Origin of the sequence: Streptomyces sp. NPDC056361 (genome assembly GCF_042262805.1) — a bacterium.
GTDB lineage: Bacteria > Actinomycetota > Actinomycetes > Streptomycetales > Streptomycetaceae > Streptomyces.
Genome location: NZ_JBHJQI010000059.1, coordinates 1 through 48,078, shown reverse-complemented (window position 1 = coordinate 48,078; position 48,078 = coordinate 1). Strand labels below are relative to the sequence as shown.

At 72.5% G+C, this 48,078-nt stretch carries 46 protein-coding genes, 1 tRNA gene and 1 pseudogene; 22 read left to right on the top strand and 26 right to left on the bottom strand.

What is annotated here, in order from left to right; genetic code table 11:
- The 7 genes from ACFCY7_RS20610 to ACFCY7_RS20580 form a co-directional block, all read left to right on the top strand.
- The coding region (locus ACFCY7_RS20610; protein WP_376487090.1) for a hypothetical protein at nucleotides 1-419 on the top strand (419 nt) is incomplete at its 5' end.
- 76 nt (nucleotides 420-495) lie between these two features.
- On the top strand, nucleotides 496-855 hold the full coding sequence (locus ACFCY7_RS20605; protein WP_376487088.1) for a hypothetical protein: 360 nt from the start codon (nucleotides 496-498) through the stop codon (nucleotides 853-855).
- A gap of 81 nt (nucleotides 856-936) precedes the next feature.
- Nucleotides 937-1,665 (top strand): DNA methylase, encoded by a 729-nt coding sequence (locus tag ACFCY7_RS20600; RefSeq protein WP_376487085.1) that lies wholly within the window; start codon nucleotides 937-939, stop codon nucleotides 1,663-1,665.
- Nucleotides 1,662-2,501, top strand: a complete 840-nt coding sequence (locus tag ACFCY7_RS20595; RefSeq protein WP_376487083.1) for a DNA primase — start codon at nucleotides 1,662-1,664, stop codon at nucleotides 2,499-2,501. Before ACFCY7_RS20600 ends, ACFCY7_RS20595 begins: the two co-directional genes overlap by 4 nt.
- A gap of 1 nt (nucleotide 2,502) precedes the next feature.
- The gene (locus ACFCY7_RS20590; protein ID WP_376487081.1) at nucleotides 2,503-3,978 is read left to right on the top strand and encodes an ATP-binding protein; all 1,476 of its coding nucleotides are present in this window, start codon (nucleotides 2,503-2,505) and stop codon (nucleotides 3,976-3,978) included.
- A gap of 445 nt (nucleotides 3,979-4,423) precedes the next feature.
- On the top strand, nucleotides 4,424-4,630 hold the full coding sequence (locus ACFCY7_RS20585) for a helix-turn-helix transcriptional regulator (protein ID WP_376487078.1): 207 nt from the start codon (nucleotides 4,424-4,426) through the stop codon (nucleotides 4,628-4,630).
- Nucleotides 4,627-6,012: a tyrosine-type recombinase/integrase gene (locus ACFCY7_RS20580; RefSeq protein WP_376487076.1), complete on the top strand. Its 1,386-nt coding sequence runs from the start codon at nucleotides 4,627-4,629 to the stop codon at nucleotides 6,010-6,012. The genes ACFCY7_RS20585 and ACFCY7_RS20580 overlap by 4 nt, the downstream gene beginning before the upstream one ends.
- A gap of 152 nt (nucleotides 6,013-6,164) precedes the next feature.
- Here the strand turns inward: ACFCY7_RS20580 and ACFCY7_RS20575 are convergent.
- A tRNA-Tyr gene (locus ACFCY7_RS20575) sits at nucleotides 6,165-6,246 on the bottom strand.
- A 172-nt stretch (nucleotides 6,247-6,418) separates the two neighbouring features.
- Here ACFCY7_RS20575 and ACFCY7_RS20570 point away from each other — a divergent pair.
- From ACFCY7_RS20570 to ACFCY7_RS20555, 4 genes and pseudogenes are all read left to right on the top strand, one after another.
- The gene (locus ACFCY7_RS20570) at nucleotides 6,419-6,910 is read left to right on the top strand and encodes a YajQ family cyclic di-GMP-binding protein (protein ID WP_367827665.1); all 492 of its coding nucleotides are present in this window, start codon (nucleotides 6,419-6,421) and stop codon (nucleotides 6,908-6,910) included.
- A gap of 95 nt (nucleotides 6,911-7,005) precedes the next feature.
- A pseudogene (locus ACFCY7_RS20565) lies at nucleotides 7,006-7,494 on the top strand (methylated-DNA--[protein]-cysteine S-methyltransferase); the annotation flags it as partial.
- Between the two features lie 28 nt (nucleotides 7,495-7,522).
- On the top strand, nucleotides 7,523-8,152 hold the full coding sequence (locus ACFCY7_RS20560; protein WP_376487073.1) for an alpha-ketoglutarate-dependent dioxygenase AlkB: 630 nt from the start codon (nucleotides 7,523-7,525) through the stop codon (nucleotides 8,150-8,152).
- 24 nt (nucleotides 8,153-8,176) lie between these two features.
- A complete protein-coding gene (locus ACFCY7_RS20555) occupies nucleotides 8,177-9,415 on the top strand; it encodes an APC family permease (protein ID WP_376487070.1) in 1,239 nt (412 codons plus the stop codon).
- Here the strand turns inward: ACFCY7_RS20555 and ACFCY7_RS20550 are convergent.
- From ACFCY7_RS20550 to ACFCY7_RS20485, 14 genes are all read right to left on the bottom strand, one after another.
- Nucleotides 9,381-10,400, bottom strand: coding sequence for a hypothetical protein (locus tag ACFCY7_RS20550; RefSeq protein WP_376487068.1), 1,020 nt, complete (start codon nucleotides 10,398-10,400; stop codon nucleotides 9,381-9,383). The genes ACFCY7_RS20555 and ACFCY7_RS20550 overlap by 35 nt on opposite strands.
- A 7-nt stretch (nucleotides 10,401-10,407) precedes the next feature.
- Nucleotides 10,408-10,815, bottom strand: coding sequence for a YccF domain-containing protein (locus ACFCY7_RS20545; protein WP_376487066.1), 408 nt, complete (start codon nucleotides 10,813-10,815; stop codon nucleotides 10,408-10,410).
- The gene (gene htpX, locus ACFCY7_RS20540; protein WP_376487064.1) at nucleotides 10,812-11,675 is read right to left on the bottom strand and encodes a zinc metalloprotease HtpX; all 864 of its coding nucleotides are present in this window, start codon (nucleotides 11,673-11,675) and stop codon (nucleotides 10,812-10,814) included. The genes ACFCY7_RS20545 and htpX overlap by 4 nt, the downstream gene beginning before the upstream one ends.
- A gap of 173 nt (nucleotides 11,676-11,848) precedes the next feature.
- The gene (mscL, locus tag ACFCY7_RS20535; RefSeq protein ID WP_376487062.1) at nucleotides 11,849-12,304 is read right to left on the bottom strand and encodes a large conductance mechanosensitive channel protein MscL; all 456 of its coding nucleotides are present in this window, start codon (nucleotides 12,302-12,304) and stop codon (nucleotides 11,849-11,851) included.
- A gap of 35 nt (nucleotides 12,305-12,339) precedes the next feature.
- Nucleotides 12,340-13,845: an NADH-quinone oxidoreductase subunit N gene (locus ACFCY7_RS20530; RefSeq protein WP_376487060.1), complete on the bottom strand. Its 1,506-nt coding sequence runs from the start codon at nucleotides 13,843-13,845 to the stop codon at nucleotides 12,340-12,342.
- Nucleotides 13,842-15,395 (bottom strand): NuoM family protein, encoded by a 1,554-nt coding sequence (locus ACFCY7_RS20525; RefSeq protein ID WP_376487098.1) that lies wholly within the window; start codon nucleotides 15,393-15,395, stop codon nucleotides 13,842-13,844. The genes ACFCY7_RS20530 and ACFCY7_RS20525 overlap by 4 nt, the downstream gene beginning before the upstream one ends.
- Before the next feature lie 27 nt (nucleotides 15,396-15,422).
- A complete protein-coding gene (locus ACFCY7_RS20520) occupies nucleotides 15,423-17,402 on the bottom strand; it encodes an NADH-quinone oxidoreductase subunit L (RefSeq protein ID WP_376487057.1) in 1,980 nt (659 codons plus the stop codon).
- Nucleotides 17,399-17,764 carry an NADH-quinone oxidoreductase subunit NuoK gene (nuoK, locus tag ACFCY7_RS20515; protein WP_376487055.1) on the bottom strand — a complete coding sequence of 122 codons (366 nt, stop codon included), beginning with the start codon at nucleotides 17,762-17,764 and terminating at the stop codon, nucleotides 17,399-17,401. Before nuoK ends, ACFCY7_RS20520 begins: the two co-directional genes overlap by 4 nt.
- Nucleotides 17,764-18,318: an NADH-quinone oxidoreductase subunit J gene (locus ACFCY7_RS20510; protein WP_376487054.1), complete on the bottom strand. Its 555-nt coding sequence runs from the start codon at nucleotides 18,316-18,318 to the stop codon at nucleotides 17,764-17,766. Before ACFCY7_RS20510 ends, nuoK begins: the two co-directional genes overlap by 1 nt.
- Complete coding sequence (locus tag ACFCY7_RS20505; RefSeq protein WP_367827653.1) at nucleotides 18,315-18,872, bottom strand: NADH-quinone oxidoreductase subunit I; 558 nt, start codon at nucleotides 18,870-18,872, stop codon at nucleotides 18,315-18,317. Before ACFCY7_RS20505 ends, ACFCY7_RS20510 begins: the two co-directional genes overlap by 4 nt.
- A gap of 2 nt (nucleotides 18,873-18,874) precedes the next feature.
- Nucleotides 18,875-19,843: an NADH-quinone oxidoreductase subunit H gene (locus tag ACFCY7_RS20500; RefSeq protein ID WP_376487050.1), complete on the bottom strand. Its 969-nt coding sequence runs from the start codon at nucleotides 19,841-19,843 to the stop codon at nucleotides 18,875-18,877.
- Nucleotides 19,840-21,120, bottom strand: a complete 1,281-nt coding sequence (locus tag ACFCY7_RS20495; RefSeq protein WP_376487047.1) for an NADH-quinone oxidoreductase subunit C — start codon at nucleotides 21,118-21,120, stop codon at nucleotides 19,840-19,842. The genes ACFCY7_RS20500 and ACFCY7_RS20495 overlap by 4 nt, the downstream gene beginning before the upstream one ends.
- Nucleotides 21,117-21,692 carry an NADH-quinone oxidoreductase subunit B gene (locus ACFCY7_RS20490; RefSeq protein WP_376487045.1) on the bottom strand — a complete coding sequence of 192 codons (576 nt, stop codon included), beginning with the start codon at nucleotides 21,690-21,692 and terminating at the stop codon, nucleotides 21,117-21,119. The genes ACFCY7_RS20495 and ACFCY7_RS20490 overlap by 4 nt, the downstream gene beginning before the upstream one ends.
- Nucleotides 21,683-22,111: an NADH-quinone oxidoreductase subunit A gene (locus ACFCY7_RS20485; RefSeq protein ID WP_376487043.1), complete on the bottom strand. Its 429-nt coding sequence runs from the start codon at nucleotides 22,109-22,111 to the stop codon at nucleotides 21,683-21,685. The genes ACFCY7_RS20490 and ACFCY7_RS20485 overlap by 10 nt, the downstream gene beginning before the upstream one ends.
- 135 nt (nucleotides 22,112-22,246) lie before the next feature.
- Between ACFCY7_RS20485 and ACFCY7_RS20480 the strand changes: the two genes are divergently transcribed.
- From ACFCY7_RS20480 to ACFCY7_RS20460, 5 genes are all read left to right on the top strand, one after another.
- Entirely contained in the window at nucleotides 22,247-23,428 is a 1,182-nt protein-coding gene (locus tag ACFCY7_RS20480; RefSeq protein WP_376487041.1) for a sensor histidine kinase, read from the top strand.
- Between the two features lie 291 nt (nucleotides 23,429-23,719).
- Nucleotides 23,720-25,006 carry a sensor histidine kinase gene (locus ACFCY7_RS20475; protein ID WP_376487039.1) on the top strand — a complete coding sequence of 429 codons (1,287 nt, stop codon included), beginning with the start codon at nucleotides 23,720-23,722 and terminating at the stop codon, nucleotides 25,004-25,006.
- Between the two features lie 206 nt (nucleotides 25,007-25,212).
- A complete protein-coding gene (locus ACFCY7_RS20470; RefSeq protein ID WP_376487037.1) occupies nucleotides 25,213-25,884 on the top strand; it encodes a LuxR C-terminal-related transcriptional regulator in 672 nt (223 codons plus the stop codon).
- Between the two features lie 268 nt (nucleotides 25,885-26,152).
- Nucleotides 26,153-28,090, top strand: coding sequence for a 2-oxoacid:acceptor oxidoreductase subunit alpha (locus ACFCY7_RS20465; RefSeq protein ID WP_376487035.1), 1,938 nt, complete (start codon nucleotides 26,153-26,155; stop codon nucleotides 28,088-28,090).
- Entirely contained in the window at nucleotides 28,083-29,144 is a 1,062-nt protein-coding gene (locus tag ACFCY7_RS20460) for a 2-oxoacid:ferredoxin oxidoreductase subunit beta (RefSeq protein WP_376487033.1), read from the top strand. Before ACFCY7_RS20465 ends, ACFCY7_RS20460 begins: the two co-directional genes overlap by 8 nt.
- Nucleotides 29,145-29,196: 52 nt before the next feature.
- On the opposite strand, the gene ACFCY7_RS20455 is transcribed toward ACFCY7_RS20460, so the two are convergent.
- The 4 genes from ACFCY7_RS20455 to ACFCY7_RS20440 form a co-directional block, all read right to left on the bottom strand.
- Nucleotides 29,197-31,380 carry a bifunctional serine/threonine-protein kinase/ABC transporter substrate-binding protein gene (locus ACFCY7_RS20455; protein WP_376487032.1) on the bottom strand — a complete coding sequence of 728 codons (2,184 nt, stop codon included), beginning with the start codon at nucleotides 31,378-31,380 and terminating at the stop codon, nucleotides 29,197-29,199.
- 3 nt (nucleotides 31,381-31,383) lie between these two features.
- Complete coding sequence (locus tag ACFCY7_RS20450) at nucleotides 31,384-33,633, bottom strand: bifunctional serine/threonine-protein kinase/ABC transporter substrate-binding protein (protein ID WP_376487030.1); 2,250 nt, start codon at nucleotides 33,631-33,633, stop codon at nucleotides 31,384-31,386.
- The gene (locus ACFCY7_RS20445; protein ID WP_376487027.1) at nucleotides 33,630-34,481 is read right to left on the bottom strand and encodes a hypothetical protein; all 852 of its coding nucleotides are present in this window, start codon (nucleotides 34,479-34,481) and stop codon (nucleotides 33,630-33,632) included. Before ACFCY7_RS20445 ends, ACFCY7_RS20450 begins: the two co-directional genes overlap by 4 nt.
- An 85-nt stretch (nucleotides 34,482-34,566) precedes the next feature.
- Nucleotides 34,567-34,977, bottom strand: coding sequence for a winged helix-turn-helix transcriptional regulator (locus ACFCY7_RS20440; RefSeq protein WP_376487025.1), 411 nt, complete (start codon nucleotides 34,975-34,977; stop codon nucleotides 34,567-34,569).
- Nucleotides 34,978-35,096: 119 nt separating this feature from the next.
- On the opposite strand from ACFCY7_RS20440, the gene ACFCY7_RS20435 reads away from it, so the two are divergent.
- The gene (locus ACFCY7_RS20435) at nucleotides 35,097-35,963 is read left to right on the top strand and encodes an NmrA family NAD(P)-binding protein (protein ID WP_376487022.1); all 867 of its coding nucleotides are present in this window, start codon (nucleotides 35,097-35,099) and stop codon (nucleotides 35,961-35,963) included.
- A gap of 98 nt (nucleotides 35,964-36,061) precedes the next feature.
- Nucleotides 36,062-37,066 (top strand): EamA family transporter RarD, encoded by a 1,005-nt coding sequence (rarD, locus tag ACFCY7_RS20430; RefSeq protein WP_376487020.1) that lies wholly within the window; start codon nucleotides 36,062-36,064, stop codon nucleotides 37,064-37,066.
- Nucleotides 37,067-37,086: 20 nt separating this feature from the next.
- Here the strand turns inward: rarD and ACFCY7_RS20425 are convergent, their stop codons facing one another.
- Complete coding sequence (locus ACFCY7_RS20425; RefSeq protein ID WP_376487018.1) at nucleotides 37,087-37,407, bottom strand: DUF6401 family natural product biosynthesis protein; 321 nt, start codon at nucleotides 37,405-37,407, stop codon at nucleotides 37,087-37,089.
- A 117-nt stretch (nucleotides 37,408-37,524) separates the two neighbouring features.
- Between ACFCY7_RS20425 and ACFCY7_RS20420 the strand changes: the two genes are divergently transcribed.
- On the top strand, nucleotides 37,525-38,172 hold the full coding sequence (locus ACFCY7_RS20420) for a DUF4291 domain-containing protein (RefSeq protein WP_376487015.1): 648 nt from the start codon (nucleotides 37,525-37,527) through the stop codon (nucleotides 38,170-38,172).
- Here ACFCY7_RS20420 and ACFCY7_RS20415 read toward each other — a convergent pair.
- Together ACFCY7_RS20415 and ACFCY7_RS20410 are read right to left on the bottom strand one after the other, a co-directional pair.
- Nucleotides 38,115-38,768 (bottom strand): NADPH-dependent F420 reductase, encoded by a 654-nt coding sequence (locus tag ACFCY7_RS20415; protein WP_376487013.1) that lies wholly within the window; start codon nucleotides 38,766-38,768, stop codon nucleotides 38,115-38,117. The genes ACFCY7_RS20420 and ACFCY7_RS20415 overlap by 58 nt on opposite strands.
- A 128-nt stretch (nucleotides 38,769-38,896) precedes the next feature.
- A complete protein-coding gene (locus ACFCY7_RS20410) occupies nucleotides 38,897-39,475 on the bottom strand; it encodes a CGNR zinc finger domain-containing protein (RefSeq protein WP_376487095.1) in 579 nt (192 codons plus the stop codon).
- Nucleotides 39,476-39,544: 69 nt separating this feature from the next.
- On the opposite strand from ACFCY7_RS20410, the gene ACFCY7_RS20405 reads away from it, so the two are divergent.
- Nucleotides 39,545-40,003 (top strand): VOC family protein, encoded by a 459-nt coding sequence (locus tag ACFCY7_RS20405; protein ID WP_376487093.1) that lies wholly within the window; start codon nucleotides 39,545-39,547, stop codon nucleotides 40,001-40,003.
- A 5-nt stretch (nucleotides 40,004-40,008) separates the two neighbouring features.
- Here the strand turns inward: ACFCY7_RS20405 and ACFCY7_RS20400 are convergent, their stop codons facing one another.
- On the bottom strand, nucleotides 40,009-40,575 hold the full coding sequence (locus ACFCY7_RS20400) for a DUF1203 domain-containing protein (RefSeq protein WP_376487011.1): 567 nt from the start codon (nucleotides 40,573-40,575) through the stop codon (nucleotides 40,009-40,011).
- Between the two features lie 68 nt (nucleotides 40,576-40,643).
- Nucleotides 40,644-41,750, bottom strand: a complete 1,107-nt coding sequence (locus tag ACFCY7_RS20395; RefSeq protein WP_376487009.1) for a hypothetical protein — start codon at nucleotides 41,748-41,750, stop codon at nucleotides 40,644-40,646.
- A 225-nt stretch (nucleotides 41,751-41,975) separates the two neighbouring features.
- Here ACFCY7_RS20395 and ACFCY7_RS20390 point away from each other — a divergent pair, with 225 nt between their 5' ends.
- Nucleotides 41,976-43,280 carry a M28 family metallopeptidase gene (locus ACFCY7_RS20390; protein ID WP_376487008.1) on the top strand — a complete coding sequence of 435 codons (1,305 nt, stop codon included), beginning with the start codon at nucleotides 41,976-41,978 and terminating at the stop codon, nucleotides 43,278-43,280.
- A 65-nt stretch (nucleotides 43,281-43,345) separates the two neighbouring features.
- Here the strand turns inward: ACFCY7_RS20390 and ACFCY7_RS20385 are convergent, their stop codons facing one another.
- Both ACFCY7_RS20385 and ACFCY7_RS20380 read right to left on the bottom strand, forming a co-directional pair.
- A complete protein-coding gene (locus ACFCY7_RS20385; RefSeq protein WP_376487007.1) occupies nucleotides 43,346-44,527 on the bottom strand; it encodes an outer membrane lipoprotein carrier protein LolA in 1,182 nt (393 codons plus the stop codon).
- 128 nt (nucleotides 44,528-44,655) lie between these two features.
- Nucleotides 44,656-45,666, bottom strand: a complete 1,011-nt coding sequence (locus ACFCY7_RS20380) for a polyprenyl synthetase family protein (protein ID WP_376487005.1) — start codon at nucleotides 45,664-45,666, stop codon at nucleotides 44,656-44,658.
- 381 nt (nucleotides 45,667-46,047) lie between these two features.
- On the opposite strand from ACFCY7_RS20380, the gene ACFCY7_RS20375 reads away from it, so the two are divergent.
- The gene (locus ACFCY7_RS20375) at nucleotides 46,048-48,045 is read left to right on the top strand and encodes a CocE/NonD family hydrolase (protein ID WP_376487003.1); all 1,998 of its coding nucleotides are present in this window, start codon (nucleotides 46,048-46,050) and stop codon (nucleotides 48,043-48,045) included.
- The last annotated feature ends 33 nt before the right edge of the window (nucleotides 48,046-48,078 follow it).

Sequence of the window (48,078 nt, the reverse complement as noted above, 5' to 3'; positions counted from 1 at the left end):
TCCTGCCCGCCGAGATCCCGCCCGGCGTCGACTGGGTCACCCTCCCCAACGGGGTCCGCACCCTCGCCTACACCCACCCCACCACCCCGACACCCGCGACGGTTCCGGCCGCGCAGCCGATCCCCGCGTGGGCCAAGACCACCGCCCTGCTCGCCCCCACCGTCGGCGGCGGGATCGCCGCCGCCGGCATCGGACTCTCCTACGCCGCCCCGGGACTCATCGCCATGAGCCACGCCCTCTGGTCCGCCGCCGCCCTCATCGTCGCCGCCGTCACCGCCGTCCCCTTCCTCCTCCGAGGAGCCCGCCGCGCCGCAACCGGCACCGGAAGCCGCGGGACGGGGTCGACGACGCACATCACCCAGAACATCACCGCGACCGGCCTGTTCGGCCGCGCCAACGGCACCATCAACCACCACTGAGGAGCAGCCGTATGCAGCACATCACCGCCTCGCTCGACCTCCTCACCCCGCCCCACGACCGGTAGGGGCCGGGGCCGTGGAACAGGTCCCGTACCTCGACTGGGGCGGCAGCCGCCACTTCGACCACACCCAGGACCGGCCCTGCTGCCTGTGCGGCAGGGCGACCCCGCTGCGGTCACACGCCGGGGAACCCGTCCACAAGGTGTGCGCGGAGGCCTGGAACGCCGCCTGCCCCGGCGAACCCCGCCGCTACACCGTGCCGACGAAGGCCAAGCCACAGCAGCACGACGTCGGCACCTGGCGGTTCCACAACGACGGCCCCATCACCGACCAGCGCGCCCCGATCCTCGGCCAGGTCATCACCACCAACGCCCTGTCCGGCCCCCGAGAAATCGAGGGCCCGGGGCAGGAGCAGCGCGGCCTGTTCGCCGCCTGACAGCAAGAAGGGCGGCCCCCCATCTCGCCAGATCCGGGGCCGCCCTCAATCCAGAACACCTACGAACTGGAGACACTCAGCATGACTCAACGCACCCTCATCCGGCGAGAGCGCGCCGTCCGGCCGTTGTTGCTGGACCTGTTCTGCTGCGCCGGCGGCGCCGGGACCGGCTATCGGCGTGCCGGGTTCGACGTCGTCGGCGTCGACATCGCCCCGCGGCCGAACTACCCCTTCAGGTTCGTCCAGGCCGATGCCCTGGAGTACCTCTCCGCCATGATCGCCTCCGGGGAGATCGAGCGGTTCGCGTTCGTCCACTCCTCTCCGCCGTGCCAGGACAAGTGCAACCTGACCGTCGGCACCAACCGCTCCAAGGGATGGGGTGGCCGTCACGTCGACCTCGTGGCGCCCACCCGCGTCCTGCTGGAGGCGTCCGGGCTGCCGTACGTGATCGAGCAGCCCAACGGCAAGGCGGACATCCGTAAGGATCTGTACCTGTGCGGGGAGATGTTCTCCCTCGGCGTCCTGCGCCACCGCAACTTCGAGCTTGGCCGCTGGACCGCCGCCCAGCCCACCCACCTCAAGCACCGGGGCAGGGTGAGGGGCTGGCGGCACGGCGAGTTCTTCGACGGGCCGTACGTCGCCCCGTACGGCAACGGCGGTGGCAAGCCCACCGTCCCCGAACTCCAGTCGGCCATGGGCATCACATGGACCGACGTCCGCGAAGAGCTGACGGAGGCCATTCCGCCCGCGTTCTCCCAGTGGCTCGGCACCGCCTTCCTCTCCCAGGCACGGGCGGGGGTGGCCGCGTGAACAGCATCCCCACCATCGCCCTCGGCCTCGCCGAAAGCGGGCTCCCGGTCCTGCCCCTGCGGGCCGACAAGAGGCCGTTCGGCAACTGCCGGGCCTGCGAGGACCTGGCGTGCGGCGGGCGGCCGAACATGGCCACCCCCGGGCCGTGCGCCTGCCCGTGGCCGTGCCACGGCTGGGCCGCCGCCACTTTCGCCCCGGCCGTCCTCGGCTCCCCGCAGTGGGCGGCCGCATGGCGCCGGGCACGGGCCATCGGCTACCACCCCGGCGGCGGCGGCGTCACCGTCGTCGACCTCGACAACCCCGTCGCCGTCACCTGGGCCCGCACCACCCTGCCCCCAACCCGCACCGTGGCCACGACCCGGGGCGAACACTGGATCTACTCCGGCACCATGCGTTCCGTGAACGGCGTGCGGGCCGGTGTCGACATCAAGTCCCTGATGTCCTACGCCCGGTGGCTCGGCCCCGGCACCGGCACCCTGGCGGAGCTGCCGGACGTCGTCCGCGCGCTTGCCGAGAAGAAGCCCACCTCGGTCCGGCCGGCGCTCCGGGCAGTCACCGTGTCCGCGCCGGCCGGGGGTGGGGAGTGCCGGCACCGCTCGCCCGCCTACCTGGAGCGCGGCATCGCCATGGCCGAGCAGCGCATCACCGACGCCGCCAGCGCGATCCACGCCACGGTGTACCGGACCTTCCTGGCGGTGCTCTCCGCCCACGGCCGCTGCGGCTGCCTCACCGAGGCCCACATCGCCCGCCTGTTCACCGCCGCGCAGACCAAGGGCGAATCGCCCCGGCACTGCACGGACGCCTGGTCCAACGCCCAGACCGCACTGGGGATGTGACATGCCCGAGGACGAGAAGAACCCCGCCCGCGAAGTCATCACCGACTACGCGCAGGCCAACTTCCGCTACTTCCGCACCGCTGATGGCACCGTCTACGCCCAGCGCAACGGCCAGCCCATCGCCCGCCCGATCCGCTCCCAGGGCACCACGGGAAGCCACCGGCAGGAACTCATGGTCGGCCTGTTCAAGGACGGCTACGGCGTGTTCAACGGAACCGCCCTCAAGGAGGCATTGGACTTGATCGAGGCACTGGCGATGACCGAAGAGGTCCAGCCCGTCCACATCCGCGTCGCTCCGGGCAGCGGCGGGGCGACGTGGCTCGACCTGGGACGCGACGACGGCAAGTCCGTCCGCATCCACCCCACCGGATGGGAGATCCTCACCCCCGAGCCGCGCGAGGTGTGCTGGCGGCGCACCCAGCTCACCGGGGAACTGCCGCTGCCCGCGAAGGACACCAACGGCAAGGGCCTGGACCTGCTGCTGCGGCTGTGCAACTTCGCTGACGCCCGCACCGAGTCCCTGGCCGTGGCCTGGCTCGTCGGCTGCCTCGGCCCCTCCGTCCCCGTCCCCGCCCCGTTCCTCACCGGCCCCCAGGGCGCGGGCAAGTCCACCGGCGGCCGGATGCTCATCCGGATCATCGAGGGCATGAGCGCCGACCTGCGGCGCTCCCCGAAGGACGAGGAGAGCCTGATCGCGGCCGTGGCCGCCGGGTGGGTCACCGCCCTGGACAACCTCTCCCACCTCGGCCCCGACCTCTCCGACCTGCTGTGCTGCATCGTCACCGGCGCCGAGACGGTGAAACGGGCCCTGTTCACCGACGGCGACGTCGTGCGCTCCCGCTACCGCCGGCCGCTGCTGCTGACCGGGATCGACGTCGGCGTCATCCGCCCCGACCTCGCCGAACGCCTCCTCCCCCTCCGCCTGGAACGCCCCAAGGTGCGGCGGACCGAGGAGGAGCTGTGGGCGGATTTCGCCGAGGCCCTGCCGGTCATCCTCGGTTCCCTGCTCGACCTCGCCGTCCAGCTCCGCGCCACCCAGGCCGACATCCCCACCGACCTGCGCATGGCCGACTTCGCCCACCTCTGCGCCCAGCTCGACGCCGCGACCGGCCTCGGCGCGCTGGACGCCTACCGGGCGAGCCTGGACGACCTCAACGACGACGTCATCGAGGGCGACCTCCTCGCCCAGACCGTCCTCAAACACGCCGCCGGCATCGCCCCCGGCACCGAGGTCCGCATGACCTCGGCCGAGTGGCTGCACGCCCTGACCCAGCTCTACACCGGCGAGGGAGAGTTCCGTCCGCTCCCGAAGGGGTGGCCCACCACCGGCAAGGTTCTCTCCGACCGCCTCAAGCGCCTCCAGCCCGTCCTCACCGCACGCAGCGTCTACGTCGACTGGGGCCGCAAGAACAGCGCCCGCTACATCGAGATCGCCCGCCCCGCACCCCCTCAGAACGAGCCGCAGCAGATGTTCTAGACCGCGCGCCACCCGGTCCCGACCGCACAGGCAAGAGGAGCACCCCCGTCCCGGCGCGGCGGTGCTCCTCTTGCTCTTCGGCGGCTTGCCGCCGCCCCAAGGGCGTGCCGCTTCGCGGCTCCCCATTCACGCCCGAAGGCGCGCACAACAACAGACACAGCCCTCTCTTTCCTAAGTAGGAACTGCTGCGTCACCTGCGTCACCACGGCCCCGGAAACCGGGACTGACCTGCATCAACAGGGGTGACGCAGAGCCCGAAAGCCTGCGTCACCTTGCGTCACCTGCGTCACCCCGTGACGGACGTCTGCGTCACCGGTGACGCAGCACGTCACCCCCTCCGTCACCGAAACCTGCAGGTCAGCGCTTCGAGTGACGCTGATGACGCAGTGACGCAGAAATCCCGACCTCGGACACATTCGCCGCTCGACTCCGAAGAGGAGACCCGATGGCCCACCCCGCCCGCCGCCGTCAGCCCGTCGACGAGTGGCTCCCCCTGACCGACGTCCTCACCGAGATCGGCATCACCCGAGCCACCTACTACCGCTGGCGCAACCGCGGCTACGGCCCCGAGGTGAAGCGCCTGCCCAACGGGCACCTGCGGGTCCGCCGCAGTGTGCTCGACGCCTTCCTGAACGAACTGGAGACCGCGTGACCGACTGGAGCTACACCGTACGGATCTGGAGCATCAGGAAGCGGCCGTATCGCAAGCCGTACCAGCTCCGTTGGCAGGTCGGTACGCGGCCGCACTCCGAGTCCTTCCTGACGCTCGGGCTCGCGGAGAGCCGGCGCGCGCAGTTCATCACGGCGACCCGCCAGGGCGAGCCGTGGGACGTCGACAGCGGCCTGCCGAAGTCGATGGTCCAGAAGGCCAAGGACATCTCCTGGTACCAGCACGCCAGGAACTACGTGGAGATGAAGTGGGACCACTCCCCCGCCTCCACTCGCCGGAACCTCGCCGAGGCCATGGCCACCGTGACGCTCGCCCTGGTGAAGGACACCAAGGGCATGGGCGACCAGAAGGCCGTTCGCCGCGCCCTCTACACCTGGGGCTTCAACGTGAACCGGTGGAAGGAGGAGACGCCGGAGGAAGTGGCCGCACTGCTCGCGTGGGTCGAGCGAAAATCTGTCCCCACGTCCCAGCTCTCCGACCGGATGCTCGTCCGCCGGGCCCTCGACGCCTGCGCCCGGCGGCTCGACGGGAAGACGTCGTCCGGCTCCGTCATCGCTCGGAAGCGAGCCATCTTCCATCAGGCCCTCGGCATCGCCGTGGACGCCGAGCTGCTGGGTGAGAACCCCATGGCCGCGATCAAGTGGAAGGCGCCGGAGCGGGTGGAAGAGGAAGTAGACCCCGAGGTTGTACCGGATCCGGCGCAGGCAGCCGCGCTCCTCGCCGCCGTCGGCCGGCAGGGAGACCGCGGGCGGCACCTGGAGGCGTTCTTCGGGTGCCTGTACTACGCGGGCGCCCGACCCGGTGAGCTGGTCGGCGTGCGGCTCCAGGACTTCGACCTGCCCCGGCGCGGGTGGGGGCTCGTACGGCTCCGGGAGAGCCGGGCGCGGTCCGGGAGCTCCTGGACGGACAGCGGCGAGGCACACGACCGGCGAGGCCTGAAGCATCGGACGCGGAAGGCCGTCCGGCACGTGCCGATCCCGCCCGAGCTGGTCGCGAAGCTGCGGTGGCACGTCACCCTTTACGGCACACACCCGGACGGCCGAGTCTTCCGGACGGCCCGGGGCGGCATGGTGCAGGAGAGCGGCTACGGCGAGGTCTGGGCGAACGCGCGGCAGGAAGCGCTCAGCCCGCCCGAACAGGAATCGAAGCTGGCCAAGCGACCGTATGACCTTCGTCACGCTGCCGTCTCGACGTGGCTCAGCTCCGGGGTGGAGCCTCAGCTCGTCGCCCAGCGGGCCGGCCACTCGGTCGCCGTCCTCTTCCGGGTGTACGCGAAGTTCCTGAAGGGTGGCGACGAGGCCGCGAACGCCAAGATCTCCGCCCGGTTGAACCAGCATCGCGCCGGCACCCCCGCCAGGGCCTGATCGGCCCGGACGGCCGTCCACGCGCCGTCCACACAGGCTGGTAGAGGGCGGTATCGAGCGGGACAGGGCGAGACAGTCGGGGCTTCGTCCGACTATCACACGCAAACGACCCCTGATCGCGTTTCCGCAGATCAGGGGCCGTTCATGAAGCGTGGCGACGCCAGGATTCGAACCTGGGTAGGCTAAGCCGACGGATTTACAGTCCGCTCCCATTGGCCACTCGGGCACATCGCCATGGGTTCGCTGCTTCGGAGCCCCGCTTTGCGGCGGTGTTCCTTGGCAACGACGTAAACAATACCCGATGCCGGGGGGTGGTTCGCCACCGGATTGATCAGCGGATCGGGGCGTGGCGAAGGCCTAGGCTTTGGGCTGTACCCCACAGCACCCGAACAAGGAGCCACGAGTCATGGCCGACTCCAGTTTCGACATCGTGTCCAAGGTCGAGCGGCAGGAGGTCGACAACGCCCTCAACCAGGCCGTGAAGGAGATCTCGCAGCGCTACGACTTCAAGGGAACCAACGCCTCGATCTCGTGGTCGGGCGAGAAGATCCTGATGCAGGCGAGCGGCGAGGAGCGCGTCCTGGCGATCCTCGACATCTTCCAGTCCAAGCTGATCAAGCGCGGGATCTCGCTGAAGTCGCTGGACGTCGAGGGTGAGCCGCAGCTGTCCGGCAAGGAGTACAAGCTCTTCGCGTCGGTGCAGGAGGGCATCTCCCAGGAGAACGCCAAGAAGGTCGCGAAGGCCATCCGGGACGAGGGTCCGAAGGGCGTCAAGGCGCAGGTGCAGGGCGACGAGCTGCGGGTCAGCTCGAAGAGCCGGGACGACCTGCAGGCCGTGCAGGCGCTGCTGAAGGGCAAGGACTTCGACTTCGCGATCCAGTTCGTGAACTACCGCTGACCCGTCGAGGCCGGTGTCCGAATACCGCCAGCCGGATGGTCGGCGGGCCCCACACACTGGGTCGTGAGAGACCCGTGCGGGGAGAGGAACCAGTCATGACCGTGTACGCGTACGTCGACGGCCCCCTGGGCGAGATGCTGCTGGTCGGGCGGCTCGCCGAAGGGGGCCGTGCCGTGCTGTGCTCGCTGTCCCTGCCGGGGCAGAAGGGCGGCGCGGAGGTCGGGGACGGCTGGACGCCCGCGCCGGAGGCGTTCGAGGAGGCCGCGGGGCAGCTGGGCGAGTACTTCGCCGGGCGCAGGGACCGGTTCGAGCTGGAGCTCGCGACGGACGTGGGCACCGCGTTCCAGCGGCGGGTCTGGGAGGCGCTGGACGGGATTCCGTACGGGACGACCGTGTCGTACGGGGAGATCGCCCGCAGGGTCGGTTCGTCCGGGGCCGGGGTGCGGGCGGTGGGGACGGCGATCGGGCGCAATCCGCTGCTCGTGGTGCGGCCCTGCCACCGGGTGATCGGGGCCGACGGGAGCCTGCGCGGGTACGCGGCGGGGCTGGAGCGCAAGGAGCGGCTGCTCGGGCTCGAAGGGGCCGGGGCGCTCGGCCTCGAAGGGGCCGGGTGTGACGGAGGGGCTGTTCCCCCGGGAGCGGGCCGTGGTCGGGCCCGGGGCCGTGCACGTGCCGGGGTGGCTTCCGCTCGCGCGGCAGCGGGAGTTGGTGGAGGCGTGCCGGGAGTGGGGGCGGGGGCCCGTGCCGTACCGGCAGACCGTGCTGCCGGGCGGGGGCGTCATGTCGGTGCGGTCGCTGTGTCTGGGCCGGCAGTGGGTGCCGTACCGCTATCTCGACTCGGTCGGGGTCGAACTGCCGGGCTGGTTGGTCGCGTTGGGCCGGGAGGCGCTGGTGGAGGCGTACGGCGACGACGGCGGCTTCGCTCCCGACACGGCGCTCGTGAACTTCTACGCGCCGGGGGCGCGGATGGGCATGCACCAGGACCGGGAGGAGCGCTCCGGTGCGCCGGTGGTGTCGCTGAGCCTCGGGGACCGGTGCGTCTTCCGGTTCGGGAACGAGGAGAACCGCGGACGGCCCTATCAGGACGTCGATCTGGCCTCCGGTGACCTGTTCGTGTTCGGCCGGGAATCGCGGTGGGTCCATCACGGGGTGCCCCGGGTGCACCCGGGGACGGCCGAGCCGGCGCTCGGGCTGGCGGGACGGCTGAACATCACCCTGAGGGAGACCGGTCTCGCCGCCTAGCCGGAGGGCCTTAGTGTGCGGGGCATGACAGACGAACTGCGCCGGTCGCTCGGCGTCTTCGACGCGGTCGTGATCGGGCTCGGTTCGATGGTGGGGGCCGGGATCTTCGTCGCGCTCGGGCCGGCGGCCGGTGCGGCCGGGTCGGGGGCGGGTCTGCTCTGGGCGCTCGGGGTCGCGGCGGTCGTGGCGTACGCCAACGCGATGGCGTCGGCCCGGCTCGCGGCCCGTTATCCGGCGTCCGGCGGCACCTATGTTTACGGTCGCGAACGCCTGGGGTCCTTCTGGGGGTATCTGGCCGGCTGGGCGTTCGTGGTCGGCAAGACGGCCTCCTGCGCGGCGATGGCACTGACCGTCGGGGCGTACGTGTGGCCGGAGCAGGCGCACGCGGTGGCGGTCGCCGCCGTGGTGGCCCTGACGGCCGTCAACTACGGCGGAGTTCAGAAGTCGGCCCTGGTCACGCGGACCGTCGTGGCGGTGGTCCTCGCGGTGCTCGCGGCCGTGGTCGCGGTGTCCCTGGGCGCCGGCGGGGCGTCCCGCGCCACCCTCGGCGGGGAGCTCGACGCGGGCGGGGTCCTACAGGCCGCCGGTTTGCTCTTCTTCGCTTTCGCGGGGTACGCGCGGATCGCCACGCTCGGCGAGGAGGTCCGCGACCCGGCCCGCACGATCCCCCGCGCCGTGCCGGTGGCGCTCGGGATCGCGCTCGCCGTCTACGGGCTGGTCGCCGTGAGCGTGCTCACCGTCCTCGGCCCGGCGGCCCTCGCCCACTCCCCCGCGCCGCTGGCCGACGCGGCCCGCGCGGCGGGCGCCGGGTGGCTCGTGCCGGCCGTCACGGTGGGCGCGGCGGTCGCGGCGCTCGGCTCGCTGCTCTCGCTGATCCTCGGGGTGTCCCGTACGACCCTGGCGATGGCCAGGGACGGCTACCTGCCGGCCGCGCTGACCGCCGTGCACCCGCGCTTCCACGTGCCGCACCGGGCCGAGGTCGCGGTGGGCGCGGTGGTGGCCGTGGTGGCCGCGACGGCGGACGTGCGGGGCGCGATCGGCTTCTCGTCCTTCGGCGTGCTCGTCTACTACGCCATCGCGAACGCCTCCGCCTGGACCCTGGGCGGCCGGAACCGGCCGCTCGCCGCGCTCGGGCTCGCCGGATGCGGGGCGCTGGCGTTCGCCCTGCCCCTCGGCTCCGTCCTCGCCGGGTCGGGGGTCGTCGCGGTGGGTGTGGTGGCGTGGGCCGTCAGTCGAGGACGAGCCGTACCCCCGCGGCCGTGAGGCCGTCGACGAACTCCCGGAAGGTGGCCGGGCGGCCCTCGGCATAGGGCAGGACGCCGAGGCAGACGCGGGCCACGTCGGCACGGTGCCAGACGACGGTGGTGCCCGCGAGGAGCTCGCCGACCGCCCGGGGCGACCCGACGCCGAGGGCGCGACCGGGGCCGTGCACGGCCTCCCCGAGGGCGCAGAGGAAGGAGTCCTCGTCGACGACGTCGGCGCCGTCGAGGTGGTACGTGGTGCCCGGGACGACCTCCGGGGCGCCGGCGGACCTGCGGGCGGCCTGGGTGAGCCACTCGCCGCGCGCCGCTCCGGTGAACCGCCGCCAGGTGCCGGGTTCGGCGGGCCGGTCGCCCCGCCACAGCTCCCAGACCTCACGGACCTGGTGCGGCACGAGTCCCGACCGGGGGAAGGCCACGGTGAGGTCGACCAGGTCGTGGGCGCGGCGCGAGGCGCCCCAGCCGGTGATGCGACCGGCCTCGGCCTCGTGGTGCACGCTGCCCGTCGCGTCCAGGGCCTGGTAGCGGACGGCCTCGAACTCGGCCGCCCCGGCGGCGAGGGCGTCGCGCAGCCCGCCGCGGGGCGAGCAGCCGACGAAGGTGACGTCGGTGTGGGTCCGGTCGACCGGTTCCGGCGGCGAGACGCGGACGAGGTTCCCGCAGGGCACGGCCGGGGCCCCGGTGTACGACCGGCGGGGCCCCTCGTCCGACTCGACGATCACGACGTCGCCGCGCGCGCCGAGGACCCGGACGCCCGTGAAGCACCAGGCGAAGCCGTCGGGGGTCCTGACGTGGAGGGTGCCGAGCGGCGCCGTGCCCTCCACGACGGCCTGGGTGACGGCCCTGCCCAGCTCGCCGCGCGGCTCGCAGCCGCGCACCTCGTGGACGGGGCGCGGCGGCGGCACGGGCTCTCCGTACAGGCCGTCGACGTCCGTGCAGAGGGCGACGGCGTACACGCCGGAGACGAGGGCGTACTTCGGGTTCCGCACCGGTCCCTCAGTGGGCCTGGTAGCCGTACGCGGCGTGCGCCTGGTCCGTGGGGACGATCTCCTTGCCGAGGGGCAGCAGGGAGACGGGGATCATCTTGAAGTTGGCGATGCCGAGCGGGATGCCGATGATCGTGATGCACAGGGCGATGCCGGTGGTGATGTGCCCGAGGGCGAGCCACCAGCCGGCGAGGATCAGCCAGAGGACGTTGCCGATGCAGGAGGGCGCTCCCGCGTCGCGGCGGTCGACGACGGTCTGACCGAACGGCCAGAGGGCGTAGAGGCCGATGCGGAACGCGGCGAGCCCGAAGGGGATGCCGATGATCGTGATGCAGAGCAGGACGCCCGCGAGCATGTAGCCGAGGAACATCCAGAATCCGCACAGGATCAGCCATATGACGTTGAGGATTGTCTTCACGGGCGGCGACCTGCCATCTGTTCGAGCCGGGCGATGCGCTCGGCCATCGGCGGATGGGTCGAGAACATCTTGGACAGACCCTGTCCGGGACGGAAGGGGTTCGCGATCATCATGTGGCTCGCGGTCTCGATCCGGGGCTCCGGAGGCAGGGGGAGCTGCTTGGTGCCCGCTTCCAGCTTGCGCAGCGCGCTGGCCAGCGCGAGTGGATCACCGGTGAGCTGGGCGCCCGAGGCGTCGGCCTCGTACTCGCGGGAGCGGGAGATGGCGAGCTGGATGATCGAGGCGGCGATGGGGCCCAGGATGACGATCATGAGGTAGCCGAGGAGGCCGGGGCCGTCGTCGTCGCTGGAGCGGCCGATCGGGATCAGCCAGGCGAAGTTGACCAGGAACATGACCACGGACGCGAGCGCTCCGGCGACCGAGGAGATCAGGATGTCCCGGTTGTAGACGTGGCTCAGCTCGTGGCCGATGACGCCGCGCAGCTCGCGCTCGTCGAGGATCGCGAGGATGCCCTCGGTGCAGCAGACGGCGGCGTTGCGCGGGTTGCGGCCGGTGGCGAACGCGTTCGGCGCCTGGGTCGGCGAGATGTAGAGCCGGGGCATCGGCTGGCGGGCCTGGGTGGAGAGCTCGCGCACCATCCGGTAGAGCGCCGGTGCCTCGAACTCGCTGACCGGGCGGGCCCGCATGGCCCGCAGCGCCAGCTTGTCGCTGTTCCAGTACGCGTACGCGTTGGTGGCGAGCGCCACGACGAGGCCGACGATCAGCCCCGTACGCCCGAAGAAGCTGCCGATGACGATGATGAGGGCGGAGAGCCCTCCGAGGAGTACGGCGGTCCTCAGCCCGTTGTGCCGGCGGTGCACGGTACGCCCTCCTGGTGGTGCGGCAGGGGAACCCTTCGCTTCGTGGCGGTCCTCCCCCGGACTTCGTCAGGGGGGACCACCACGTCCAGTGGACCCTCCCGTACTGGTCAACGCCAGGCGGGAGGCGCGGGTTCCCCGGGCCGCACCGGGACGGCTGTGGGCCGTTCGGGTGATCAGCGGGCCGCCGGGACGCCCAGCTTCTCCAGGGTGGCGGCGGTGGGCTCGACCTCGCTGGTGCAGTGGGCGCAGCGGGAGGCGATGGCCGGGATCTCGGTGAAGCAGCGGGGGCAGTCGCGCTTCTCCGACTTGGGGTCGGCGGCCTCCGCCTTGGCGAACCTGTCCTGGATCTTCGTCATGGGGACGACGATCAGGAAGTACAGGACGGCGGCCGTGATGACGAACGCGATGACGGCGGCGATGGCCAGGCCGTACGGGAAGACCGTGCCCTGGACCTTGAAGCTGGCCTCGCTGAAGTCGCCGACGGAGCCGGTGGCGAGACCGATGAGCGGGGTGATGAACGCCTTGCTGAAGCCGGTGACGACAGCCGTGAACGCCGATCCGACGGCCAGACCGATGGCCATCGAGATGACGTTCCCGCGAAGTATGAAGTCCTTGAATCCGTTCAGCACGGGGTGTTGCTCCTCGGTTCTCTGTGGGGGGGGGATCAGAACAGCGCCGTCGCCGCGAAGCGGAGGGCGATCTGCGGGTAGCCCGACAGGACGACTCCGGCGGCGGCGGTCAGCGCGATCGCCAGGGTGACCGGCGCGGGGGCCCTGTGCACGGCGGGCGCCCCCTCCGGCGTACGGAAGAGCAGGGCCGTCCAGCGCAGGTAGTAGTACAGCGCGATCACGACGTTGAGGCCCATGATCACGGCCAGCCAGCCCAGGCCCGCGTCGACGGCCGCCGAGAAGACGGTCACCTTGGCGAAGAGGCCGATGATACCCGGGGGCAAACCGGCCAGATTCAGGAGGAAGAACCCGAGCGCGAGGGCCGCGGCGGGGCTGGCCGCGTACAGGCCCCGGTAGTCCTCGATCCGGTTGCCGGGGTGCGTACGGGCGACGAGCGCGACGACCGCGAAGGCGCCGAGGTTCACGACGGCGTACATCAGGGCGTACGCGACGGTGGCGCCGACCTGGTCGTCGCTGGAGTACGCGGCCGCGGCGATCGGCACCAGGAGGTAGCCGGCCTGGGCGACGGAGGACCAGGCGAGCAGGCGTACCGCGCTCCACGCGCGCGTGGGGACCTGGCGGAGGGCGGCGACGTTGCCGGCCGTCATGGTGAGCGCGGCGAGGACGGCGAGCGCCGGGCCCCACACGTCCGCGTACGACGGGAAGGCGACGACCGTGACCAGGATGAGTCCGGTGAAGCCGACGGCCTTGCCGACCACGGAGAGGTAGGCGGCGACGGGCAGCGGGGCGCCCACGTAGGTGTCGGGCACCCAGAAGTGGAAGGGCACGGCGGCCGTCTTGAAGGCGAAGCCGACCAGGGTGAGGGCGACGCCGGCCTCGGCGAGCGTCTGGAGCTGCCCGGGGACGTCGTCGAGGCGCTGGGCCAGCTCCGTGAGGTGCAGGGTCCCGGTCGCCGCGTACACGAAGCTCGCGCCGAGCAGGGTCACGGCGGTCGCGGTGACGGACGACAGGAAGAACTTGAGCGCGGCCTCGCCGGACATCCGGTCGCCGCGCTTCAGGCCGACGAGCGCGAAGGCCGGCAGCGAGGCCACCTCCAGGGCGACGACGAGCGTCGCCAGGTCGCGCGAGGCCGGCAGCAGCGCGGCGCCGGCGGCCGAGGACAGCAGCAGGAACCAGAACTCGCCCGCCGGGAGCTTCTCCCGGGTCTCCGACAGCGACAGCAGCGCCGTCAGGAGCGCGCCGCCGAGGACGAGCAGCTGGATGACCACCGTGAAGTGGTCGGCGGTGTAGCTGCACGCCGTCAGCTGCGTGTCGGCGGTCAGGCAGAAGGTCTCCCGGTCGCCGGCCCGCAGCGGGACGAGCAGCGCGAGCGCGGCGGTGAGGCCGCCGATCGCGGTCCAGCCGAGGAGCCGCTTGCGCTCCGGCGGCACGAAGAGGTCGGCGACGAGGACGACGAGCGCCACCACGGCCGTCAGGGTCGGGGGCGCGATCGTGAGCCAGTCGACGGACTGGACGAGCGACCCGCTGGCGAACGACGTCACTGGGTGCCTCCGGCGAGGAGCTTCTGGACGGCCGGGTCGGTGAGGCCGAGGAGGACGGCGGGCCAGAGCCCGGCGAGGACGGTGAGGGCGACGAGCGGGGTCCAGGCGGCGAACTCGTACCCCTGGACGTCGGCGATCGCCGCCTCCCCTGCGGGCCGCGCGCCGCCCATGCAGACGCGGCGCACGACGACGAGGAGGTAGGCGGCGGTGAGCAGGGTGCCGAACGCGCCGATCGCCATGAACGTGAGGAAGGCGGGGCGGCTGAGGCCCGCGGCGGGTTCGAAGGCGCCGAACAGGGCCAGCATCTCGCCCCAGAAGCCGGCCAGGCCGGGCAGGCCGAGGGAGGCGACGGCGGCGAAGGCGAGGAGCGCGCCGAGGCGCGGGGCACGGCCGTAGAGGGCTGCCCCGGTGGCGCCGGCGAGGGTGTCGAGGTCGGCGGTGCCGTACCGGTCCTTGACCGCGCCGACCAGGAAGAACAGCAGGCCGGTGACGAGGCCGTGGGCGATGTTCGCGAACAGGGCGCCGTTGACCCCGGTGGGGGTCATGGTCGCGATGCCGAGCAGTACGAAGCCCATGTGGCCGACGGAGGAGTACGCGATGAGGCGCTTCAGGTCGCCCTTGGCTCCGGGGCGGGCGAGCGCGAGGCAGGCGAGCGACCCGTAGACGATCCCGGCGACGGCGAACGCCGCGAGGTACGGCGCGAACGTCCGCATCCCGTCCGGTGCGATCGGCAGCACGATCCGGACGAAGCCGTACGTGCCCATCTTCAGGAGCACACCGGCGAGGAGGACCGAGCCGACCGTCGGGGCGGCGGTGTGGGCGTCCGGGAGCCAGCTGTGCAGCGGCCACATCGGGGTCTTCACCGCGAGCCCGAGGCCGATCGCGAGAACGGCGACGACCTGCACGGACGTGGTCAGGCCGCGGCCGTTGTCGGCGGCGAGTGCCAGCATGTCGAAGGTGCCGGCCTTCACTCCGATGAGGAGCAGGCCGAGCAGCATGACGACGGAGCCGAGCAGCGTGTAGAGGATGAACTTCCAGGCGGCGGCCTGCCTGCCCTCGCCGCCCCAGCGGGCGATGAGGAAGTACATCGGGACGAGGACCATCTCGAAGGCCAGGAAGAACAGGACGAGGTCGAGGACGGCGAAGGTGGCGAGGGTGCCGGACTCCAGGACGAGCAGGAGCGCGACGAAGCCCTTCGCCGACGGCCCCGCCGGCATCTTGAAGTAGCTGTAGAGCGCGCAGAGGAAGGTCAGCAGCGCGGTCAGGACCAGGAGGGGGAGGGAGATGCCGTCGACACCGAGGTGGATGCGCACGTCGAGTGCCCTGATCCAGCTGATGTCCGTCGTGGCCTGCATCGTCGACGGGTGGTCGTGGTCGAAGCCGAGCGCGAGGACGATCGCGGCCAGCAGGATCACACCGGTGACGGTGACGCCGTGGCGGAGCACGGCCTGGTCGGGGGACTTCCCCTTCAGCCCGGGCGGGGCGGGGAGAAGGGCGGCGGCGGCGCCGACGAGCGGGCCGGCGACGATCGCCACCAGAAGGAACTGCATCACGGATTCGCTGATATCGATCACGGCTCACGCTCCGGCGACGGCGTTGGCGAGGGCGACGGCGGCGATCGCCAGGACGACGGAGCCGGCGAGCAGGACGCTCAGATAGGTCTGGACGTTGCCGGTCTGGGCGCGGCGGACGAGCCAGCCGAGCCCCTTGGCGGAGTCCGCGGCGCCGCGGACGTAGGTGTCGACGACCTCGCGGTCCAGGAAGCGGACCAGGGAGGCCGCGGCGACGACGGGGCGGACGAAGGCGGCCCGGTAGACGGCGTCCAGGTGGAAGCCGGCCGCCGCGGAGCCGTGCAGCGGCCCCAGGAGGGCGCGGCCGGGGTCGGCCGGGTCCTCGGCGGGGTGCGGCAGGTGCAGCGCCTCGGCCTCGACCTGGCCCGCCTCGGCGTCCGGGTGGGCGACGTGCGGGACGGGCACCGCCGCGGGGGTCCTGGCGGCGAGGGTGCGCCAGACCGCGTACGTGATCGCCGCTCCGGCCGCCGCGAGGCCCGTGCCCAGGACGGCCGTGGTCAGCGTCGGGGTGAGGGCGTGCCCGTCGAACCAGTCGTCGAGGTACGTGACGGTCAGGCCGAAGCCCATCGAGGGGATCGCGAGGACCCACAGGACGGCCGTCATGGCGATCGGCTGGCGGCCGTGGTCGGGCGCCTCGGCGCCTCGGCCCCGGAAGGTCCGCAGCCACAGGCGGAGCGCGTAGGCGGCCGTCAGGAGGGCCGTCAGGAGGCCCGCGACGAGGACGGTCCAGCCGGCCCCGGCGGGGGCGACGTCCCGGTCGCCGAGCGCGGTGTGCTCGGCGGCCACCAGGACGGCCTCCTTCGAGAAGAAGCCGGCGAAGGGCGGGATCGCGGCGAGCGCGAGGAGGGCGACGGTCATCGTCCAGTACGCGTCCGGGACGCGCTTCGCGAGGCCGCTCATCCGGGACATGGCGGTGAGCGAGTTCGTGCCGGCGGCGTGGATGACGGTGCCGGCGGCGAGGAACAGCAGCGCCTTGAACGCGGCGTGCGAGAGGAGGTGGAAGACGGCCGCCCCGCGGTCTCCGACGGCGAGGGCGCCGGCCATGTAGCCGAGCTGGCCGATCGTCGAGTAGGCGAGGACCCGCTTGATGTCGTCCTGCGCGAGCGCGGCGAGCGCCGAGCCGACCATCGTCACCGCGGCCATCACGGCGAGCACGGTCATCGCGGCGGCCGAGGCGGCGAACACAGGCAGCAGCCGGGCCGTGAAGTAGATGCCGGCGGCGACCATCGTCGCCGCGTGGATGAGCGCGGAGACGGGGGTGGGGCCGGCCATCGCGTCCGGGAGCCAGGTGTGCAGCGGGAACTGCGCGGACTTGCCCGCCACGCCCGCGAGCAGCAGCAGGGCGATCAGCGTGGGGTGGTCGAGGCCGCCGCTCGCGACGGTGCCGAGGACGCCGGTGATCTGGAAGGTGCCGGCGTCGGTGGCGAGCGCGAAGAGGCCGATGAGGAAGGGGACGTCGCCGAGCTTGGTGACGAGGAAGGCCTTCAGGGACGCGGCCCGCGCCTCGGGCGTCTCCCAGTAGTGGCCGACGAGGAAGTACGAGCAGATGCCCATGATCTCCCAGCCGACCAGGAGCACCATCAGGTCGCCGGAGTAGACGACGAGCAGCATCGCGGAGGTGAAGAGGGAGACGAGCGCGGCGTACGAGGGGTAGCGCGGGTCCTCGCGGAGGTAGCCGGTCGAGTACACCTGCACACAGGTCGCGATCACGCAGACGAGCACGGCGACGAGGGCGGCGAAGCCGTCGATGTAGAGGCTCAGGTCGATGGGGACGGAGCCGGTCGGCGTGAGCTGGGTGGAGGCCTCGATGGTCTTCCCGCCGCCCTGGCGGACGGCGACGAGGACGGCCAGGACGGCCGCGGCGAGCGTCGGGAGCACGGCGAGCGGGCGGACGAAACCGGGCGCGGTGCGGCCGAGGAGGAGTCCGGCGACGGAGCCGAGGAAGGGCAGGAGGGGGACGAGGACGGCGAGGGTGGTCGTGGTCACGCGGCGGCCTCGGCCTTCTCGTCGGTGGGTTCCCTCCGGCCGTCGGGGATGTCCGACTCCTCGGCCGTGTCGCGGAGGCGGTCGATGTCCGAGGTCCCCTTGCTGCGGTGGACCATCAGGACGATCGCCAGACCGATGCCGATCTCCGCGGCGGCGATGGCGATGGTGAAGAGGGTGAGGGCCTGGCCCGCGTGCAGGGTGTCGCGGAGCCAGACGTCGAAGGCGACCAGGTTGAGGTTGACGGCGTTGAGCATCAGCTCGACGGACATCAGGACCAGGATCGCGTTGCGGCGGGCGAGGACGCCGTACAGGCCGACGCAGAAGAGCAGGGCGGCGAGGACGGCGGGGTAGGCGAGGTGCATCAGCGCTCCTGCTCCTTCTTGCGGGAGAGGACGATCGCGCCGACCAGCGCCGCGAGGAGGAGCACCGAGAGCGCCTCGAAGGGCAGCACCCAGTGCCGGAAGAGGACGGCGCCGGTGACCTCGGTCGAGCCCTGGACGGCACCGTCGAGGTCGATCCACGTCGTGCGGAAGGCGTCGACGACCACCCAGACCAGGGCGACGGCGGCGGTCAGCGCGACCGCGAGGGCGACCGGCCGGTTGCCGGAGTCGGCGTCCGGGGAACGGCCGATGGGCGCCTTGGTGAGCATCAGGCCGAAGAGGAGGAGGACGACGACGGAACCGACGTAGATCAGCACCTGCACCCAGGCGATGAACTCCGCGGTCAGGAGCAGGTACTCGACGGCGAGCCCGCCGAGCGCCACGACCAGCCACAGCGCGGCGTGCACGAGCTGCCGGGTGGTGACCGTGACGAGGGCCGCGCCGAGGGTCACGAGGCCGACGAGGACGAAGGCGATCTCGACGCCGGAGGGCGAGAGGAAGCCCTGCGTCTGCTGCGCCGTGGCGGCGAGGGTCACTGCTGGTCCTCCTGGGCCTCGGCCGCGGCGGCCGCGGCGGCGGCCTTCTCCGCGGCCTTGCGGGCGGCGGCGATCTCCTTCGGCTCCTCCGCGCGCGGGTCGAGCGCGGGCGGCTCGGGCACCGTCCACATCCACTCTCGGAGCTTGTCGCGCTCGTGGGTGAGCTCGTGGATGTCGGTCTCCGCGTACTCGAACTCCGGCGACCAGAACAGCGCGTCGAACGGGCACACCTCGATGCAGATGCCGCAGTACATGCAGAGGGAGAAGTCGATGGCGAACCGGTCGAGGACGTTCCGGCTGCGCTCGCGGCCGCCGGGCGCGGCGGCCGGCACCGTCTCCTTGTGGGAGTCGATGTAGATGCACCAGTCGGGGCACTCACGGGCGCACAGCATGCACACCGTGCAGTTCTCCTCGAACAGGCCGATGACCCCGCGCGTACGGGGCGGCAGCTCGGGCTGCACCTCCGGGTACTGCGCGGTGACCGTCTTCCTCGTCATCGTGCGGAGGGTGACGGCGAGGCCCTTGGCGAGGCCGGAGCCGGGGATGGGAGGCATGGTTACTGGATCGCCACCTTCACGATGCCGGTGAGTGCGATCTGCGCGAGCGCGAGCGGGACGAGGGCCGTCCAGGCCAGCTTCTGGAGCTGGTCCTCGCGCAGCCGCGGGTACGTCACCCGCAGCCAGATCACGACGAACGCGAGGACCGCGGTCTTGAGCAGGGTCCACACCCAGCCCAGGCCGTCGCCCCCGAAGGGGCCGTGCCAGCCGCCGAGGAACAGGACGGTGGTGAGACCGCACAGCACGACGATGCCCGCGTACTCGGCGAGCAGGAACAGGGCGAAGCGCAGGCCGGTGTACTCCGTGTACGCGCCGAAGATGATCTCCGAGTCGGCGACCGGCATGTCGAACGGCGGCCGCTGGAGCTCCGCGAGACCCGCCACGAAGAAGACGACCGCGCCGACGATCTGCCACGGCACCCACCACCACTCGAAGGCGTCCAGGACGCCGGGGATCGAGACGGTGCCGGCGGCCATCGCGACGGACGCGGCGGCGAGCAGCATCGGAAGTTCGTACGCGAGCAGCTGGGCGGCCGTCCGCAGACCGCCGAGCAGCGAGAACTTGTTCGCCGACGCCCAGCCCGCCATCAGGCTGCCGAGGACGCCGACGCCCATCACGGCCAGCGCGAAGAAGATGCCCGCGTCGATCACCTGGCCGACGGCGCCCTCGCCGGGCCCGATCGGGATCACGACGAGCACGAGCAGGTACGGCAGGAGCGCGACGGCCGGCGCGATCTGGAAGACCCGGCGGTCGGCCTCGGCCGGCACCACGTTCTCCTTCTGTGCGAACTTCACGCCGTCCGCGACCAGCTGCGCCCAGCCGTGGAACCCGCCCGCGTACATGGGGCCCAGCCGTCCCTGCATGTGCGCCATGACCTTGTGCTCCGCCTGTCCCACGACGAGCGGCAGCACCAGGAACACCGCGAGCAGGATCAGCAGCCGCAGGGCGACGTCGAGTGCGTCATTCACGCGGGATCGCCTCCGGCGGGGTCGGTCGGTTCTTTGCCGCCCTTCGGGGCGGCGGGTTCGTCGGACGCGGGGGCCGCGCCGTCGTCCGGCTCGGCCGCGCCGTCCTGGGGCTCCGGCTTGCCAGCCGGCCCGGGCTGGTCGCCTTGCGGCTCGGGCCCGGCGGCCGCGGCGGGCTCTTCGGCCTGCGGCTCGGGCTCGGCGGCCGGGGCAGGCTGGTCGGCCTGCGGCTCGGGCTCGGCGGCCGACCCGGGCTTTTCGGCCTGCGGCTCGGGCCGGTCGGCCGGGGCGGCGGGGGCCTCGGGTCCCGCCTCCGTGCCGCCGTCCGCGGTGGGCGGGGCTGCCGGTTCGTCGTCGAAGGCCGGGCGGGCGTGGTGCCACGGGGCGTCCGAGCTGCGGGTGCGCGGGGTGGCCGGGGCGGCGCCCTCCGCGCGGGGGGCCTGGCTGGCCGAGCCGTCGGCCGCCGAGCGGCTGCGGCGCGGCGGGCGGGCCGCCGGGGATTCGGGGGCCGCGTCCGGGGCCGGAGTGCCGGTCGCCCCGCCGGGGGCGGGGGTCACGGCCTCGGGGGTCGGGGCCGCCGGGGCCTGGCTGGCGGAGCCTTCCGTGACCGAGCGGGCGCGGCGGACGGGGCGGTCGCCGGCGGCGGCGCGGGCCGGGCGGTCGCCGGCGGCGGCGCGGGCGGGGCGGGCGGGGGCAGGGGGGAGCTGGCCCTTGAGGGGGCCCCATTCGTTGGGGTCGGGGACGCCCGGAGGGAGCATCTGGCGGCGCTTGGGGCCGCCGCCGTCGTGGGACTCGCCCGGCTCCTTGGCTCCGGGCCAGGCCTTGGCGACGCGGGCGGCGAGGACGAAGTCCTTGCGGAGGGGGTGGCCCTCGAAGTTCTCGGGGAGGAGGAGGGGGACGAGGTGGGGGTGGCCGGCGAAGTCGACGCCGAACATCTCGTGGGTCTCGCGCTCGTGCCAGCCGGCGCCCGCGTACACCTCGATCGCCGTCGGGAGGACGGGCGCGGAGTGCGGGACCGTCGTGCGGAGGAGGAGGCGGCGGGGTCGGCCGCCGGCGAGGGACACCACGTGCGCGCAGACGCGGAAGCCGGTGCCCGGCTCGTCGACCGCGCTCAGCCAGTCGAAGTAGGTGCAGCCCAGCGCGTCGCGGGCGGTGGTGAGGGCGGCGATCCAGGACGCCGGCGGGACGTCGACGGTCAGCAGGTCGTACGCCTGCTCCGCCGTCGCCTCCTCGCCGAAGACGTCCGTCACGGCGCCGGGGAGGGAGTCGTACGCGCTCATGCGGTGCCTCCCGGCGGCGGGACCAGGGGGCTCGTCAGCTGGGAGACGGAGGCGGCGGTGGCGTACCGCTCGGCCAGGTTCTCCCGGGCGATCTTCTCCTGGAGCTTGAGGATGCCCTGGAGCAGCGCTTCGGGGCGGGGCGGGCAGCCGGGCACGTACACGTCGACGGGGATGATCTGGTCGACGCCCTTGGTGACGGAGTACGAGTCCCAGTAGGGGCCGCCGCAGTTGGAGCAGGCGCCGAAGGAGATGACGTACTTCGGCTCGGGCATCTGCTCGTAGAGCCGCTTCACGGCCGGGGCCATCTTGTCCGTCACCGTGCCGGAGACGATCATCAGGTCGGCCTGGCGCGGGCCGGGCGCGAAGGGGATCACGCCGAGCCGGATGAAGTCGTGCCGGGCCATCGACGCAGCGATGAACTCGATCGCGCAGCAGGCGAGGCCGAAGTTGAAGACCCACAGGCTGTAGCGGCGGCCCCAGTTCAGGACCACCTTCATGGGCTCGGGGGCCAGGCGGGCGAGCGGCCCCAGCTTGGGAGCGGGCACGGGTGCGGGCAGCGGTGTTACGTCCATGACAGGACGCCCTTCTTGTACGCGTAGAGCAGCCCCACGGCCAGGAAGCCGAGGAAGACGAACATCTCGACCAGGGTCGCGGCGCCGTAGCCGGGCGCGGCGAAGACCGTCGCCCAGGGGAAGAGGAAGATCGAGTCGACGGCGAAGACGACGTAGAGGAAGGCGTACACGTAGTAGCGGACCTGGGTGTGCGCCCAGCCCTCCCCCACGGGGTCGACACCGCACTCGTACGTGAGGAGCTTCTCGGGCGTCGGCACGACCGGCCTGAGCAGCCGGTTGGCCGTGAACGCCACGGCCACGAAGAGCACGCCGACGACGGCGAGCAGGCCGACGACGGAGTACGTCTGGAAGTAGTCCGCCGCGTCGGCCGCGACAACGGTCGGTTCCCGCACGTCCGCCCCTCGGTCTCGTTGTCTCATGAGTCACTTCTGTACGGACGCGAGTCTAGGCCCTGCTAAAGGGACCGTAAGCAGTCGCGGGTGGGGATAACCCCCCTCCCCCTCACCCACCTCCCCCATGGCATCGCGCCGTCCCCGACCGGCACTCTGGGGACCATGAGCGCCGATCTTGATCCCGCCGAGTCCACCGACTCCGCCGCCGCCCCCCGCCCGCCGCTCCGGTTCGCCTACGGGAAGGAGACCTGGAAGGAGATCGCCTTCCTCCTCTCCAACCTCTTCACGGCGGTGGCCGGATTCGTCTACGCGGTCGTGAGCGTCCTCCTCGGCGTGGGCCTCTCGGTCACCGTCATCGGCCTCCCGCTGCTCGCCCTCGGGCTCGGCGGCGCGCGCTGGATCGGCCGCTCGGAACGCGCCCGCGCCCGCGGCCTGCTCGGGGTCCGCGTCCCCGAGCCGTCCCCGCTGCCCCGGCGCCGCGGCTTCTTCACCTGGCTGTGGACCTCCCTGAAGGACCCGGTGGCCTGGCGGACCCAGCTCTACGGGCTGATCCGGCTGCCCTGGGGGATCGTGACGTTCACCGTCGGCCTGGTCTCGCTGTTCGTCCTCTGGCCCGTCCTGCCGTTCCTCGCCCGCGGCCTCTCCCACGCCGACCGCGCCATGGTCCGGGGGCTGCTCTCCCCCTCCGACGAGCTGGAGCGGCGGATCGCCGAACTCGAATCGGACCGCGGCGTCGTCGTCGACACCGCCGCCGCCGACCTGCGGCGCATCGAACGCGACCTCCACGACGGCGCCCAGGCCCGGCTCGTCGCCCTCGCCATGGGCCTCGGCCTCGCGAAGGAGAAGCTGCTCGACGACCCGGAGACGGCCGCGGCGATGGTCGACGAGGCGCACGGCGAGGTCAAGCTCGCCCTCCAGGAACTCCGCGACCTCGCCCGCGGCATCCACCCCGCCGTCCTCACCGACCGCGGCCTCGACGCCGCCCTCTCCGCCGTCGCCTCCCGCTGCACCGTGCCGGTGAAGGTCGGCGTCGACCTGGCGGAGCGGCCCGCCGAGGCCATCGAGGGCATCGCCTACTTCACCGTCTCCGAACTCCTCCAGAACGTCTCCAAGCACGCCCGCGCCCGCTCCGCCTCCGTCGACGTCTGGCGCGCCGACGACCGGCTCCTCCTCCAGGTCCGGGACGACGGTGTCGGCGGCGCCCGCCTCGACGGCGGCACCGGCCTCGCGGGGCTCGCCGAACGACTCGGCGCCGTCGACGGCCTCCTCGTCCTCGACTCCCCCGACGGCGGCCCGACGACCGTGACGGCGGAGCTGCCGTGGCGGTCGCGACCGGGGGCGTGACGGGCGCGGGCAGGTGGGGTGGGGGGTGCGGGGGTGGGGGGTGCACGGGTGGGGGTGCACGGGTGCCCGTACGCGGGGATCCGCGGCGCCGGCTCCCCGCCGGCTCCCCCGGCTCCCCCGGCTCCTTCCCGCTCCCGCCAGTCCCCCTTCCGGCTCCCCGGCCCCTCCGGGTAGGGAAAACCCCCGCCCGTAGACGCCCACCCGCCTCATGGTCCGGATCGCGGCGGAACGGAAGGCTGGAGCACGTACCGCCGGACCTGTCCGAGCATCCTGAGTAGAGAAGGACGACCGATGGCCTCCCCCCGTCTTCCCGCCGCGATCCGCGCGCCGTTCGAGGCCCGCACCTGGCGTGCCTTCGGCTACGTGCTGATCGGGCTGCCGCTCAGCGTCTTCTGGTTCTCGCTGTCCGTCGCTTTCGTGTCGGCCGGTGCGGGGCTGCTCATCACGTTCCTCGGGGTGCCGATCCTCGCCGGGGCGCTCGCCATGTGCCGGGGCTTCGGCGCCGTGGAACGGGCCCGGGCGCGCGGTCTGCTCGGGCACGACGTGGGCGCGCCGGAGCCGGTGCGCGGCCGGACCGGCGGGGCGTTCTCGTGGATGGGGGCCATGCTGAAGAGCGGCGCGTCCTGGCGGCACCTGCTGTACGCGGTCGTGCACATGCCGTGGGCGGTGTTCTCGTTCTCCGTGACGGTGGCCCTCTGGACCTGGGGCTGGAGCCTCTTCACGTACCCGCTGTGGCAGTGGGTCTTCCCCACCTGGGTGGGACAGGACGGCATCCAGCTGTACGGCGACGCCACCCACTCCTTCTACCTCGACGCGCCCTTCGAGATCGCCGTCACCAGCCTCATCGGCCTCGTCTTCGTCCTCATCGGCCCCTGGGTGCTGCGCGGACTCGTCTCCGTCGACCGACTCCTCGTCACCGGCCTCCTCGGCCCCTCCCGGCTCGCCTCCCGCGTCACCGAACTGGAGTCCGACCGCGGCATCGTCGTCGACACCGCCGCCGCCGACCTGCGGCGCATCGAACGCGACCTCCACGACGGCGCCCAGGCCCGGCTCGCCGCGCTCGCCATGGACCTGGGGCTCGCCAAGGAGAAGCTCTCCCAGGACCCCCAGGCGGCGGCCGTCCTCGTCGACGAGGCGCACGGCGAGGTCAAGCTCGCCCTCCAGGAACTCCGCGACCTCGCCCGCGGCATCCACCCCGCCGTCCTCACCGACCGCGGCCTCGACGCCGCCCTCTCCGCCGTCGCCTCCCGCTGCGCCGTCCCCGTCTCCGTCTCCGTCGACCTCCCCGCCCGCCCCGTACCCGCCATCGAGGGCATCGCCTACTTCACCGTCTCCGAGCTCCTCCGCAACGTCACCTCGCACGCCCGCGCCCGGCGCGCCTGGGTCGACGTCTGGCGCAGCGGCGACCGCCTCATGATCCAAGTGCGCGACGACGGGGTCGGCGGCGCCGAGGTCTCCGACGGCCACGGCCTCGCCGCCCTCTCCGCCCGCGTCGACGCCGTCGACGGCGTCCTCGCCGTCTCCTCCCCCGCCGGCGGTCCCACGTCGGTGACGGCCGAACTTCCCTGGCGCGCGTAGCCCTCAGCGGGCGGCGATCGGGGCCCCTGCGCTGCGGCTCCAGCCGGGGGGCCTCCTTGAACCCGCACTCCGCCGCCCGCCGGGCCTCTGCCCCCTGGTTGTGGGCAGAGGCGGGGACGCCGCCGTTCGGTTAAGAGGGATGTTCACGGTGGGGTGGGGGGCGGTGACATGCTGGGGGTTGTTGTCGGGTTGTGGGAGTGGGGGGCGTGGTGGAGCGGGTTCGGGTGGTCATCGCGGAGGATTCGGTGCTGCTGCGGGAGGGGCTGACGCGGCTGCTGACGGATCTGGGGCACGAGGTCGTCGCGGGGGTGGGGGACGGCGAGGCGCTGGTGGAGACGGTGGCCGGCCTCGCGGGCGAGGGCGCGCTGCCGGACGTGGTGGTGGCGGACGTGCGGATGCCGCCGACGCACACGGACGAGGGCGTGCGGGCGGCGGTGCGGCTGCGGAAGGAGCACCCGGGACTGGGTGTGCTCGTGCTGTCGCAGTACGTGGAGGAGCAGTACGCCACCGAACTGCTGGCCGGTTCCAGCCGGGGTGTGGGGTATCTGCTGAAGGACCGGGTCGCGGAGGTCCGGGAGTTCGTGGACGCGGTGGTGCGGGTGGCCGGGGGCGGTACGGCCCTGGACCCGGAGGTGGTGCAGCAGCTGCTGGGGCGGAGCCGTCAGCAGGACGTGCTGGCGAACCTGACCCCGCGGGAGCGGGAGGTCCTGGGCCTCATGGCGGAGGGCAGGACGAACTCGGCGATCGCGAAGGCGCTGGTGGTGAGCGACGGCGCGGTGGAGAAGCACATCAGCAATATTTTCCTGAAGCTGGGCCTTTCCCCGAGTGACGGTGATCATCGCCGGGTACTTGCGGTGTTGACGTATCTGAAGTCCTGATCATCTGACACCTTGTCAGATAGCCTGGCCCTAGACCCAAGGGATGAGACGGAATGTGACTTTCCGGAACACTCCGGGTGGCGACAGAACGTGACGATTCAGGGCAAGAGGGCGTCTCAAAAAGAGGTCCGGCATGCGAGAAGTCCCGGGAGGGCCCTCCCTGCCGTCGTAGGGTGGGCCTCGGGACGGGCGGTGATCCACCGGCCGTGTCCCGAGCCTTCTCCGCCTCCGGCGGAGAGTCCCCTTGCCGCGAGGGAGGTCCAGTTCAGTGACCAGCCAGGTCAGTAGCGAGGCCGGTGAGGCCCTGCTCGGGGAGCAGCGCAGCGCCCCGGCGACGTCGCACCACGGCACCGAGAAGGAAGTGCGCCGGCTCGACCGGGTGATCATCCGCTTCGCGGGCGACTCCGGTGACGGCATGCAGCTCACGGGTGACCGGTTCACCTCGGAGACGGCGTCCTTCGGGAACGACCTCTCCACGCTGCCGAACTTCCCGGCCGAGATCCGGGCACCCGCCGGAACCCTCCCGGGCGTCTCGTCCTTCCAGCTGCACTTCGCCGACCACGACATCCTGACGCCGGGCGACGCCCCGAACGTGCTGGTCGCGATGAACCCCGCCGCGCTGAAGGCCAACATCGGGGACGTACCGCGCGGCGGCGAGATCATCGTCAACACCGACGAGTTCGCCAAGCGCGCCATGGCCAAGGTCGGCTACGCGACCTCGCCCCTCGAAGACGGCTCCCTGGACGCGTACCACGTGCATCCGGTGCCGCTGACGACGCTGACGATCGAGGCCCTCAAGGAGTTCGGCCTGTCCCGGAAGGAGGCCGAGCGGAGCAAGAACATGTTCGCGCTCGGGCTGCTCTCGTGGATGTACCACCGGCCGACCGAGGGCACCGAGACCTTCCTGCGCCAGAAGTTCGCGAAGAAGCCGCAGATCGCCGAGGCGAACGTGGCCGCCTTCCGGGCCGGCTGGAACTTCGGGGAGACCACCGAGGACTTCGCCGTCTCCTACGAGGTCGCCCCCGCGACCCGGGCCTTCCCCACCGGCACGTACCGCAACATCTCGGGGAACCTGGCCCTCTCGTACGGGCTGATCGCCGCGGGCCGCCAGGCGGACCTGCCGCTCTACCTCGGCTCGTACCCGATCACCCCCGCCTCGGACATCCTCCACGAGCTGTCCAAGCACAAGAACTTCGGCGTGCGCACCTTCCAGGCCGAGGACGAGATCGCCGGCATCGGCGCCGCGCTCGGCGCGGCCTTCGGCGGCTCCCTCGCGGTGACGACGACGTCCGGCCCCGGCGTGGCGCTCAAGTCCGAGACCATCGGCCTGGCCGTCTCCCTGGAGCTGCCGCTGCTGATCGTCGACATCCAGCGCGGCGGCCCGTCCACCGGCCTGCCGACCAAGACCGAGCAGGCCGACCTCCTCCAGGCCATGTACGGGCGCAACGGCGAGGCCCCGGTCCCGGTCGTGGCCCCCAGGACCCCGGCGGACTGCTTCGACGCGGCCCTGGAGGCCGCCCGGATCGCGCTCACCTACCGCACCCCGGTCTTCCTCCTCTCCGACGGCTACCTCGCCAACGGCTCCGAGCCCTGGCGGATCCCCGAGGTCGAGGAGCTCCCCGACCTGCGGACCCTGTTCGCCACCGGCCCGAACCACACGCTCGACGACGGCACCGAGGTCTTCTGGCCGTACAAGCGCGACCCCGAGACCCTCGCCCGCCCGTGGGCCGTGCCCGGCACCCCGGGCCTCGAACACCGCATCGGCGGCATCGAGAAGCAGGACGGCACGGGCAACATCTCGTACGACCCCGCCAACCACGAGTTCATGGTCCGCACCCGTCAGGCCAAGATCGACGGCATCGACGTCCCCGACGTCGAGGTCGACGACCCGGACGGCGCGAGCACCCTGGTCCTGGGCTGGGGCTCCACCTACGGCCCGATCACAGCGGCCGTCCGCCGCCTCCGGGTCGCCGGCAAGCCCATCGCCCAGGCCCACCTGCGCCACCTCAACCCCTTCCCGAAGAACCTCGGCGAGGTCCTGAAGCGGTACGAGAAGGTCGTCGTCCCCGAGATGAACCTCGGCCAGCTCGCCACCCTCGTCCGGGCGAAGTACCTCGTCGACGCCCGCAGCCACACCCAGGTCAACGGCATGCCGTTCAAGGCCGAGCAGCTCGCCGCCGCCCTCAAGGAGGCCATCGATGCCTGAGCCCACGGAGACCCTGCTCAGCCTGGTCCCCAAGGCCGAGGCGCAGCAGACCATGAAGGACTTCAAGTCCGACCAGGAGGTCCGCTGGTGTCCCGGCTGCGGTGACTACGCCGTGCTCGCCGCCGTCCAGGGGTTCATGCCCGAACTCGGCCTGGCGAAGGAGAACATCGTCTTCGTCTCCGGCATCGGCTGCTCCTCCCGCTTCCCGTACTACATGAACACCTACGGGATGCACTCCATCCACGGCCGCGCCCCGGCCATCGCCACCGGCCTCGCCACCTCCCGCCGCGACCTGTCGGTGTGGGTCGTCACCGGCGACGGCGACGCGCTGTCCATCGGCGGCAACCACCTGATCCACGCCCTGCGCCGCAACGTGAACCTCAAGATCCTGCTCTTCAACAACCGGATCTACGGGCTCACCAAGGGCCAGTACTCCCCCACCTCCGAGGTCGGCAAGATCACCAAGTCGACCCCGATGGGCTCCCTCGACTCCCCCTTCAACCCGGTGTCGCTGGCTCTCGGCGCGGAGGCCTCCTTCGTCGCCCGCACGGTCGACTCCGACCGCAAGCACCTCACCGAGGTCCTTCGCCAGGCCGCCGCGCACGACGGCACCGCGCTGGTCGAGATCTACCAGAACTGCAACATCTTCAACGACGGCGCCTTCGAGGTCCTCAAGGACAAGGACCAGGCCCAGGAGGCCGTGATCCGGCTGGAGCACGGGCAGCCGATCCGCTTCGGCACCGACGACGCCAAGGGCGTCGTCCGCGATCCCGCCACCGGCGACCTCCAGGTCGTCGCCGTCACCCCGGAGAACGAGTCGCGGATCCTCGTCCACGACGCCCACTCCGCCACCCCCACGACGGCCTTCGCGCTCTCGCGGCTCGCCGACCCGGACACCCTCCACCAGACCCCCATCGGCGTCTTCCGGTCCGTCGAACGACCGGTGTACGACACGCTGATGGCGGAACAGCTGGAGACCGCCGTGGAACGGCACGGCAAGGGCGACCTCGGTCAGCTCCTCGCCGGCAACGACACCTGGACGGTCGTCGGCTGACCCGCCCGTACGGCGTCGGGGGCCCGGTCCACGGGAACGGACCGGGCCCCTTTCACGTGCCCTTCGCCGCCGCCTCGTCGAACTTCCCGAGGAAGCGGGGCACTCCGCCCTTCACCTGCCAGAGGAAGAGGCCCAGGAGGGCGACGGGCAGGTTCCCCTCCGTCCGGTTCACGTACTCCTTGATGAGCCCTTGGTACGAGCTCCGCACCAGGCTGTTCCGGACACCCGCGGCCACCGATTCGGCGTTGTTGGCGCTCGCGGTACGCAGCCCCTGGAGCGCCCAGTTGGCGGCGTCGTACGCCTCCGTCGCGAACCGTTCGACGGGGGTCCCGGCGGAGAGACCCCAGCGCTTCCGGTAGGCGGCCGTGAACGTCCGCGCCGCCGGGAGCCCGTCGGGATCCACGTAGCCCGTGCCGAAGTACCAGCCTTCGGCGGCCGGGCCCGCGACGGCGAGGAACTCGGGCTGGAGCACGTACTCGACGCTGCCGCAGGGGCCCCGGTAGCCCTGGTCGCGCAGGGCCCTGGCACACAGCGCGGCCCGGCGCGGCGACGCCCCCGCGAAGAACACGCCCTGCGGGTCGGTCGCGAGGGCGGCTCGTACGGCGGCGCCGAAGTCCTCGCTGTCCGCCTCCACGGGGTGCGAGGTCACCGACCCGTCCTTCTTCCCCGACGGTGGGTAGTCCTTCAGGTTCTTGACGAGCAGCCAGCTGTACTCTCCGGCGGCCCGGTCCTCCACGACGGCGGTCCGGTAGGCCTTGTGCTCGACGAGATAGCGGAGGAAGGCAAGGGACATCATCCCCTGCTGGGTTCGGGGCTGGAAGTAGGTGGTCTTGGCATCCTGGCCCCTGATCTGAGTGGCCGGGACGTCGGCGATGACGCTCGCCAACGACATCGCGTGGAGCGTGAGTTCGTTCGCGGCGGCGGCAGCGGTCGGCGCCGTCGTCGGCCCCAGGACGCCGATCAGTCTCGGGTCCTTGAGCAGAGCCAGCGCGGCAGCCTTGGCGCGCTCCGGCTTCCCCCCGTCGTCCTCGACCCGGAGGCGTACGTCGCATGGCCGGTCGGCGCGGGCGTTGAACTCCTCCACGGCCAGCCGGATGCCTCGCTCCTGCCCCCGCCCGTCCGACTTGGTGGGGCCGCTCAGATCTGTGAGGACGCCGATCGTGTACGAGGCGAGGGGGCCGCCGGTGCCGCCCGTTCCCGTGCCCGGCCCGCCCGGTGAGCGGGTCAGGAGCCAGGCGGTGAGGCCGCCGGCGCCCGCGACGGCGGCGGTGGAGCCGGCGATCAGCAGCCGACGCCGCGAGACTCCCGTGGGCCGGTCCTCCTGGGTGAGCAGGGTCGGGTCGGCGACGGGCAGGTCGAGGACGCGGGTGGAGCGCTGGGCGATCAGCGCGGGCAGGCCGGGTGGGAGCCAGTCGCCCGCCGGGCCGTCGGCCTCGCCCAGCGCGGCCCGCACGTCGGCGGCCGTGGGCCGGGCCGCCGGGTCCTTGGCGAGGCAGGCGGTGACCAGGGGCAGGAGGGTGTCGGGCACGTCGTCGAGGTCGGGTTCCTCGTGGACGGTGCGGTAGACGACGGCCGCCACCGCGCCCGCGCCGAAGGGCCGTTCGCCGGTGAGGGCGTAGGCGAGGACGCAGCCAAGCGAGAAGACGTCGCTGGCCGGGCCGACCTCGCCGGCGCCGGTGACGCGGGCCTGTTCCGGTGCGAGGAAGCCGGGGGTGCCGATCATCGCGTCGGTGGCGGTCAGGGCGGTCGCTCCGGCGGAGCGGGCGATGCCGAAGTCGATGAGGCGGGGCCCGTCGAGGGCGAGGAGGACGTTGCCGGGCTTGACGTCGCGGTGGACGAGCCCGGCCTCGTGCATGTCGACGAGCGCGGAGGCGAGCCGGGCGCCCAGGGCCCGGACGGTCGGCTCGGGGAGGGCGCCGTGCAGGGCGACGGCCTCGGCGAGCGAGGGCCCTGGCACGTACTCGGTGGCGAGCCAGGGTTCGCGGGCCTCCGGGTCCGCGCCGAGGACGCGGACGACCCAGCGGCCGGTGATGCGCTCGGCGGCGCGGGCCTCGCGGCGGAACCGCTCCCGGAAGCCGGGGTCGGCCGCGTGCTCGGCGCGGATGAGCTTGAGCGCGGCGAGCGTCCCGCCGGCGGAACGGGCGAGGAAGACCACGCCCATGCCGCCGGCGCCGAGCCGCCCGAGGAGCCGGTAGCCGGCGAGGGTCGACGGGTCGGCCTTGCGGAGCGGCTGCACGGGTCAGGCCTTCTTGTCGTTCTTGGGCTTGTTCGGCAGCAGGGGCGCGGAGCCGATCGGCTTGTACGCGCCGTTCTGCACCGCGAAGACGAACGTGCCGCCCATCCCCAGGTCGCCGTACTCGTTGAAGTTGTACCCGCCCATCACGCCCTTGTAGTCCTGCTTGCGCAGCGCGGCCCACAGGCCCTTGCGCGCGGGTTTGCCGCCGGCCTTCGCCTGGGCCGCCAGCTGCTCGATCGTCATCGTGACCACGTCGTACGACTCGCCGGCGTAGTACGCGGGGGCCGTCCCGAACCGCTTGCGGTGGGCGGCGATGAAGGCGGCGGCCGTCTTCTGCGTGGCGGGGTCGGCGACGGGCGCGCACACGAACCAGCCTTCGGCGGCGGCTCCCGCCTGCTGGAGGAACTCCTTGCCGAAGACGGCCTGGCCGGTGAACCTCGCTCCGGTGAAGCCGAGTTCGGTCAGCGCCCGGGCGGCGAGGACGGCGGTCTCGGTGACGCCGCAGTGGACGTAGGCGTCGATGCCGGCGTCGATCATCTCGCCGAGCACCCGGCGGTACGCGCCGGCGTCGGCGTGGGCGGGGACGACCCGGAAATGCGGGGCGATGCCGGCCTGGCCGAAGCCGAAGCGGACGCCGCCGGTGACCTGCCAGCTGTACTGGTCCTCGGTACGGTCCTCCAGGACTCCGGGGCGGCGGATCGCCGGCAGCAGGGTGGCGGCGAAGGAGAGGTGGGTGCCCGCGCTGATGTGGTTGGGGATGGCGCGCAGGAGCGTCTCGTTCCACGAGCTGCCCGAGCGCAGGGTGAGCAGGTTGTATCCGGCCGACACGGTGATCAGCGGGATACCGGCCTCCTCGAAGGCGGGCATGACGGCCTGGCCGACGGCGTCGGTGGTGGGGCCGAGGACCGCGAGGACGCCGGGGTCGGTGGTGAGGGGCTTGACGGTCTCCAGGACGCGGGACGCGTCGCCCCGGTCGTCGACCACCTTGAGGGCGAGCGTGAAGGGCTTGTCCTTGCGGGCGTTGAACTGCTCGACGGCGAGGCGCGCGCCGCGCTCCTGGGCCTGGCCGATCTCCTTGGCGGGCCCGGACAGGTCGGCGAGGACACCGATCGTCCAGCTGGTGCGGGGCGGTACGGGCTTCTTGCCGCCCTTGCCGTCCGTCTCCTTGTCGTCCCCGAGCCCCGCCCAGACGGCCGCCGCGCCGCCGCCGACGGCCAGCACGGCGGCGCCCGAGGCGAGCAGCAGGAAGCCGCGTCGGCTCTTCTCCGGGGCGGCCGGGCCGGTGGTGGCGCCGGCCTCGGTGACGTCGATCTCGGGGAGGGCGAGCATCCGGGCGGAACGTTCGGCGATGGTCCGGACGACGGGGGCGGGCAGCCATTCGGCGCCGTCGCCGGGGCGGTCCTCGACGAGCTGGACCCCGATCTCGGCCGCGGTGGGCCGTCCGGCGGGGTCCTTGGCGAGGCAGGCGCGGACGAGGTCGAGCAGGCCTTCGGGGACGCCGGTGAGGTCGGGCTCGTCGTGGACGGTCCGGTACATCAGGGCGTCGACGGCGCCGGTGCCGAAGGGCGGGCGTCCGGTCGCCGCGTACGCGAGGAGACAGCCGAGGGCGAAGACGTCGGCGGGCGGGCCGATGGCGTCGGTGCGGGCCTCGGCCTGCTCGGGGGCGAGGAAGCCGGGGGTGCCGACGACCATGTCGGTGGCGGTGAGAGCGGTCTCGCCGGTGGCGCGGGCGATGCCGAAGTCGATGAGACGGGGGCCGTCGACGGCGAGGAGGACGTTCCCGGGCTTCACGTCCCGGTGGACGAGCCCGGCCGCGTGCACGGCGGCGAGGGCTCGGGCGACGGACCAGCCGAGGAGGCGGACGCTCCGCTCGGGCAGCGGGCCGTGCGCGGCGACGGCCTCGCCGAGGGAGGGGCCGGCGACGAAGGCGGTGGCCATCCACGGTTCGGGGGCGTCCGGGTCGGCGCCGGTGACGGGGACGGCCCAGGGGCTGGAGACCCGGCGGGCGGCCTCGACCTCGCGGCGGAAGCGGGCCCGGAAGTCGGGCTGGTCGGCCTGGTCGGCGTGGGTGACCTTGACGGCGGCGAGTTCGCCGGCGGCGGTGCGGCCGAGGTAGACGACGCCCATGCCGCCGGCGCCGAGGCGGCCGAGGAGCCGGTAGCCGGCGATCGCCGACGGGTCGGAGAGCAGCAGCGGCTGGAGGGCGCCGGGCTCGGGGCGTTCGGGCCGGGGCTGCGGGGTGGGAGTGCTCACGACTGGACCTCCAGCTCGTCCTCGACGCGTTGCAGCATGGTGACGAGGGCCTGGACCTGCGCCTGGGCCGTGCCGGTGATGGTGTCTCCGTTCAACTCCTGGTAGCCGGGGGCGCCCTTGACGACGGTGGCGACGGTGACCTGGCCGAGCCGGGACTGGTACCAGCTGTAGGGCTGCTTCCCCTTCACCGCGTCGTTGACGTAGGAGCCGCCCTCGCGGATCGCGTCGTGGGCGGTGGCGTTGCCGCCGACGCCGAAGGGGTTGCCGAGCGACATGAGTCCGGTGATGCGCTCGCCGTCGCGGAGCTTCTGGTCGGGGCAGTTCAGCGCCTCTTCGAGGGTGGAGGCCATCTCCCAGTCGGCGTCGGACTCGGTGCGGTGCACGGTGACGGTGGCGGCGACCCGCAGGACGCCCTTGCCGCCGGCCGCCGGGAGCTCGCTGTAGGCGGTGACGCTGGCGAGGACGTCCGCGGGCCGGGTGCCGGTCTCCCAGGAGCAGTTGGCTCCGAGGACGGGCCAGTAGTCCGGGTCGCTGAGGTACGGGGTGCGCTTGACGTAGCCGGGGGCCCAGGCGTCGGGTCCGGCGACGACGGCGAGGGCGAGGCGGCGGGCCTCGGCCTCGGTCTTCGGCGCGCGCTTCGGGTCGGGGGTGAAGTCGAGGGCGGTCGGGGTGGGAGCCGGGGCGGTGGTCGACGCCTTGGCGGTTCCCGGTGCGGTGCTCGCGCTCGTACTCCCCTTGCCGTCGGGTCTCTCCCCGTCGCCGGCTCCGCTGGTGCAGCCGGTTGCGATCAGGCCGCCTGCCAGTACGGCGCAGCAGGCGTGCAGAAGTCTTCGGTCCGCGTACGCCACAGTTCCCCCACGGTCCTCACGGATTCACCACGAACGGTGAGGAGATCGTACGGCCGGGCACCGACAACTCGCCTTGGTTACAACATCATTGGGACGGATCCGTGGCACGCTCGCGACGCGCGTCGTCGTAGCGGGCGCGGGCCTGCTCGACCTCGGGGACGCGGCGGTCGGTCCAGCGGGCGAGTTCCCAGACCTGGCGGGCGGCCTCCTCGCCGAGGGGGGTGAGGGAGTAGTCGACGCGGGGCGGGATGACGGGGTGGGCGTGGCGGTGGACGAAGCCGTCGCGTTCGAGGGTCTGGAGGGTCTGCGTGAGCATCTTCTCGCTGACGCGGCCGACGTGGCGGCGGAGCTCGCTGAAGCGGTAGGAGCGCTCGCGGAGCGCGATGAGGACGAGGACGCCCCAGCGGCTGGTGACGTGCTCCAGGACGAGGCGGGCGGGGCACATGGTGCCGTCGACGTCGGCGAGCAGGCCTTGCGGTTCCTTGCTTACTCCCATGCCAGTACCTTACCTCGACACCAGTACCTTACTCCAAGGTGGGTACTTACGAATGGTTAGCGCCCGACGTACGGTGAGTGCATCGCCCACCGCACCCCACGGGAAAAGGAAGCCACGCCATGAGCATCGTCGTCACCGGAGCCACCGGCCAGCTCGGCCGCCTCGTCATCGACGCCCTCCTCGCCGCCGTCCCCGCCGAGTCCGTCGCCGCCGTCGTGCGGAACAAGGAGAAGGCGGCCGACCTCGCGGACCGGGGCGTCGAGCTGCGGATCGCCGACTACAGCCGGCCCGAGACGCTGGCCGAGGCCTTCGCGGCCGGCGACCGGGTGCTGCTGATCTCGGGCAGCGAGGTCGGGCAGCGGGTGCCGCAGCACGCCGCCGTGATCGACGCGGCCAAGGCGGCGGGGGTGGCCCAGCTCGCGTACACCGGCGTCCTCGGCGGGGACGACGCCGACTTCGACCTGGCGGCCGAGCACAAGGAGACCGAGCGGCTGATCCTCGCCTCGGGCCTGCCGCACACCTTCCTCCGCAACGGCTGGTACACGGAGAACTACACGGCGAACCTCGCGCCGGTGCTGGCCCACGGCGCCGTCGTCGCCAACGCCGGCGAGGGCCGGATCGCCTCGGCGGCCCGCGCCGACTACGCCGCCGCCGCGGCCGCCGTGCTGACCGGCCCGGCCGAGGAGCACCTGGGCAGGACCTACGAGCTGAGCGGCGACACCGCCTGGTCGCTGGCCGAGTACGCGGCCGAGGTCGCCGCGCAGTCCGGCCGGGAGATCGCGTACAGCAACGTCCCCGCCGAGGCGCACCTCGCGATCCTCACCGGCGCCGGCGTCCCGCAGGTCTTCGCCGAGATCCTGGTCGACGTCGACCGGGCCGTCGAGCACGGCGCGCTCGCCGTGCGGACCGGCGACCTGGCCCGCCTGATCGGTCGGCCGACCACCCCGATCGCCGTGACGATCAAGGAAGCCCTGGCCTCCGCGTGAGGTGGTCATGACCGTATCGCGGTACGGGCATGACAACCTGCCCCGCGCGGCGCTACCTTCGACGGGACAGCACGGCGCGGGGCAGGGCAGGAGGTCCGGTGAAGACGGATGACGAAGGACGAGCAGGCTTGCTCTACGGGATCGGCGCCTACGGCATGTGGGGTCTGGTCCCGCTCTTCTGGCCGCTCCTGAAACCCGCCGGGGCGATCGAGATCCTCGCCCACCGGATGGTGTGGTCGCTGGTCTTCGTCGGAATCGCGCTGCTCGCGCTCCGCCGCTGGGGCTGGATCAGGGAGCTGGTGAGCAGCCCGCGCAAGCTCGGCATGATCACCGTGGCCGCCTCCGTCATCACGGTGAACTGGGGCCTCTACATCTGGTCCGTCAACACGGGCCACGTCGTCGAGGCCTCCCTCGGCTACTTCATCAACCCGCTCGTCACCATCGCCCTCGGCGTCCTCGTCCTGAAGGAGCGACTGCGGCCCGCGCAGTGGGCGGCGGTCGGCGTCGGTCTCGCCGCCGTGCTCGTCCTCGCGATCGGGTACGGCCGGCCGCCGTGGATCTCGCTCACCCTCGCCTTCTCCTTCGCCGTCTACGGCCTGGTGAAGAAGAAGGTCAACATCGGCGGCCTGGAGTCGCTCGCCGCCGAGACCGCCGTCCAGTTCCTGCCCGCCCTCGGCTACCTGGTGTGGCTCGGGACGCAGGACACCCTGGCCTTCGGCTCCCACGGCGCGGGCCACACGGCGCTGCTCGCCGCCACCGGCATCGTCACGGCGGTGCCGCTGATCTGCTTCGGGGCGGCGGCCATCCGCGTACCGCTGTCGACGCTGGGACTGCTCCAGTACCTGGCGCCGACCTTCCAGTTCCTGCTCGGCATCGTCTACTTCCACGAGGCGATGCCGGCGGAGCGCTGGGCGGGCTTCTCGCTCGTCTGGCTCGCCCTGACGATCCTCACCTGGGACGCCCTGCGCACGGCCCGTCGGAGCAGGGCCGAGGTCGAGGCCGCGAAGGCCACGGTGGCGGCCGAGACGGTCGCGGCCGACGCCGCGGCTCCGACCCCGAACCCGGCTCCGGACCCGGCTCCGTCCGCGCGGACGGGCGGCTGACCCCGGCCCTCGGCCTCCGCTCAGGAGGCCAGGAGGTCGTGCTCCCGGATCAGCCAGCAGACGGCGGTCAGCCGCAGGGTCGCGAAGTCGTGGCCGGCGGGCTCGGTCCACTCCGCCTCGGAGAGCCCGTCGGTGAACCCGAGGACGTAGTCGCCGAGCTCCTCGCGCCGGACGGCCCGGCGGCCCCCGGGGCCCCGCTGGGCCGGGACCAGGGCGTCGCGCACGGCCGCCGCGTGCTGGTCGACGGCGGCCGCGAGCGCCGGGTCGGAGGCGGCCTCCGAGAGCCGGGGCAGATACGCGGCGGCGACGCCGATCAGCGGACAGCCGGGCGATGCGTTCATCCCTCCACATTAGGGGCGCACGGGGACGTTCCGGCCGTGACGTCGGTCTCAGCGCGCACCCCCGGGGCCCGGAAATCCGGTGGCCCCGCCCGGCGGTCGCCCCGCACCCTGGGGCCCATGGAAGAACCGAAGTACCGGATCCGGGCGCTCCACACCCCGGACACCGTGACCGTCTACCAGGCCTACCGCCCCGGGATCGGTCTGCCGGCGGCCCGGGAGGGTCGTTTTCCGGCCGCGTGGAAGCGGGACCGGATGACGTGGATCAAGCCGTCGTTCCTGTGGATGATGTACCGCTCCGGCTGGGGCGAGAAGGAGGGCCAGGAGACGGTCCTCGCCGTGGAGATCACCCGCGAGGGCTTCGAGTGGGCCCTGCGGAACGCCTGCCTGTCGCACTACGCCCGCGGGTTCCACCCCGACCGGGCCACCTGGCAGCGGCAGTTGAAGCGGGCGCCGGCGCGCGTCCAGTGGGACCCGGAGCGCGACCTGCGGCTGCGGCCGCTGCCGCACCGGTCGCTCCAGCTCGGGCTCTCGGGCGAGGCCTCCCGCGCGTACGCGGACGAGTGGACGGTCGCGATCACCGACGTCACCGCGCTCGCCCACGAGGTCCACGGCCTGGTCCGGGCCGGCGACCCGGAGGCCGCGGGCCGGCTGCTGCCCCGCGAGGAGCCGTATCCGGTGCCCGACGGCCTCCTCGGCCACCTGCTCGTTCAGGAACCGGCGACGGAGACCGAGAAGTTGAAGTCGCCGGTGCCGAGCACGCCGTAGAGCCGCAGCCAGAGCTGCATGAGCTGCTCGGTGGCGCGGGCGCTCGACAGGTCGCCGAGGTCGACGATCCGCTCGGCCGGCCAGCCGAAGGAGCCCAGCAGGTCGGCGACGACGGCCTTCGCGGCCGCGTCGTCGCCGCTGACGAAGACGTTGTGGGCGCCGGGGACCCGGTCGGGCTCGACCATGACCGTGTTGGTCATGGTGTTGAGCGTCTTGACGACGCGCGCCTCCGGGAACGCCTTCTGGAGCTGCTCGGCGAGGCTGCCGCCGTCGAACGTGACGACCTTGGGCGGGAAGCCCTCGGAGAAGTCGAGGGCGTTGGACACGTCGACGAGGACCTTGCCCCGCAGGTTGTCGGCGCCCGCGGCCTCCAGGACGGCGAGCGAGACGAGGCCGCCGGTCGCGTTCACCACCAGCTCGGCGGGGGCCGCGGCGTCGGCGAACGTGCCGTGCCCGCTGCCGTGCTCCTCCGCCCACTTCACCGCCTCGGCGTTGTCCGCGGTGCGGGAGCCCAGCGTGACCTCGTGGCCGAGCGAGACCAGCTTGGTGGCGAGGCGGCGACCGACCTCGCCCGTTCCCAGTACGGCGATCTGCATGTACGTGCGCTCCTTCGGGGCGTGTGCACCTGCGGTTCCGGGAGCCCGACCCTACGTCCTGACGGGCGCGGACGTCGTCCCGTTTCGTCCCGGGTCGGGGACCGGCCGCCCGCGGACCTGCCGGGGCGTCAGCCCTCCCCCGCACGGGACCGGTGCGCCCGCACCTTGTGCCGGTTGCCGCACCGGTCCATCGAGCACCAACGGCGGCGCCCCGGGCGGGAGGTGTCGGCGAAGAGAAGGGCGCAGTCGTCGGCGCCGCAGACCCTGATCCGGTCGGCGTGGGGCCCGGTGAGCAGCTCGACGGCGTCCCGGGCGACGGTCGCCAGGAGCCCTGTCCCGGTGGCTCCCGGCGCCCACGCGCGCGTCCCGTCGGCGGCGATGACGGCGACCAGGGGCGCCTCGGCCGCGGCGGCGTTGACGGCGGCCAGTTCCCCGGGCGCGGGCGGAGCGCCCTCGGCCCGGGCGAGGGCGAGTCCCCAGAGCGCGTCCCTGGTCCTCCGTACGGTCGCGAGCTCCGCGGCGGTGACGGTCAGGTCGAGTCCGGGGGCGAGCCGGCACTCCCCGACCCAATCGAGCAGGCCCTCGACGCGGTCGAGGACCTCGTACTGCGCGGCGACGGGGCCGGGGCCGCCGGTGAGCAGGAGCTCCAGGCAGAGGGCACCGGCGTCGAAGCGGAAGTGCCGCCCGTCGCGGTGCAGCAGAGTCATTCCGGCGGTTCCGGCGTTTCCGGTGGCGGCCTCGGTCACGTAACCACTATAACGGGTTACATGACAGCGATGCATTGGAAGCTCGTCCTCGACGCCGCCGACCCGCATGCCCAGGCCGCCTTCTGGGCGGCCGCCCTCGGCTACCTGGAAGAGGACCACGACGCCCACATCCGGCGCCTCCTCGACCTCGGGGCCGCCCCCTCCGAGGCGACCCTCACCCTCCACGAGGACACCGACCGCGCCCGCCTCGGCTGGCGCGACCTCGCCGCCGTCCGCCACCCCGACGACCCGCACGACCCGGTGACGGGCGGCGGTCTCGGGCGCCGCCTCCTCATCCAGCGCGTCCCCGAGCCGAAGACCACCAAGAACCGCCTCCACCTCGACCTCCACCCGGCCCCCGGCACCCGGGACGACGAGGTCCGGCGGCTCGAAGCCCTCGGCGCCGACGTCCTCCGCCGCGTCGACGAACCCTCCGGTTCCTGGGTCGTCATGACCGACCCCGAGGGCAACGAGTTCTGCGTCCACTGACCCCGTCAGGGTCGCCGGACCTCGAACTGGAAGCACCCGTACTCCACGGCCCGGACGTGCACCAACGTCACCGCCGGATCCGCGAACGCCTCCGCGAACGCCCGGTCGAACCCTTCGCGCGGCACCTCCGGGAGCTCCAGCAGCCGTCCGCCGACGATCCGCCCACCCGCGTCGTACCGGCGGACGGCACGCAGCGCCCCGACCCTCTCGAACGGATACGTCCCCGACGGCGCGGGCCCCCCGCACTCCTCGGCGTGCACGAACACCGGCCCCTGCTCGTCGTACGCCCCCGGTTCGGCCCCCGCCTCCGCCGCCCACCGCCGCAGCGGCGCGTACGACACGAGCGCGATCCGCTCCCCCACGGCGGACGACCGCAGACAGCAGCGCAACGGAGCCCCGCCCTCCGCGTCCGCGTACGGCACCGGCGCACTCCCGGCGTCATCGGAGGCCCGCAACTCGGCGAGGACGGCGGTCGGGATGGGCCGGGCCGCGTACGCGGTCGCGGCGTCGGCGCGGGTGTCGATGCCGGTGCCGGCTTCGGTGTCGGTGTCGATCTCGATGTCGATGCTCATGCGCCCAGCGTCACGCGCGGCGCCCCCCGCCGCTGGCGCAATTCGGACACGGTGCTCGGCCCCTCCCCCTACGCCCGCCGCACCGCCTGCGCCTCCGCCCGCTCGACCGACGCCCGGCCGTGCACGTGGACCAGGGCCAGGTGGAAGAGGGCCGGGGCCAGCGGGGCCCAGCGGTGGCGGCGTTCCGGGGACAGGAGGTAGCGCGTGACGTCGGCCGTGCGGAAGGGGACGTACTCGATGGTCTCGTGCTCCCACCGGTCCGCGACGCCCCTGCTCATGCGCGCCTGGAGCTGGTCGCCCGTCAGGTCGTTCAGGCGCGCGTAGAAGTGGGCGCTCCAGTGGCGCTTGCCGACGTCGAGGACGAAGGCGAGCAGCGTGAGCGTGTACTCGTGCGGCTCGATCGACAGCTCCTCGCGCATGCCCCGGCGGGCGACGGCGTGCAGGTCGGGGGCGTTGCGCCCGGCGGAGTCGATGTGGCGCGAGAGGCCCTCGTTGACGGAGGAGTTCCAGAGTCCCGGCGCCATCCGGACGCGCTCGCTGCGACGGCTCACGACGAGGAGGTGGTCGGCGGTGACGACGGCGACGTTGGCGGCGAAGCTGCACTGGAGGAACGCGGGCGCGGTGAGCGGCGCGTCCGGGTCGAGGTAGCGGCCGCGCGGGGTGGTGCCGTCCGGGAGGCGCCGGTCGAGCTGCTGGGCGGCGAGGAAGGTGTAGTAGTCGGTGGGCCTCAGCCGCAGGTGGACCTCGGACTGCTCGTCGAGGGCGGTACGGCTGACCTCGACGGATTCGACGGCGTACCGGGGCCCGTTCCAGACGGGCCGGCGCTCGCCGGCTTCGGCGGCGCGCCTCTCCTCGGCCTCGATCTCGTCGCGCCAGCCCGCCATCTCCCCGGGCAACGCGACGTCTCCGTCGAGCACTTGGACGTGGACGGACTCGGCGGCGATGGCGCGGTCGCCGTCCCCCTCGACGATGAGCGCGGGGGTGTGCAGCGGGCCGAGGGAGAACGTGGCCCAGGCGCGTCCCTGTTCCTGCCGGTAGGTGAGGCTGCGGACGACGCCGGCGGAGCGGCGGCGGACCTTGAACCACAGGTCCTGCGTCCACTGCTGGAAGAGGGTCGCGAAGACGACTCCGAGAACAGCGCCGACGATTCCGTTACCGAGGTCTATTCCGTCCACGGGCAGCAGCGTAGGTCATGTCCACGTCCTGTCCGCTGAGCGAACGCACCTGACCGGTTTCCGCTCTTGACGTGAAGTCAAATTCTCACTGAACATTCAGCACGCACAGCAGAACAACTGAACACCGCACATGCACTCGCACAGCTCCAGCGCCTCGTGGCACCCAAGCCCGAGGCGTCTCGCACGTTCCGTCCCATCCCCGTTCGGAATCCGGAGCCCCCACAGATGAACATCTCCGTGCCCAGACGTGTCACCGCGGTCGCCGCGCTCGCGGCGCTCGCGCTCGGCGGTCTCACCGGGACCGCGTCCGCCGGGTCGCAGGCGGCTGCCGCCGCGCCCGACATCCCGCTGGCCAACGTCAAGCAGCACTTGGCGGACCTCCAGTCGATAGCCACCGCCAACGGCGGCAACCGCGCCCACGGGCGTACCGGCTACAAGGCGTCGATCGACTTCGTGAAGGCCAAGCTGGACGCGGCCGGCTACACGACGACCCTGCAGACCTTCACCTCCGGCGGAGCCACCGGCTACAACCTGATAGCCGACTGGCCGGGCGGTGACCCGAACCAGGTCCTGATGGCCGGTTCGCACCTCGACTCGGTGACCTCGGGTCCCGGGATCAACGACAACGGCTCCGGCTCCGCGGCCGTCCTGGAGACGGCGCTCGCCGTGTCCCGCGCGGGCTACCAGCCCACCAAGCACCTGCGGTTCGGCTGGTGGGGCGCGGAGGAGCTCGGGCTCATCGGCTCGAAGTACTACGTCAACAACCTGCCGGCCGCCGAGCGTTCGAAGGTCAAGGGCTACCTGAACTTCGACATGATCGGCTCGCCGAACCCGGGCTACTTCGTCTACGACGACGACCCCACGATCGAGCAGACCTTCAAGGACTACTTCGCCGGGCTCGGCATCTCCACGGAGATCGAGACCGAGGGCGACGGCCGCTCCGACCACGCCCCGTTCAAGAACGTGGGCATCCCGGTCGGCGGGCTCTTCACGGGCGCCGACTACATCAAGACGGCGGCCCAGGCGCAGAAGTGGGGCGGCACCTCCGGTCAGGCCTTCGACCGCTGCTACCACTCGTCCTGCGACACGACGGCGAACATCAACGACACCGCCCTCGACCGCAACAGCGACGCCATCGCGCACGCGATCTGGACGCTGTCCGGGACCACCACGCCGCCGACCGGCACGGTCTTCGAGAACTCGGCCGACGTCTCCGTACCGGACAACGGCGCCGCGGTCACCTCGACGGTCAACGTCACCGGCATCACCGGCAACGCCCCGAGCAACCTCGCCGTCGGCGTGGACATCGTCCACACCTACCGCGGTGACCTCGTCGTGGACCTCATCGCCCCCGACGGCTCGGTCTACAGCCTCTCCAACCGCTCCGGCGGCAGCGCCGACAACATCCAGCAGACCTTCACCGTGAACGCCTCCACCGAGGTCGCCAACGGCGCCTGGAAGCTCCGCGTCCAGGACAAGGCCTCGATCGACACGGGCTACATCAACAACTTCAAGTTGACGTTCCCGTAGCCGAGAAACTCCCGGGTGGGTCGGTGACCATCGCCCCCGACCCGCCCGGGGTCCCAACCCGGCCGCTACTTCCCGGAGTCGGCCGCCTCCACCAGCGCGTCCTTGGTCACCGCGCCGACGTAGACCCGGCCGTCGTCGGTGAGGAGCGCGTTCACCAGCTTCGTCTTGAAGACGGTGCCGGAGCCGAACTTGCCGGTGACCTTGTCGCCGAGGGAGTCCAGGAAGCCCTGGACCTCCTTCGGCGCTTCGTCCGTCTTGGGCGCCGGGGCGCCGGTGTCGAACTTCGCGATCGTCGTCCAGCCCTCGCCGATGACGTTCAGGTCGCCACCGCCCTCCCCGAGGCCCGGGAAGCCGCCCGTGAGGCCTTCGAGGCCCTCGGGCAGCCCGTCGCCGGAGTCGGCGGCGTCCGCGCCCTTCTCCGCGGCGCCCTCCGTCACCTTCGCGCCCTTCGGCGCCTTGAAGGTGAAGTCCGACGCGGCCGGCTTGCCGAAGTCGACCTTCGTGAAGCCCGCGTCGACGACCGGCTTGCCGCCCTCGACCGAGGAGAGGGTGAACTTCAGCGGGGTGCCGTTCGCCGCGTCCACCGCGATCTTCACCGACTCGACCGTCGAACCGGCCTGCTTCGGCTTGATCACCAGCTGGTACGCGTCCCGGCCGGCCACCTTCGCCGTACCGCCGACGGTGATCGACGTGGTGTCGCCGGCGGCCTTCAGGACCTCGTCCGCGAGCTCCTTGGGCGTGCCGGGGAGCCGCTTGTCCGCCTCGGGGGCGCCGGACGCGCCCTTCTCGTGGAAGACCTCGTTCGACTTGCTGTCGTAGCCCCAGACGTCGTCGCCGTTGTGGATCAGGCTGTACTCGTCGGAGCCGTCCAGCAGGGTGAGCCGCTGGCGCTCCGGGCCGTCCGCCGCGACGCGCAGCGTGTGGGTGCCCGAGACGAGCTCGGTGAGCTTCTCGGTGGGGTCCGCGGACCCGGAGCCGGCGCCGCCGCCGATGCCGGCCAGGCCGCCGAGGGACGGCAGGCCCAGGTCGGTGGAGACGCGGAACGTGCCGGACAGGGTCTGGGTGTCCGAGGCGGCGATCTTCTCGATGAGCTGCTGTGCCGTGATCTCCGGCAGGTCCGGGTCGCCGGACGCCGCGAGGGCCGGGACGAGCCCGATGGTCGCCGCGGCCACTCCGGCCACCGCGACCGGGACGACGTACCGGCTCGCCTTGCGACGGGTCTCGCTACGAACTTCGTTCGCTGCCATGGTCTCCGCTACCTCCGTGCGCCCTGGTGTGGTCGATGCCTCCATCTGACCAAACCGGGGACACGGAATCGTCAGACCCCGGGATCAACCTGGCGTACTGCTTCGGGATGACCCGACCCTGAGAAGCGCTAGCCCGCGCGGTGGACCACCGCGTCGCACATCTCCGCGAGGGCCGCCTTGGCGTAGCAGTCGGGCAGCGGCGCCAGCATGGCGCGCGCCTCCTCCGCGTACCGCACGGTGTCGCGGCGGGCCTGCTCCAGGGCGGGGTGGGTGCGCAGCCGGCGCAGGACCTCGGCGTGCCGGGCGTCGTCGGTGAGGTCGCCGTCGACGAGCGCGACGAGTTCGACGTCCTCGGGGCGCCCGTGGGCGGCGGCCGCGGCCCGCAGGTGCAGGACGGGCAGGGTGGGGATGCCCTCGCGGAGGTCGGTGCCGGGGGTCTTGCCGGACTCGTGGGAGTCGGAGGCGATGTCGAGGACGTCGTCGGCGAGCTGGAAGGCGACGCCGAGCCGCTCGCCGTACTGGGTGAGGATGTCGACGACGGACTCGTCGGCGCCGGACATCATGGCGCCGAAGCGGCAGGAGACGGCGACGAGGGAGCCGGTCTTGCCGCCGAGGACGTCGAGGTAGTGGTCGACGGGGTCGCGGCCGTCGGTCGGGCCCGCGGTCTCCAGGATCTGGCCGGTCACCAGGCGCTCGAACGCCTCGGACTGGATGCGTACGGCGTCGGGGCCGAGGTCCGCGAGCGTGTGCGAGGCGCGGGCGAAGAGGAAGTCACCCGTGAGGACGGCGATCGAGTTGCCCCAGCGGGTGTTGGCGCTGTCGACGCCGCGCCGGACGTCGGCCTCGTCCATGACGTCGTCGTGGTAGAGCGTGGCCAGGTGGGTGAGTTCGACGACCACGGCGGAGGGCACGACGCCCGGCGCGTGGGGGTCGCCGAACTGGGCGGCGAGCATCACGAGCAGGGGGCGGAACCGCTTGCCGCCGGCGAGCACGAGGTGCTGCGCGGCCTCCGTGATGAAGGGGACATCGCTCTTGGTGGCGTCCAGGAGGCCCGCCTCCACAGCCGCCAAACCGGTCTGGACATCGGCCTCAAGAGCCTGGTCCCGCACGCTAAGACCGAACGGCCCGACGACGGTCACGAGGGGGTCTCCTGTCTGCTGACGCCTGCTGACGATCACATGGATTGTCGATGTGTCGCCGGATGCACTCCAGCCAGCGTATCCGGTCACCTTTCGATCACCGTGGGCGCCTTCCCGTCACCCCCGGTATGTTCGTGATCAGCTGATACGACCAGGAGTAGGCGTTTTGTCCCGAACAGCGATCGACACCGACACGAACGGCGAGCGACCACCCCCCGAGGACGGCCGCGCGCTCCTCGGCGTGCGGGCGGTCCTCGGCCCGATCCGGTACGTCGCCGGACGCCGTCACCCGGCCGGGCGCAGGCACGCCGCCGCGTTCGCCCCGGCGCCCCGGCGCCCCGGCTGCGCCGCACCATGCACCCCGTCCACTAGGGAGCCGTGATGAAGATCCGTACCGACTTCCCGTACGAGACCCGCCACGAGGACGTCCGCATCCCCCTCCCGGACGGCACCCGGCTGTACGCGCGCGTGTGGCGCCCGATCACCGACGACCCCGTACCGGCGCTCCTGGAGTACCTGCCGTACCGCCTCACCGACTGGACCGCGCCCCGCGACTGGCAGCGCCACCCCTGGTACGCGGGACACGGCTACGCGTCCGTGCGCGTCGACGTGCGCGGCCACGGCAACAGCGAGGGCCTGCCCGGCGACGAGTACGACGCGGTCGAGCTGGCCGACGGCGTGGCGGTGGTGAACTGGCTCGCCGAGCAGGAGTGGTGCACCGGCAAGGTCGGCATGTTCGGCATCTCCTGGGGCGGCTGCAACGCGCTCCAGATCGCCGCCCTGGCCCCCGAACCCCTCAAGGCGATCGTCACCGTCTGCTCCACCGACGACCGCTACGACAACGACGTGCACTACATGGGCGGCTCGGTCCTCGGCGTCGACATGCACGCCTGGGCGGCCACCATGCTCGCCTTCGTCGCCCGCCCGCCGGACCCGCAGTACGTCGGCGAGGAGTGGCGCGCGATGTGGCTGCGGCGCCTGGAGACCGTGGAGCCCCTCGTGCACACCTGGCTCGCCCACCAGACCCGGGACGCGTACTGGAAGCGCGGCAGCGTCTGCGAGGACTACGGGGCGATCCGCGCCGCCGTCCTCGCCGTCGGCGGCTGGCACGACCCCTACCGGGACACCGTCCTGCGGCTCGCCCGGCACCTCCCCCAGGACCGGGTGCGCGGCATCATCGGCCCCTGGCCCCACCAGTACCCCGACCGCGGCCTGCCCCCCGGCCCCGCCATCGGCTTCCTCCAGGAGACCCTGCGCTGGTGGGACCACCACCTCAAGGACGTCGAGAACGACGTGATGGCCGAGCCGCTGCTGCGCTCCTGGATCAGCGAGTCGCACCGGCCGGCCACCGTCTACGAGGAACTGCCGGGCCGCTGGGTCGCCGACCCTTCCTGGCCCTCCCCGCACGTCACCCCCGTCACGTACGCCTTCCAGGGGGCGCCCGTGGTCGTCGACTCGCCCCAGCAGACCGGGCTCGACGCGGGCCGCTTCTTCCCGTTCGGCAACGACGCCGACCTGCCGCCCGACCAGCGCGACGAGGACGCCCACTCGGCCTGCTTCGACTTCCCCGTGCCCGAGGACGGCGGCCCGATCGAGATCCTCGGCCGCCCGTCCGTGAGCCTCGCCCTGCGCACGGCGGCGCCCACCGGGCAGGTGATCGCCCGGCTGTGCGACATCGCCCCCGACGGCTCCTCCACCCTCGTCACCCGCGGCGCGCTGAACTTCTCCGCCCGCTACGGCCGCGACCGGGCCGTGGAGGCACAGATCGGCGAGACGGAGAGCTTCGTCTTCGAGCTGAACGGCATCGGGCACACCTTCCCGCCCGGCCACCGGGTCCGCCTCGCCGTCTCCTCCACGTACTGGCCGTGGATCTGGCCGCAGCCGGACGCGGCGGGCTTCACCCTCGACCCGGCGGGCTCGAACCTCACCCTGCCGGTCCGCGCCCGCACCGACGACGCCGTCGAGTGGGAGGAACCGGAGCAGTCCGAGCCGCTGGGCGTCGCCTACCCCGGCACCCTGGAGGAGGAGCGCCCCGAACGGGTGGTCGTCCGGGACGTCGCCAAGGGCGAGTGGCGGCTCGACGTCGACCCCCGGTACGGCGGCACGCGCGTGTACCCCGACGGCCTGGAGTTCACCGAGGACGCCGTGGAGACGTACACGATCGACGAGAGCGGCCCGCTGTCCGCCCGTACCCGCTCCGAGTGGTCCATCCGGCTCCACCGGCCCGAACTCGCCTGGGACTGCGAGGTCGAGACCCGCTCGGAGATCTCCTGCGACGCGGACGCCTTCTTCACCCTCGACGAGCTGGTCTGCAAGGAGGGCGGCGAGGTCGTCTTCCACCGCACCTGGGAGGAGCGGATCCCCCGGACGGCGGGCTGAGCACGCGGAAGGGCCCGCACCCCGTGTCCGGGG

Excerpts from the sequence above, each read along its gene's own strand:
- ACFCY7_RS20600 (WP_376487085.1), top strand. The coding sequence starts at position 937 with ATGACTCAACGCACCCTCATCCGGCGAGAGCGCGCCGTCCGGCCGTTG.
- ACFCY7_RS20590 (WP_376487081.1), top strand. The coding sequence starts at position 2,503 with ATGCCCGAGGACGAGAAGAACCCCGCCCGCGAAGTCATCACCGACTAC.
- ACFCY7_RS20585 (WP_376487078.1), top strand. The coding sequence starts at position 4,424 with ATGGCCCACCCCGCCCGCCGCCGTCAGCCCGTCGACGAGTGGCTCCCC.
- ACFCY7_RS20570 (WP_367827665.1), top strand. The coding sequence starts at position 6,419 with ATGGCCGACTCCAGTTTCGACATCGTGTCCAAGGTCGAGCGGCAGGAG.
- ACFCY7_RS20555 (WP_376487070.1), top strand. The coding sequence starts at position 8,177 with ATGACAGACGAACTGCGCCGGTCGCTCGGCGTCTTCGACGCGGTCGTG.
- ACFCY7_RS20525 (WP_376487098.1), bottom strand. The coding sequence starts at position 15,395 with ATGCAGTTCCTTCTGGTGGCGATCGTCGCCGGCCCGCTCGTCGGCGCC.
- nuoK (WP_376487055.1), bottom strand. The coding sequence starts at position 17,764 with ATGCACCTCGCCTACCCCGCCGTCCTCGCCGCCCTGCTCTTCTGCGTC.
- ACFCY7_RS20505 (WP_367827653.1), bottom strand. The coding sequence starts at position 18,872 with ATGCCTCCCATCCCCGGCTCCGGCCTCGCCAAGGGCCTCGCCGTCACC.
- ACFCY7_RS20495 (WP_376487047.1), bottom strand. The coding sequence starts at position 21,120 with ATGAGCGCGTACGACTCCCTCCCCGGCGCCGTGACGGACGTCTTCGGC.
- ACFCY7_RS20490 (WP_376487045.1), bottom strand. The coding sequence starts at position 21,692 with ATGGACGTAACACCGCTGCCCGCACCCGTGCCCGCTCCCAAGCTGGGG.
- ACFCY7_RS20485 (WP_376487043.1), bottom strand. The coding sequence starts at position 22,111 with ATGAGACAACGAGACCGAGGGGCGGACGTGCGGGAACCGACCGTTGTC.
- ACFCY7_RS20480 (WP_376487041.1), top strand. The coding sequence starts at position 22,247 with ATGAGCGCCGATCTTGATCCCGCCGAGTCCACCGACTCCGCCGCCGCC.
- ACFCY7_RS20475 (WP_376487039.1), top strand. The coding sequence starts at position 23,720 with ATGGCCTCCCCCCGTCTTCCCGCCGCGATCCGCGCGCCGTTCGAGGCC.
- ACFCY7_RS20460 (WP_376487033.1), top strand. The coding sequence starts at position 28,083 with ATGCCTGAGCCCACGGAGACCCTGCTCAGCCTGGTCCCCAAGGCCGAG.
- ACFCY7_RS20440 (WP_376487025.1), bottom strand. The coding sequence starts at position 34,977 with ATGGGAGTAAGCAAGGAACCGCAAGGCCTGCTCGCCGACGTCGACGGC.
- ACFCY7_RS20435 (WP_376487022.1), top strand. The coding sequence starts at position 35,097 with ATGAGCATCGTCGTCACCGGAGCCACCGGCCAGCTCGGCCGCCTCGTC.
- ACFCY7_RS20425 (WP_376487018.1), bottom strand. The coding sequence starts at position 37,407 with ATGAACGCATCGCCCGGCTGTCCGCTGATCGGCGTCGCCGCCGCGTAT.
- ACFCY7_RS20420 (WP_376487015.1), top strand. The coding sequence starts at position 37,525 with ATGGAAGAACCGAAGTACCGGATCCGGGCGCTCCACACCCCGGACACC.
- ACFCY7_RS20415 (WP_376487013.1), bottom strand. The coding sequence starts at position 38,768 with ATGCAGATCGCCGTACTGGGAACGGGCGAGGTCGGTCGCCGCCTCGCC.
- ACFCY7_RS20410 (WP_376487095.1), bottom strand. The coding sequence starts at position 39,475 with ATGACTCTGCTGCACCGCGACGGGCGGCACTTCCGCTTCGACGCCGGT.
- ACFCY7_RS20405 (WP_376487093.1), top strand. The coding sequence starts at position 39,545 with ATGCATTGGAAGCTCGTCCTCGACGCCGCCGACCCGCATGCCCAGGCC.
- ACFCY7_RS20400 (WP_376487011.1), bottom strand. The coding sequence starts at position 40,575 with ATGAGCATCGACATCGAGATCGACACCGACACCGAAGCCGGCACCGGC.
- ACFCY7_RS20390 (WP_376487008.1), top strand. The coding sequence starts at position 41,976 with ATGAACATCTCCGTGCCCAGACGTGTCACCGCGGTCGCCGCGCTCGCG.
- ACFCY7_RS20385 (WP_376487007.1), bottom strand. The coding sequence starts at position 44,527 with ATGGCAGCGAACGAAGTTCGTAGCGAGACCCGTCGCAAGGCGAGCCGG.
- ACFCY7_RS20375 (WP_376487003.1), top strand. The coding sequence starts at position 46,048 with ATGAAGATCCGTACCGACTTCCCGTACGAGACCCGCCACGAGGACGTC.